The organism is Streptomyces albus subsp. albus (assembly GCF_000725885.1).
In the GTDB taxonomy this organism is placed as follows: Bacteria; Actinomycetota; Actinomycetes; order Streptomycetales; family Streptomycetaceae; genus Streptomyces; species Streptomyces albus.
The window spans coordinates 172382-228922 of record NZ_JODR01000007.1 but is presented as its reverse complement, the minus strand read 5'-3'; the positions used below and the strand labels follow the sequence as shown (position 1 = coordinate 228922).

General features: G+C 72.9%; 51 protein-coding genes and 2 riboswitches (2 of these 53 only partly in view). Of the genes, 31 read left to right on the top strand and 20 right to left on the bottom strand.

The window, feature by feature from the left end:
- Nucleotides 1–187: the start of a chemotaxis protein CheY gene (locus tag IO40_RS0109320; RefSeq protein WP_030406113.1), read on the bottom strand. Its footprint begins 227 nt before the window's first position; the window shows 187 of its 414 coding nt (coding positions 1–187); it begins with the start codon at nt 185–187; its stop codon lies off the left edge, out of view.
- A gap of 226 nt (nt 188–413) precedes the next feature.
- Between IO40_RS0109320 and ctaE the strand changes: the two genes are divergently transcribed.
- From ctaE to trpD, 5 genes are all read left to right on the top strand, one after another.
- Complete coding sequence (gene ctaE, locus IO40_RS0109315; RefSeq protein ID WP_030406114.1) at nt 414–1031, top strand: aa3-type cytochrome oxidase subunit III; 618 nt, start codon at nt 414–416, stop codon at nt 1029–1031.
- 103 nt (nt 1032–1134) lie between these two features.
- Nucleotides 1135–1950, top strand: coding sequence for a cytochrome bc1 complex diheme cytochrome c subunit (gene qcrC / locus IO40_RS0109310; protein ID WP_016468520.1), 816 nt, complete (start codon nt 1135–1137; stop codon nt 1948–1950).
- Nucleotides 1947–3014, top strand: coding sequence for a cytochrome bc1 complex Rieske iron-sulfur subunit (gene qcrA, locus IO40_RS0109305; protein ID WP_016468519.1), 1068 nt, complete (start codon nt 1947–1949; stop codon nt 3012–3014). The genes qcrC and qcrA overlap by 4 nt, the downstream gene beginning before the upstream one ends.
- The gene (gene qcrB, locus IO40_RS0109300) at nt 3011–4663 is read left to right on the top strand and encodes a cytochrome bc1 complex cytochrome b subunit (RefSeq protein WP_030406115.1); all 1653 of its coding nucleotides are present in this window, start codon (nt 3011–3013) and stop codon (nt 4661–4663) included. The genes qcrA and qcrB overlap by 4 nt, the downstream gene beginning before the upstream one ends.
- Before the next feature lie 201 nt (nt 4664–4864).
- Nucleotides 4865–5932 carry an anthranilate phosphoribosyltransferase gene (trpD, locus tag IO40_RS0109295; protein ID WP_030406116.1) on the top strand — a complete coding sequence of 356 codons (1068 nt, stop codon included), beginning with the start codon at nt 4865–4867 and terminating at the stop codon, nt 5930–5932.
- Between the two features lie 30 nt (nt 5933–5962).
- Here the strand turns inward: trpD and IO40_RS0109290 are convergent, their stop codons facing one another.
- Nucleotides 5963–6445, bottom strand: a complete 483-nt coding sequence (locus tag IO40_RS0109290; protein WP_016468516.1) for a VOC family protein — start codon at nt 6443–6445, stop codon at nt 5963–5965.
- A 517-nt stretch (nt 6446–6962) separates the two neighbouring features.
- Nucleotides 6963–7081: riboswitch (SAM riboswitch) on the top strand.
- 170 nt (nt 7082–7251) lie between these two features.
- Here IO40_RS0109290 and IO40_RS0109285 point away from each other — a divergent pair.
- Entirely contained in the window at nt 7252–8643 is a 1392-nt protein-coding gene (locus IO40_RS0109285; RefSeq protein ID WP_031175241.1) for an aminotransferase class V-fold PLP-dependent enzyme, read from the top strand.
- A 107-nt stretch (nt 8644–8750) separates the two neighbouring features.
- On the opposite strand, the gene IO40_RS0109280 is transcribed toward IO40_RS0109285, so the two are convergent.
- Nucleotides 8751–9032, bottom strand: a complete 282-nt coding sequence (locus tag IO40_RS0109280; RefSeq protein ID WP_016468513.1) for an Lrp/AsnC family transcriptional regulator — start codon at nt 9030–9032, stop codon at nt 8751–8753.
- Nucleotides 9029–9763, bottom strand: coding sequence for a rhomboid family intramembrane serine protease (locus IO40_RS0109275; RefSeq protein WP_041968636.1), 735 nt, complete (start codon nt 9761–9763; stop codon nt 9029–9031). The genes IO40_RS0109280 and IO40_RS0109275 overlap by 4 nt, the downstream gene beginning before the upstream one ends.
- A 186-nt stretch (nt 9764–9949) precedes the next feature.
- Here IO40_RS0109275 and IO40_RS0109270 point away from each other — a divergent pair, with 186 nt between their 5' ends.
- The 5 genes from IO40_RS0109270 (at nt 9950) to IO40_RS0109250 (ending at nt 15903) form a co-directional block, all read left to right on the top strand.
- Entirely contained in the window at nt 9950–10189 is a 240-nt protein-coding gene (locus IO40_RS0109270) for a hypothetical protein (RefSeq protein ID WP_016468511.1), read from the top strand.
- 359 nt (nt 10190–10548) lie between these two features.
- Complete coding sequence (locus IO40_RS0109265) at nt 10549–11850, top strand: NYN domain-containing protein (RefSeq protein ID WP_031175240.1); 1302 nt, start codon at nt 10549–10551, stop codon at nt 11848–11850.
- 356 nt (nt 11851–12206) lie between these two features.
- Nucleotides 12207–13235 (top strand): C40 family peptidase, encoded by a 1029-nt coding sequence (locus IO40_RS0109260; protein ID WP_016468509.1) that lies wholly within the window; start codon nt 12207–12209, stop codon nt 13233–13235.
- A gap of 285 nt (nt 13236–13520) precedes the next feature.
- Nucleotides 13521–14588 (top strand): C40 family peptidase, encoded by a 1068-nt coding sequence (locus IO40_RS0109255; protein WP_031175239.1) that lies wholly within the window; start codon nt 13521–13523, stop codon nt 14586–14588.
- A 34-nt stretch (nt 14589–14622) separates the two neighbouring features.
- A complete protein-coding gene (locus IO40_RS0109250) occupies nt 14623–15903 on the top strand; it encodes a hypothetical protein (protein ID WP_031175238.1) in 1281 nt (426 codons plus the stop codon).
- A 13-nt stretch (nt 15904–15916) separates the two neighbouring features.
- Here IO40_RS0109250 and IO40_RS0109245 read toward each other — a convergent pair whose 3' ends face one another.
- Nucleotides 15917–17338, bottom strand: coding sequence for a glycosyltransferase family 87 protein (locus tag IO40_RS0109245; RefSeq protein ID WP_030406121.1), 1422 nt, complete (start codon nt 17336–17338; stop codon nt 15917–15919).
- A gap of 62 nt (nt 17339–17400) precedes the next feature.
- Here IO40_RS0109245 and IO40_RS0109240 point away from each other — a divergent pair, with 62 nt between their 5' ends.
- A complete protein-coding gene (locus IO40_RS0109240; protein ID WP_016468505.1) occupies nt 17401–18543 on the top strand; it encodes a glycosyltransferase family 4 protein in 1143 nt (380 codons plus the stop codon).
- 50 nt (nt 18544–18593) lie between these two features.
- On the opposite strand, the gene IO40_RS0109235 is transcribed toward IO40_RS0109240, so the two are convergent.
- Nucleotides 18594–20402 carry an AMP-dependent synthetase/ligase gene (locus tag IO40_RS0109235; RefSeq protein WP_031175237.1) on the bottom strand — a complete coding sequence of 603 codons (1809 nt, stop codon included), beginning with the start codon at nt 20400–20402 and terminating at the stop codon, nt 18594–18596.
- A gap of 414 nt (nt 20403–20816) precedes the next feature.
- Here IO40_RS0109235 and IO40_RS0109230 point away from each other — a divergent pair, with 414 nt between their 5' ends.
- From IO40_RS0109230 to IO40_RS0109205, 6 genes are all read left to right on the top strand, one after another.
- A complete protein-coding gene (locus IO40_RS0109230; protein WP_016468503.1) occupies nt 20817–21578 on the top strand; it encodes a metallophosphoesterase family protein in 762 nt (253 codons plus the stop codon).
- A gap of 147 nt (nt 21579–21725) precedes the next feature.
- On the top strand, nt 21726–22208 hold the full coding sequence (locus IO40_RS0109225) for an SRPBCC family protein (RefSeq protein WP_016468502.1): 483 nt from the start codon (nt 21726–21728) through the stop codon (nt 22206–22208).
- Nucleotides 22209–22231: 23 nt separating this feature from the next.
- Nucleotides 22232–23593, top strand: a complete 1362-nt coding sequence (locus tag IO40_RS0109220) for an ArsA family ATPase (protein WP_374117514.1) — start codon at nt 22232–22234, stop codon at nt 23591–23593.
- A gap of 192 nt (nt 23594–23785) precedes the next feature.
- A complete protein-coding gene (locus IO40_RS39785) occupies nt 23786–24490 on the top strand; it encodes a DUF5304 family protein (protein ID WP_016468500.1) in 705 nt (234 codons plus the stop codon).
- Between the two features lie 108 nt (nt 24491–24598).
- A complete protein-coding gene (locus tag IO40_RS0109210) occupies nt 24599–25540 on the top strand; it encodes an ROK family glucokinase (RefSeq protein ID WP_016468499.1) in 942 nt (313 codons plus the stop codon).
- A 40-nt stretch (nt 25541–25580) separates the two neighbouring features.
- Complete coding sequence (locus IO40_RS0109205) at nt 25581–26360, top strand: endonuclease/exonuclease/phosphatase family protein (RefSeq protein ID WP_016468498.1); 780 nt, start codon at nt 25581–25583, stop codon at nt 26358–26360.
- 90 nt (nt 26361–26450) lie between these two features.
- Here IO40_RS0109205 and IO40_RS0109200 read toward each other — a convergent pair whose 3' ends face one another.
- Complete coding sequence (locus tag IO40_RS0109200) at nt 26451–27023, bottom strand: hypothetical protein (protein WP_016468497.1); 573 nt, start codon at nt 27021–27023, stop codon at nt 26451–26453.
- A complete protein-coding gene (locus tag IO40_RS0109195; protein WP_016468496.1) occupies nt 27010–27807 on the bottom strand; it encodes an alpha/beta hydrolase in 798 nt (265 codons plus the stop codon). Before IO40_RS0109195 ends, IO40_RS0109200 begins: the two co-directional genes overlap by 14 nt.
- Before the next feature lie 339 nt (nt 27808–28146).
- Between IO40_RS0109195 and IO40_RS0109190 the strand changes: the two genes are divergently transcribed.
- The 5 genes from IO40_RS0109190 to IO40_RS0109170 all read left to right on the top strand — a co-directional run bounded on the left by IO40_RS0109190 (nt 28147) and on the right by IO40_RS0109170 (nt 33647).
- A complete protein-coding gene (locus IO40_RS0109190; protein WP_016468495.1) occupies nt 28147–28974 on the top strand; it encodes a lysophospholipid acyltransferase family protein in 828 nt (275 codons plus the stop codon).
- Nucleotides 28975–29045: 71 nt separating this feature from the next.
- Complete coding sequence (macS, locus tag IO40_RS0109185; RefSeq protein WP_369126514.1) at nt 29046–30323, top strand: MacS family sensor histidine kinase; 1278 nt, start codon at nt 29046–29048, stop codon at nt 30321–30323.
- Nucleotides 30313–31008: a response regulator gene (locus IO40_RS0109180; protein WP_016468493.1), complete on the top strand. Its 696-nt coding sequence runs from the start codon at nt 30313–30315 to the stop codon at nt 31006–31008. The genes macS and IO40_RS0109180 overlap by 11 nt, the downstream gene beginning before the upstream one ends.
- Before the next feature lie 301 nt (nt 31009–31309).
- Entirely contained in the window at nt 31310–32338 is a 1029-nt protein-coding gene (locus tag IO40_RS0109175) for a 6-phosphofructokinase (protein WP_016468492.1), read from the top strand.
- Between the two features lie 31 nt (nt 32339–32369).
- A complete protein-coding gene (locus tag IO40_RS0109170; protein ID WP_031175235.1) occupies nt 32370–33647 on the top strand; it encodes an SLC13 family permease in 1278 nt (425 codons plus the stop codon).
- A 15-nt stretch (nt 33648–33662) separates the two neighbouring features.
- Here the strand turns inward: IO40_RS0109170 and IO40_RS0109165 are convergent, their stop codons facing one another.
- Complete coding sequence (locus tag IO40_RS0109165; RefSeq protein ID WP_031175234.1) at nt 33663–35633, bottom strand: anthranilate synthase family protein; 1971 nt, start codon at nt 35631–35633, stop codon at nt 33663–33665.
- A 272-nt stretch (nt 35634–35905) separates the two neighbouring features.
- Here IO40_RS0109165 and IO40_RS0109160 point away from each other — a divergent pair, with 272 nt between their 5' ends.
- Nucleotides 35906–37255, top strand: coding sequence for a class II 3-deoxy-7-phosphoheptulonate synthase (locus IO40_RS0109160; RefSeq protein ID WP_030406130.1), 1350 nt, complete (start codon nt 35906–35908; stop codon nt 37253–37255).
- A gap of 131 nt (nt 37256–37386) precedes the next feature.
- Entirely contained in the window at nt 37387–37710 is a 324-nt protein-coding gene (locus IO40_RS0109155; protein ID WP_016468488.1) for a (2Fe-2S)-binding protein, read from the top strand.
- Between the two features lie 72 nt (nt 37711–37782).
- Here the strand turns inward: IO40_RS0109155 and bfr are convergent, their stop codons facing one another.
- Entirely contained in the window at nt 37783–38271 is a 489-nt protein-coding gene (bfr, locus tag IO40_RS0109150; RefSeq protein ID WP_016468487.1) for a bacterioferritin, read from the bottom strand.
- A 216-nt stretch (nt 38272–38487) separates the two neighbouring features.
- Here bfr and IO40_RS0109145 point away from each other — a divergent pair, with 216 nt between their 5' ends.
- A complete protein-coding gene (locus IO40_RS0109145; protein WP_016468486.1) occupies nt 38488–39111 on the top strand; it encodes a sulfite oxidase-like oxidoreductase in 624 nt (207 codons plus the stop codon).
- A 31-nt stretch (nt 39112–39142) separates the two neighbouring features.
- Here IO40_RS0109145 and IO40_RS0109140 read toward each other — a convergent pair whose 3' ends face one another.
- The 6 genes from IO40_RS0109140 to thiO form a co-directional block, all read right to left on the bottom strand.
- Entirely contained in the window at nt 39143–40027 is an 885-nt protein-coding gene (locus IO40_RS0109140; protein ID WP_030406132.1) for a deoxyribonuclease IV, read from the bottom strand.
- Nucleotides 40028–40044: 17 nt separating this feature from the next.
- Nucleotides 40045–40830: a transglycosylase SLT domain-containing protein gene (locus IO40_RS0109135; RefSeq protein WP_016468484.1), complete on the bottom strand. Its 786-nt coding sequence runs from the start codon at nt 40828–40830 to the stop codon at nt 40045–40047.
- 463 nt (nt 40831–41293) lie between these two features.
- Nucleotides 41294–43282 carry a Stk1 family PASTA domain-containing Ser/Thr kinase gene (pknB, locus tag IO40_RS0109130; protein ID WP_031175233.1) on the bottom strand — a complete coding sequence of 663 codons (1989 nt, stop codon included), beginning with the start codon at nt 43280–43282 and terminating at the stop codon, nt 41294–41296.
- 537 nt (nt 43283–43819) lie between these two features.
- A complete protein-coding gene (locus tag IO40_RS0109125; RefSeq protein ID WP_016468482.1) occupies nt 43820–44617 on the bottom strand; it encodes a thiazole synthase in 798 nt (265 codons plus the stop codon).
- Nucleotides 44618–44625: 8 nt separating this feature from the next.
- A complete protein-coding gene (gene thiS, locus IO40_RS0109120) occupies nt 44626–44826 on the bottom strand; it encodes a sulfur carrier protein ThiS (RefSeq protein WP_033228626.1) in 201 nt (66 codons plus the stop codon).
- A 17-nt stretch (nt 44827–44843) separates the two neighbouring features.
- Nucleotides 44844–46070: a glycine oxidase ThiO gene (gene thiO, locus IO40_RS0109115; protein ID WP_033228581.1), complete on the bottom strand. Its 1227-nt coding sequence runs from the start codon at nt 46068–46070 to the stop codon at nt 44844–44846.
- 13 nt (nt 46071–46083) lie between these two features.
- Nucleotides 46084–46172: riboswitch (TPP riboswitch) on the bottom strand.
- Between the two features lie 175 nt (nt 46173–46347).
- On the opposite strand from thiO, the gene IO40_RS0109110 reads away from it, so the two are divergent.
- From IO40_RS0109110 to IO40_RS38690, 5 genes are all read left to right on the top strand, one after another.
- Entirely contained in the window at nt 46348–47598 is a 1251-nt protein-coding gene (locus IO40_RS0109110) for an NAD(P)/FAD-dependent oxidoreductase (RefSeq protein WP_031175232.1), read from the top strand.
- A gap of 32 nt (nt 47599–47630) precedes the next feature.
- A complete protein-coding gene (locus IO40_RS0109105) occupies nt 47631–48005 on the top strand; it encodes an Rv2175c family DNA-binding protein (RefSeq protein WP_030406136.1) in 375 nt (124 codons plus the stop codon).
- 105 nt (nt 48006–48110) lie between these two features.
- Nucleotides 48111–48785, top strand: coding sequence for a thiamine phosphate synthase (gene thiE / locus IO40_RS0109100; RefSeq protein WP_016468477.1), 675 nt, complete (start codon nt 48111–48113; stop codon nt 48783–48785).
- Between the two features lie 200 nt (nt 48786–48985).
- Nucleotides 48986–49903, top strand: coding sequence for a methylenetetrahydrofolate reductase [NAD(P)H] (gene metF / locus IO40_RS0109095; RefSeq protein ID WP_016468476.1), 918 nt, complete (start codon nt 48986–48988; stop codon nt 49901–49903).
- Nucleotides 49904–49951: 48 nt separating this feature from the next.
- Nucleotides 49952–51052: a chromosomal replication initiator protein DnaA gene (locus IO40_RS38690; protein WP_051719246.1), complete on the top strand. Its 1101-nt coding sequence runs from the start codon at nt 49952–49954 to the stop codon at nt 51050–51052.
- Nucleotides 51053–51101: 49 nt separating this feature from the next.
- Here IO40_RS38690 and IO40_RS0109085 read toward each other — a convergent pair whose 3' ends face one another.
- From IO40_RS0109085 to IO40_RS0109070, 4 genes are all read right to left on the bottom strand, one after another.
- Nucleotides 51102–52532: a phytoene desaturase family protein gene (locus tag IO40_RS0109085; protein WP_031175230.1), complete on the bottom strand. Its 1431-nt coding sequence runs from the start codon at nt 52530–52532 to the stop codon at nt 51102–51104.
- Between the two features lie 331 nt (nt 52533–52863).
- Nucleotides 52864–53496, bottom strand: a complete 633-nt coding sequence (locus IO40_RS0109080) for a TetR/AcrR family transcriptional regulator (protein ID WP_016468473.1) — start codon at nt 53494–53496, stop codon at nt 52864–52866.
- 62 nt (nt 53497–53558) lie between these two features.
- On the bottom strand, nt 53559–55784 hold the full coding sequence (locus IO40_RS0109075; protein WP_016468472.1) for a YhgE/Pip domain-containing protein: 2226 nt from the start codon (nt 55782–55784) through the stop codon (nt 53559–53561).
- Nucleotides 55756–56541: the 3' portion of an ATP-binding cassette domain-containing protein gene (locus IO40_RS0109070; protein ID WP_016468471.1), read on the bottom strand. Its footprint extends 39 nt past the window's final position; only the last 786 of its 825 coding nucleotides appear in the window; the start codon falls outside the window, past its right edge — the gene reads right to left on this strand; it ends in the stop codon at nt 55756–55758. Before IO40_RS0109070 ends, IO40_RS0109075 begins: the two co-directional genes overlap by 29 nt.

Below are 56541 nucleotides of genomic sequence, written 5' to 3'. Positions count from 1 at the left end.
CCCCGTCCAGCACGCACACATCCACGTGCTGCTCCTCCAGCGTGCTCAGGAGGGCCGGCAGGGTGGCGCATTCCAGGTAGCGGACCTCGGGCACGTCGGCGGCCGGCCGGCGGCCCGCGGCGAGCCGCACCTGCTCGCGGGTGGTGGCGTTGTCGCTGTAGACCAGCACCGTGGCGGTCGGCTGCATCGTTCCTCCGCGTCCGTAGCGTTGCGAATCGAGTGAACCGCTGGGGCTCGGATGCTACTCCCTCCGACGCCCCGTCAACACCGGGCAGCACACGCCCGTACTGGTCCGTACGAGGGCCGTGCCCGGGGTGGGGGAGGGCCGTCCGTGCAGGGCACGAGGCGGTCGGCGGGTACGGACACACCGAACGGGACCCCCCGAAGTGAGGCCGGGATAAGCGACCGACATAATGTCGGTCGTGGCGACAGCAACAGCAGTAGAAACCGGGCACGCGCACCCGTCGGTCAACAGGCCGAACCTCACCAGCGTCGGAACCATCATTTGGCTGAGTTCCGAGCTGATGTTCTTCGCGGCCCTCTTCGCGATGTACTTCACCCTTCGGTCGGTGACCGGAGCCGATTACTGGAAGGAGCATGCCTCACAGCTGAACCTTCCCTTCTCGGCGACGAACACCACGATCCTGGTGCTCTCCTCGCTCACCTGCCAGCTCGGCGTCTTCGCTGCCGAGCGCGGTGATGTGAAGAAGCTCCGGGCGTGGTTCATCGTCACCTTCATCATGGGTGCGATCTTTATCGGCGGCCAGGTCTTCGAATACACGGAACTGGTCAAGGAGGGCACCTCGCTCTCCTCCAGCCCGTACGGATCGGTGTTCTACCTGACCACCGGCTTCCACGGGATGCACGTGACGGGCGGCCTCATCGCCTTCCTGTTCGTCCTGGGGCGCACCTATGCGGCCAGGCGGTTCACACACCACCAGGCCACCGCCGCCATCGTCGTGTCCTACTACTGGCACTTCGTCGATGTCGTCTGGATCGGCCTCTTCGCCACGATCTACCTGATCCGGTAACCGCGCGGGCGTGGCATCGCCGCGCGCCGTACCGCACTGGCGGACTACGGAATCAACGGACAGACACCGCATCGACGAGAAGATCCTGACACCGGGGTAATCCGTGAAAAAGCTCTCCGCACGACGGCGCCATCCGCTGGCGGCGCTTGTCGTTCTACTCTTCGCGCTGGCGGCCACCGGGGGGCTGTACACCGCGTTCGCTCCCGCGGGTGAGGCCAAGGCCGAGAAGCAGGAGTCGAGTAAGTCCCTCGCCATCGAGGAGGGCAAGAAGCTCTACGCCACCGGGTGCTCCAGCTGCCACGGTACCGGCGGCCAGGGGACCAGCGACGGTCCCAGCCTGGTCGGTGTCGGGGCCGCGGCGGTGGACTTCCAGGTGGGCACGGGCCGCATGCCGGCCCAGCAGCCCGGCGCCCAGGTGCCGCGGAAGAAGAACATCTACAGCCAGGACGAGATCAACCAGCTCGCCGCGTACGTCGCCTCGCTGGGCTCGGGCCCGAGCCAGCCCACCAAGGAGATGTACGACCCGAGCGGGGCCGACGTCGCCCGGGGTGGGGAGCTCTTCCGCACCAACTGCTCGCAGTGCCACAACTTCACCGGCGAGGGCGGCGCCCTCACGCACGGCAAGTTCGCGCCCGACCTCGGCGATGTGGACGAGAAGCACATCTACGAGGCCATGCAGACCGGCCCCCAGAACATGCCGTCCTTCACCGATGGCGCGCTTCCCGAGAAGGACAAGCGGGACATCGTCGCCTATGTGAAGGAGGTCAACAGCGACAAGTCCGAGAGCCCCGGCGGGTTCAAGCTCGGTGGCTTCGGCCCCGTCAGCGAGGGCATGTTCGCCTGGATCTTCGGCCTCGGCGCGATGATCGCCGTCGCCGTCTGGGTCGCCGCTCGGACCGCAAAGGCCAAGAAGTCATGAGTAGCGAGACTGGACCCAACGAGAACGTGTCAGACGAGAACCTGCCCCGCGAGCAGGACAAGGCACACGGCGAGGTAGCGGGCAAGAACGACCCGTTCGCCGACCCGGGGCTGCCGCCCCACGAGCACCGCATCCAGGACATCGACGAGCGGGCCGCCAAGCGCTCCGAGCGCACCGTCGCCCTGCTGTTCACGGTGTCGATGCTGGCCACGATCGGCTTCATCGCCTCTTTCGTGGCGTTCCCGATCGACAAGATCATCTACGTCTGGCCGCTCGGGCACGTCAGCGCGCTGAACCTCGCGCTCGGCCTCACCCTCGGCGTGGCGCTCTTCTGCATCGGTGCCGGCGCGGTCCACTGGGCCCGCACGCTGATGTCCGACGAGGAGATGGTCGACGAGCGTCACCCGATCGCGGCGGAGCCCGCGGTCCGCGAGAAGGTCATCTCGGACTTCAAGCAGGGTGCCAAGGAGTCCGCGCTCGGGCGCCGGAAGCTGATCCGCAACACCATGTTCGGTGCGGTGGCCCTGGTGCCGCTCTCCGGTGTGGTGCTGCTGCGCGACCTGGGCCCGCTGCCCGAGGACAAGCTGCGGCACACCGCCTGGAAGAAGGGCAAGCTGCTGGTCAACGAGAACACCAACCAGCCGCTGCGTCCCGAGGACATCTCCGTCGGCTCGCTCACCTTCGCCCGTCCCGAGGGCCTGGACCACGAGGACGAGGACTTCCAGACGGAGATCGCCAAGGCGGCCCTGATGCTGGTCCGGCTGGAGCCGGACGACATCAAGGACAAGCGCGAGCTGGACTGGTCGCACGAGGGCATCGTCGCGTTCTCGAAGATCTGCACGCACGTCGGCTGCCCCGTCAGCCTCTACGAGCAGCAGACCCACCACGTCCTGTGCCCGTGCCACCAGTCGACGTTCGACCTGTCCGACGGTGCGCGCGTGCTCTTCGGACCCGCCGGCCACCCGCTGCCGCAGCTCAACATCAGCGTCAACAAGGACGGCTACCTCGAAGCGCAGGGCGACTTCGAGGAGCCCGTCGGTCCGGCCTTCTGGGAGCGCGGATGAGTACAGCAACCGAGGCCCATGGCAGCGCCGCTGCCGAGGGCAAGAAGAAGGCGCCCGCGGGGGAGCGGGTCGCCGACTGGGCCGACGGACGGCTGGGCATCTACAGCCTCGCCAAGGCCAACATGCGCAAGATCTTCCCGGACCACTGGTCCTTCATGCTGGGTGAGGTCGCGCTCTACAGCTTCATCATCATCATCCTGACCGGCGTCTACCTGACGCTGTTCTTCCACCCGTCGATGAACGAGGTGGAGTACCACGGCGCCTACACCCCGATGCACGGGGTGCGGATGTCGGAGGCGTACGCCTCGACGCTGGACATCAGCTTCGACGTGCGCGGCGGTCTGCTCGTGCGGCAGATCCACCACTGGGCGGCGCTGATCTTCCTCGCGGCGATGTTCGTGCACATGATGCGCGTCTTCTTCACGGGGGCGTTCCGCAAGCCGCGCGAGGTCAACTGGGTCTTCGGGTTCCTGCTCTTCGCACTGGGCATGTTCACCGGCTTCACCGGTTACTCGCTGCCGGACGACCTGCTGTCCGGTACCGGTGTCCGCTTCATGGAGGGCGCGATCCTGTCCGTGCCGATCGTGGGCACGTACCTGTCGATGTTCCTCTTCGGCGGGGAGTTCCCGGGTGACGACTTCGTCGCGCGGTTCTACTCCATCCACATCCTGCTGCTGCCGGGCATCATGCTCGGGCTGCTGGTGGCGCACCTGATCCTGGTCTTCTACCACAAGCACACCCAGTTCGCGGGCCCCGGCCGCAAGAACACCAACGTGGTCGGCATGCCGCTGCTGCCGGTCTACATGGCCAAGGCGGGAGGCTTCTTCTTCCTGGTCTTCGGTGTGATCGCGGCGATCGCGGCGCTCTTCAGCATCAACCCGATCTGGGTGCTGGGCCCCTACCGGCCGGACCAGGTGTCCACCAACGCGCAGCCCGACTGGTACATGGGCTTCTCCGAGGGCCTGGTGCGTGTGATGCCCGGCTGGGAGATCAACGCCTGGGGCCACACGCTGGTGCTCGGCGTGTTCATCCCGGTGATGATCATCTTCCCGCTGGTGCTGGTCACCATCGCGCTGTACCCGTTCATCGAGGCGTGGGTCACCGGCGACAAGCGGGAGCACCACATCGCCGACCGGCCGCGGAACGCCCCGACGCGTACCGCCTTCGGCGCCGCGTGGATCTCCTGGTACTTCGTGTGCCTCGTCGGCGGCGGCAACGACCTGTGGGCGACGCACTTCCACCTGTCGATCAACGCGATCACCTGGTTCGTGCGGGTGGCGTTCTTCGTCCTGCCGGTCCTGGTGTTCATCATCACCCGCCGCGTCTGCCTGGGCCTCCAGCGCAAGGACAGGGAGAAGGTGCTGCACGGTCGCGAGACCGGCACCATCAAGCGGCTCCCGCACGGCGAGTTCGTCGAGATCCACGAGCCGCTCTCCCAGGAGCAGCTGCACACGCTCACCGCTCACGACCAGTACCAGCCCGTCGAGATCGGGCCGCGTACCGACGAGAACGGTGTCGAGCGGAAGATCTCCCGCGGTCAGAAGCTGCGGGCCCGGCTCTCCAAGGGCTACTACGGCGAGTCCGGCCAGATCCCGAAGCCGACGCGGGAGGAGTACCGCGAGATCGAAAGCAGCCACGGCCACCACTGACCGCACGCTGCCGACAGCTGCACCAGCTGAATCCGCCACACCGGAAGGGGTTCACGGGTCCGTCCCGTGGGCCCCTTCCGGGCGTACGGGCACTCCTCACGTACCGCGTGCCCACGGGTTGAACGGGCCGCCGCACAGCCGCCCGGAGTCGATAGGGTGGCGGCACCATTCACGTCGGTCTACTGCCAGGATGTGGTTCCCATGAGCGCTGCTACCCCCGCCGGAGGCGACACCATGGCGGCGCACTCCTGGCCCGACGTGCTCAGCGCCCTGCTGGCCGGCCAGGACCTGAGCGAGGACGCCACCGCCTGGGCGATGGACCGCATCATGCGGGGCGAGGCCACCGACGCGCAGATCGCCGGGTTCGCGGTGGCGCTGCGGGCCAAGGGCGAGACCGTCGAGGAGATCTCCGGCCTGGTACGGGCCATGTACCGGCACGCGCGGACCATCGAGGTGCCGGGCCCGGCCGTGGACATCGTCGGCACCGGCGGCGACCGGGCCAAGACGGTGAACATCTCCACCATGTCGGCGATCGTCGTCGCCGGGACCGGGGTGAAGGTCGTCAAGCACGGCAACCGGGCCTCCTCCAGCGCCAGCGGGGCCTCCGACGTGCTGGAGAAGCTCGGCGTGGACCTGGAACTGCCCCCGGAACGGGTGGCGCAGGTGGCCGCCGAGGCGGGCATCACCTTCTGCTTCGCGGTGCTCTTCCACCCCTCGCTGCGGCACGTGGGCACCGCCCGCAAGGAACTGGGCGTGGCCACCCCGTTCAACTTCCTGGGCCCGCTCACCAACCCGGCGCGGGTCCGCGCCCAGGCCACCGGCGTCGCCGACGCGCGGATGGCCCCTATCATCGCCGGAGTGCTCGCGGCCCGCGGCTCCTCCGCGCTGGTCTTCCGCGGGGACGACGGGCTGGACGAACTGACGACCACGGCCACGTCCACCGTCTGGGTCGTACGTGACGGCACCGTGCGCGAGGAGAGCTTCGACCCCCGCGACGTGGGCATCGACCTGGTGCCCGTCGAAGCGCTGCGGGGTGCCGACGCCGCCTACAACGCGGATGTCGCCCGCCGGCTGCTGGAGGGGGAGACCGGTCCCGTGCGGGACGCCGTCCTGCTCAACTCCGCCGCCGCCCTCGTCGCCCTCGACCTGCGGGACGCGCCGCTGAGCGAGCAGATCGCCGCCGGGATGCGACGGGCCGCAGAGTCCATCGACTCGGGCGCCGCACGCGCCGCACTGGAACGGTGGGTGGAGGCCAGCCACCGCCGGTGAGGGGCCGCCCCGCGACGGCCCCCGGCCCGGTCACTGCCCGGCCGCGGCCTCCAACTGGGCGACGTCCAGCTTCCCCATGCCGAGCATGGCGCGGGTGACCGCCTCGGCCCGCCGCTTGTCCGAGTCCGCCAGCAGTTCGAACAGCCGACGGGGGACGATCTGCCAGGACAGCCCGTACTTGTCCTTCAGCCAGCCGCACGGGCCCGGCCGGCCCCCGTCGGCCGTCAGCTTCTCCCAGAGGCTGTCCACCTCCTCCTGGGAATCGCAGTCCACCTGGAGGGAGACCGCCTCGGTGAACGTGAACTGCGGACCGCCGTTGAGGGCCACGTACTGCTGCCCCGCCAGCTCGAAGACCACGGTCATCACCGAACCGGGCTCACCCGGGCCCGCCTCGCTGTAGCGGGTGACCTCCACGATGCGGGAGCCCTCGAAGAGGGACACGTAGAAGTTCGCCGCCTCCTCCGCCTGGTCGTCGTACCAGAGAAACGTCTTGATCTTCTGCGCCTGCTGCATGGGACCTCCCGTAGACCGGAGCACTCTCCTTGAAGACCTGACCCCACCCCCAAACTCATCGCAGAGCCCCCCAGAACCCCACCCGGTCGGCCCACACCCTTGGTGCCCCAACGGAAACAACAACGGACATCAACGGAGTCACAAACCCCGCCAAGGGCTCCCGCCGCAAGGCGGACTGGTCTCACGTCAACGGGCTCAGGCTCTTTCGGCCGGGGGTCCTAGGGGGCGAAGCCCCCTAGCGGGGGGCGGTTGGGGGGCGGAGCCGCCCCAACGCCCGTCCGGCGAGGACCGGGGGTTTGGGGGCAGAGCCCCCAACAAATGGGGGAGCAAGGGGGCGGAGGCCCCAGCCAAAGGGATAAGGGCCCCACCCAATGGGGGAGCACAGGGGCGCAGGCCCCAGCCAAGGGGCGGGGGCCCCACCCATGGGGCACCAGGGGCGGAGCCCCTGCTGGGAGGGGGTCCGCATGGCAAGACGGGGCATGTGCGCCGCGCACAGCGTGTGGCATACTCCCTCACAGGTCACGAGCGACAGCGACAAAGGCCCCGGCCCGCTGTCCGGCAACCCTCCGTCCGTGGCGGGGTGCCCCGGGTGATGACCAGGCCGTAGGACAGCAAGGTCTGCGGCAAGCGCGGATCCCTCTCCGCCAGGGGTCCTGGTCTTCGAGGGAGCCTTCCGTGAGCAAGCGAATGCGCTAGGGCCGAAGTCGGCCCTTTTCCGGTTCTGTCTCTTCCTTTTTCCTCGCGTGCCCGATGGCGCTGTCCCGCGCCGTGACGGGTCGCCCGGTTCTGCCCGTGGGAGCCCAACCATGCCGTTCGATGCCGCTTTTGCCCCGGAAAAGACCTCTTGTTCCGAGGGGGTCACGCCGCTTCCCGTCCTCGGCGCCGATGTCCGCGTGCCGCTCGTCACCGGCGGGGAGGTGACGTACGCGGCGCTCGACTACGCGGCGAGTGCCCCCGCGCTGCAGCGGGTGTGGGACGACGTGGCCGCGTATGCGCCGTACTACGGCAGCGTCCACCGGGGTGCCGGTCATCTGTCGCAGTTGTCGACGGAGTTGTTCGAACAGAGCCGGCGGACGGTCGCCGAGTTCGTGGGCTGCCGGGAGGGTGACCAGGTCGTCTTCACGCGGGCCACGACCGATTCCCTCAATCTGCTGGCATCGGTGTTGCCGCAGGGCACGCGGGTGTTCGTGTTCGAGACGGAGCACCATGCCTCGCTGCTGCCGTGGCGGGGCCGTGAGGTGACGTATCTGGACGCGCCGCGCTCCCCGGAGGCGGCCGTCGCCACTCTGGAGGCGGCGCTCCACGGTGCGCCAGCGGGCCCGAAGCTGGTGTGCGTGACGGGCGCGTCGAACGTGACGGGCGAGGTGTGGCCGGTGCGCGAGCTGGCACGGGCGGCGCACCGGCACGGGGCGCGGCTCGTACTGGACGCGGCGCAGCTGGCCCCGCACCGTCCGGTGAACCTGGCGGAGCTGGAGGCGGACTGGGTGGCGTTCTCCGGGCACAAGCTGTACGCACCCTTCGGCGCGGGGGTGCTGGCCGGCCGCGCTGACTGGCTGCGTGAGGCCGAGCCGTATCTGGCGGGCGGCGGGGCGAGCCGCAGCGTGGTGCGCGGCGCGGACGGCGGGGTGGACGTCGAGTGGCACACGACCGCGGCCCGGCACGAGGCGGGCTCGCCCAACGTGATCGGCGCGTACGCCCTCGCTTCGGCCTGCCGGGCGCTGACCGAGGCCGGTTTCGACCGGCTCGTCGCCCGCGAGGAGGAGCTGCTGGCCCGGCTGCGGGCGGGGCTGGCCGAGCTGCCCCAGGTCACGGTGCTGTCCCTCTTCGGGCAGGACGCCGACCGGGTGGGCGTGCTGTCCTTCGTGGTGGAGGGCTGGAACAGTTCGCACTTCGCGGCTGCGCTGTCCGCGGAGTACGGGATCGGCGTGCGGGACGGGCTCTTCTGCGCGCATCCGCTGCTGCGTACGTTGCTGGGGCAGTCGGGGGACACCCCCGGCGAGTGCGGGGTGCCCGAGGCGGCGCCGGGTGAGCGGGCCCTGAACGCGGTGCGGGTCAGTTTCGGTGCCGGGACCCCGGACGAGCACGTGGACCGGTTCGTCACGGCGGTCCGGGAACTGGTCGGCAACGGCGCCCGCTGGAACTACCGTACGGAGGACGGCCGGTGCGTCCCCGAGGCGCCGGAGCGCTCCGCCCGCTGAGCGGGGCGGCGGCCCACCAGGGCCGGGGGACCGGTCCGGGTCCGTCACGCGGACGGGCCCACCGGACCGCCGCGGGGTCCCCGTGATCGGGCCTGGCCTCGCCGCCGTCAGGAGTCCAGGCCGATGGCGAACGCCGTCTCCAGGTCGTGCTGCGAGTAGGTGCGGAACGCGATGTGGGTCTCGGTCGCCTGGACGCCGGGGACCTTGCTGATCCGGCCGGGGATGATGTCGGCGAGGTCGTCGTGGTGGGCGACCCGCACCATGGCGATCAGGTCGTGCGCGCCGGTGACGGAGTAGACCTCGCTGACACCGTCGATGGCGGCGATCTGCTCGGCGATCTCCGGGATGCTGTCGGTGCTCGTCCGGATCAGCACGATCGAAGTGATCACGGTGGTCTCTCTCCCTCACATGCCGGGGTTGGCCCGGTCACTCTAGCCCGGCGGTGTCCGAGCCAGGCACAGAGGAAGCCCAGCGTGAATCCGGCCACGTGGGCGAGGTGGGCGATGCCGGGCCCGCCCGCGTCCTGGCGCGCGGCCAGCCACTGGAGGGTGACCCAGAACAGCAGCACCGCCCAGGCGGGGAACCGCAGCGGAAGGAAGAAGAGGAAGGGGAAGACGCTGGTCACCCGGGTGCGGGGGTGCAGGAAGAGGAAGGCGCCCAGTACGGCGGAGACCGCGCCCGACGCACCGACCAGCGGCTGCGCCGACTCCGGGTGCGCCACCGCGTAGCAGCACATCGCCGCGTAGCCGGTCCCCAGGTAGAAGAGGGCGAAGCGGGGCGGGCCCATGCGCTGTTCGACCGGGCCGCCGAAGACGAACAGGAAGAGCAGGTTGCCCAGCAGGTGCAGCCAGTTGGCGTGCAGGAACAGCGCGGTCAGCGGTGTCAGCAGGGGGCGCGCCCTTCCGCTCAGCAGCGCCTCGGGCACCACGCCCCACCGGTCGAACCAGGCCGCCCGGCTCTCCTGAACCAGCCGCCCCGTACCGTGGGAGGGGACGACGCCGGAGGCCGGGCCCGCCAGGAAGACCAGGAAGCAGCAGCCGATCAGCGCGTACGTCACCCAGGGGCGTCTCCTTCCGGTACGGCGCGGGGGCGTGGCGCCGGGGTCGTCGGTGTGGTCCATGTCCGGATCATGACGGCTGTGTGTCCGTCCGTCTCCGGGCATGCTCCTCGACACACGCGGGGGCACGCGGACGGTCCCAAGCCGTAGGGTTGACCGGACCTGACCCCGCGCCGCACGCCCGTGACGTGTTCTGCGGAAGCGCAGCGCACCCACGGACCCGACCTCAAGGAAACGAGGACAGAGACGATGGCGGTCCCCACGCCCACGGACGAGACGCGCTGGCGCTGCACGCTGTGCGGCAACCTGACCCGGTTCGACGTCACCCGCTCCAGCAAGGTGGTCGAGTACGTCCATCTGGACCTGGCCGGAGCACCCAAGGTCGAGGAGCGGGAAGTGCTCGATGAGAGCATCGAGTCCGTGCGCTGCCGATGGTGCAACGCCGTCGACCAGATCGAACTGGTGGACCGGCCCAGCGCCCAGGTGTAGGGCCTGGAGGAGATCAGGTCGTGAGACGGCAGGTGTGACCGGTGGTGGAACGGACGGGCGGCGACCCTCGGCGGCGGTACGAGGCTGCCGACGCGCCCCCGGGGCCTGAGCCCGGCACGGAAGCGGGCCCCGGGCCCGGGGCGGGACCCGCGGGGGTCCCGCCCGGACGGCGCCGTGAACCGGAACCGGACCGGGCGCCCGGCCCCGAGGAGGCGCCCGGCCCGGCGGACGGCGACGCCGTCGAAGACGGTGCCGACGGCCGCGGCGGCCGTGGCGGCGACGACGGCGGCCATGACGGTGACGACGGCCATGACGGTGACGACGGCGACGACGGCCGTGGCGGCGACGGCGGTGAGGGGCTGGAGCGCCCGTTGCCCGAGAAGGTGCGGCGGCGCGTGGTCGCCTTCACCGGTGACGCCCTCGGCGGGCTGACCGTCGCGGAACTGCCGCCCCCGCTGCGGCAGTACGCCCGGTTCACCCCGCAGCGCCGCGCCAAGTTCGGCGGGAACGCGATGGCGACGGCGCTGGAGACCGACGCGGTCTTCCGGCAGCGCATCGCCGCCCGGCTGCGCGAACAGCTGCCCCAGCTGGCGGAGGCCCTGGACGGCGGCGCCCCGCCCGCCGCCGCGGACCCGGTCGATGTGGCCGCCGCCGGTTACATCCTGCGGCCTCCCGGCTGGGCGAAGCTCGTCGCGGCTGCCGGGGAGGAGGCTCAGCGGGCGCAGGCCGAACGCGCCGGCGAGGAGGCGCAGCGCGAACTGGCCCGGCTCCGTGACGAGCTGGCCCAGGCCAAGAGCACCGCACGGGACGAGGCCGAGCGGGGCAGGCGCGAACTGGAGGCGCTCCGCAAGGAACTGGACGGCACCCAGCGGCGGCTGCGCAGCGCCCAGGCGGATGTGCGGCGCGGTGAGGCGGCGCTGCGCAAGCTCCAGGCGGAGCTGGATTCCGTACGGGCCGCCGCGAACGCCGAGAAGGCCGCGTCGGACAGCGAGGTGCGGCGGCTCAAGTCGCGGCTGGCCGAGACGGAGTCCGCACTGGAGGCCGGACGGCGTGCCGTGCGGGAGGGCCGCAGCGTGGAGGACATGCGGGTGCGGCTGCTGCTGGACACCGTGCTGGACGCGGCGCAGGGGCTGCGCCGCGAGCTGGCGCTGCCGCCGTCCCAGACCCGGCCGGCCGACACCGTGGAGGCGGTGGAGCCGGGGCGGATGTCGCCGAAGGACGTGGCGGCCCGGGCGCTGTCGGCCACCGATCCGGCGCTGCTCGACCAGTTGCTGGCGTTGCCCCAGGCGCATCTGGTGGTGGACGGCTACAACGTGACCAAGACCGGCTATCCCTCGCTGCCGCTGGAGAAGCAGCGGCTGCGGCTGCTGGGCGGGCTGGCGGTGCTGGCGGCCCAGTCCAACGCGGAGGTCACCTGTGTGTTCGACGGCGCGGAGCTGGCGGCGCCGGTGCTGCTGGCGCCGCCGCGCGGCGTGCGGGTCCTCTTCTCGAAGCCGGGTCAGACGGCGGACGAGCTGATCCGGCGTCTGGTGCGGGCCGAGCCGCCGGGCCGGCCGGTGGTGGTGGTCTCCAGCGACCGCGAGGTGGCAGACGGCTGTACGGCGGCCGGTGCCCGGCCGGTGTCCTCCACGCTGCTGCTCAAGCGGCTGGCCCGGTCCTGAGGGCGCTGCGTCCCCGGGGGTTCCGGGACGGTGGGCGACGGAACGTCAGAGTCCGGGGCGCGGAGGGGACATCGGGGGCGGGGCCCGGGATTTCCGTGGCGAAGAGTGAGTTACCGCTCGCACAGCGTGGGTGCCGGGTAAAGAATGTGCTCCTGGGTCGCCTTTTTTCTGGAGGGATTTGATCCGATCACTACGCGTGGCTAATCTCTGGCCACGAACCTCCGCTCGGGTGATCACCTATCCGGGGTGACGGCGGAGGCCCGCCTAGTCCGTCGGCTGAGATCGCCCATATCGCAGCGGCGGAGCCGGAACTGACCGACCGGCAGGCGGCTCGGAGGAAGAAGGAGCTCGCCCCAGTGGCGTCCCACCGTCGTCCCAAGCAGCCCAGCCGCGCTCGTGTCAGCGTCTTCACCATGACCGCGGCTGCGGCCGTCGCTCTTACCGCCCAGGCCGCGCACGCCGACCCGCAGACCTCCAAGAAGAGCGTCAAGGAAAAGGTCGACAAACTCTACGAGGACGCCGAGGCCGCCACCGAGAAGTACAACGGCGCCAAGGAGAAGCAGGCCAAGCTCTCCAAGGAGGTCGAGAACCTCCAGGACAGCGTCGCGCGCGGGCAGGAGGACCTCAACCGCATGCGCGACGAGCTGGGCTCGGTGGCCACAGCGCAGTACCGCAACGGCGGCATCGACCCGTCGGTGCAGCTGTTCCTCTCGTCCGACCCGGACGACTACCTGGACAAGGCTTCGGCCATGGACCAGTTGAGCACCAAGCAGGCCAGCGCGCTCAAGAAGATCCAGGCCAAGCAGCGTCTCCTCGCCCAGCAGCGCAAGGAGGCGTCCGGCAAGCTCAAGGACCTCTCGGAGACCCGCACCGAGCTCGGCCGCAAGAAGAAGGAGATCCAGGCCAAGCTCTCGCAGGCCCAGGGGCTCCTCAACTCCATGACGGCCAAGGAGAAGGCGAAGCTCGCCGCGCAGCAGAAGAAGGCCGAGAACAAGTCCAGCCAGCAGGCGGACATGAGCGACGTGAAGGCGGGCTCCGGCCGCGCCGCCGCCGCACTGGCCGCCGCCAAGACCAAGATCGGCAGCCCCTACGTGTGGGGTGCCACCGGCCCGAGCTCCTTCGACTGCTCCGGGCTGACCTCCTGGGCCTACCAGCAGGCGGGTGTCTCGCTGCCGCGCACCTCGCAGGCGCAGGCGAACGCCGGCACCCGGATCTCCAGCCAGAGCCAGCTCAAGCCCGGCGACCTGGTGCTCTTCTACGGGGACCTGCACCACATCGGCCTGTACGCCGGCAACGGCCAGGTGCTGCACGCGCCCAAGCCGGGTGCGAACGTGCGGTTCGAGGCGATGGGCAACATGCCGTTCCAGTTCGGCGTGCGGGTCTGAGACCCGGCCCTTTGTGCCGAATTTCACCGAAGCCCTGGCCCGGAGTACCGGCGCCAGGGCTTTTCCACCTGATCACCAGCCAGTGTGATGACCGCTAAACGTCGCTCGTGCGGGTGAAAGCGCGGGGTGCCCGGATGACCTGGCCACCCGCCGGTGACCTGCGTCATCGGCGGACTCCCCACCTCTGGGGACGGCTCACGAAGGGTGATCGGTCCTTTGCCGCCTGTAAGGGCGCCGTTACATTCTGCGGGCGCAAGTCGCCTAGCGGAAGGAACGCGTCCTCCAGTGGCATCGCACCGCTCCCCCCGACGTACCCCGCTGCCCGGGCAGAGTTGGCCCGCGCGGGTCACCGTGCTCTCGGCCGCCGCGGCCGGTGCGGCAGCCGCACTCTCCCCCGCGGCCCCCGCCGGTGCCGAGCCGGGCGCCGGGAAGCCGGCCGCCAAGAGCCTGAACGCGCGCATCGACCGGCTCTACGAGCAGGCGGAGGTGGCGACGGAGAAGTACAACGGGGTGGCGGAGCGGGCCGGGAAGCTCCGCAAGCAGGTCACGAACGCGCAGGACGCCGTCGCGCGCGGCCAGTCCGAGGTCAACGAGCTGCGCAACTCCCTCGGCGGACTCGCCGGCGCCCAGTACCGTTCCGGCGGCATCGACCCCACACTGCGGCTGCTGCTCACCGAGGATCCCGACGGCTTCCTCGACAAGGCCGCCACCGTCGACCGCATCGGCACCCGGCAGATGCTCAAGCTGCGGCAACTCCGGGCCGCCCAGCACGATCTCGAACAGCGGCGCGACGAGGCCGCCGGGAAACTCGCCCGGCTCGACAGCCTGCAAAAGGCCCTCAAACGCGAGAAGAAGAGCGTCCAGCGGAAACTCGCCGCCGCCCAGCGTCTCGTCAACAAGCTGTCCGCCGACGAGCGGGCCGCCCGCGAGCGCGCCGCCCGCCACGGCCACCGGGGCGAGGCGCCCGAGGACGGCTCGCCGGCCGGCGGTGGCGGCAAGGCGTCCTCGGCACGGGCGGCGTCCGCCGTCGCCGCCGTCAAGTCCGCCGTCGGCCGCCCGTACGCGTGGGGGGCGGCCGGGCCCTACTCGTTCGACTGCTCCGGGCTGACCCAGTGGGCGTACAGGCAGGCGGGCACCGCCATCCCCCGCACCTCGCAGGCCCAGCGGTCGGCGGGCCGGCAGGTGCCGCTCGGCCAGGCCCGCCCCGGCGATCTGGTCGTCTACCGGGACGACGCCAGCCACGTGGGGATGTACGTGGGCGGCGGCCAGGTCGTGCACGCGCCCTACCCGGGGGCCAAGGTGCGCTACGACCCGGTCGGCATGATGCCGATCTCCGCCGTCACCCGCCCCTGACCGGCACCGCCGCGCCGCCCGTACCCTCGGTGGGGTGACGAAGAGGCGGCGGAGCACCCGGCACGGGCGGGCACGCGGCGGAACGCTCGCACTCGCCCTGGCGTTCGCCGCCGTCGCGGGCGGGCTGACGGGCTGCGGCACCGGTGACGGCGGGGCCGGCCACGGCCCCTTCCAGCGGGTCCTCGACGAGCAGGCCGCCGCCCTGCGTGCCGGCGACCGGTCCGGCTATCTGGCGGCCGTCGATCCGCGCGCCGCCGCCTACCGCTCCGGGCAGGAGCGGGTCTACCGCAATCTGCGCAGCCTTCCGCTGGCCACCTGGGCCTACCAGGTCACCGACGTGGCCCGGCACGAAGAGAGCGCGACGGTCACCGCCCGGCTGCGCTACCGCATCGCCGGCTACGACCGGGTCACCACCACCGACACCGAGCGGCTGCGCTTCGTCCGCCGTGACGGCGGCTGGCGGATCGCCGCCGAGGCGGCCGACAGCGACACCCAGCTGTGGGAGCAGGGCACCATGACCGTCGTCCGGGGCGCGCACAGCCTGGTGCTGGGCGTGGGCCGGGACCGCTCCGGGCTGCGCCGGCTGGCCCGTGCCGCCGACCGGGCCGTGCCCGCCGTCGCCCGCGTGTGGCCCGGCGGATGGTCCCGCAGGACGGTGCTGGAAGCCCCCTCCTCCGTGGCGGACATGGCCCGCCTGCTCGGCTCGCCCGCCTCCTCCTACGAGGGCATCGCGGCGGTCACCACGGGCGAGGCCGGCGGGGGAGCGGCGGCCGGGGGCAGCGCGCCGGCCGACCGCATCGTGATCAACCCGCAGGCGTACGGGATGCTCAGCGACGAGGGGCAACAGGTCGTCCTCACCCACGAGACGACCCATGTGGCCACCCGGCACCAGACGACCCGGGCGACGCCGATGTGGCTGTCGGAGGGCATCGCCGACTGGGCGGGCTACCGCGCCTCGAAGACGGCACCGCGCGAGGCCGCGCCCGAACTGGCCCGTGCCGTCGCCGGCCGGCGGCCGGGCGGGGACGACGGGGACGGGGACGGGCCGTTGCACAGGCTGCCCACCGACGAGGACTTCGCCTTCGGCAACGATCCGGCCCGGCTGGCCCGCGCCTACGAGGGCGGCTGGCTGGCGTGCCGGATGGTGGCGCAGCAGTGGGGCCAGGACACGCTGGTGGAGCTGTACGAGCAGGCGGGCCGGGCGGGCGGCGGCCGGAGCCCGGACGTGGACGCGGCGCTGCGGTCCGTCCTGGGCATCGGCCAGGCGGAGTTCACCGCCCGCTGGCGCTCGTACGTGACGGAGCTGCTGGGGTAGGGCGGGCGACCTCTCAGGAGAGCTGACGTTCGCCTGGGCGCCCCCGCATGCCCGGTACGCCGCCGTCCTCGCCGACGGGCTGCTCACGGACGCCGACGGGTGGCTTGCCGTGGCCGCCGCCTTCGTCGTCACCGCCGTCCTCGTCGTCGTCCGGGGGCCGTTGCCCGGAAGCGGCCACGGTCCCCGCCGGGTGCGGCACGGTCGAGCGCCACAGCCGTGCGCAGGCCAGCACGGCCGCCACGACCAGCAGCAGATTGCGCACCACCAGCGCCAGCGTGCCGATCCCCTCGCTGGCGACCACGTCCGCGAACCGGGTCGGGAACTCCACCTGGGTGAGGCCCGTCGCCACCAGCACCAGCCAGGCGGGCAGCGCCTGCCGGCCGGCGCGCAGCGTCAGACAGACCGCCGCCAGCCCCACGAGCCACAGCAGGTACTGCGGGCTGAGCACCCGGCTGGTGACGACGAACACCAGGACGGCAGCCAGCGCCGCGTCCGCCACCGTGCCCGCCGTCCAATGGCGGGCCCGCAGCCGCCACAGCAGCAGCCAGCCGAAGGCCGCCCCGGTCAGTACGACGGCCGCCTCGGTGACCCGCCGCACCCCGGGCCCGACGAACTCCATCGAGCCGTACCGCAGCAGCACCTCACCGTCCCAGCCGGCGAAGTGGCGGGCGGCGTGCAGCGCGAGGGCGCCGACCGACTCGACCTCCGTGCCCCGGTCCCGCTGCCCGGTCAGGAAGTCCAGCGAGCCCGGCATGGTCGCGGCGAACCCGGCCGCCAGCACGAGTACGGTCACCAGCGCCCAGGTCCACATGGTGCGGGTCGCCCGGCCGCGCGGGGTCCCGAGCAGCAGCAGCGCGGGCCACACCTTGACCATCGCGCCCAGCCCGGCCAGGACGCCGGCCCAGCGCGGGGAGCGGGCGGCGGCCAGCAGCGCGGCCACGGCCAAGGCGGTCACCATCAGGTCGTAGCGCGCGTACGCGGTCGGCCCCAGCAGCGGTACCCCGGCCACCCACGCCCACACGCCCGCCGGGCGCCGTCCCTCCGCCCGGGGCGCCCGGCGCCGGCCGCGGCCGGCGCGGCGCCCGGTGGCGTACAGCAGCATCGCGAGCACCGCCGCGTCGGCGGCCAAGGCCAGCACGAAGAACGCCGAGGCGTAGTCGAGCAGTCCGGCCAGCAGGCCGGGCGCCAGGACGACGAGTGCGGCGGCGGGCGGGTACTGCCACGTCACATCGCCGGACGGAAACGTTCCCGCGCTCAGCCGGTCGTACCAGCCGCGGTAGATCACCGAGACGTCGGAGGTCACGTCCATGCCGCCGGGCACGGTCAGCACCTTCCACACGTATAGCAGCAGCACCGCCCGTGTGACCGCGAAGACGGCGACCGGAGCGGCCACACCGCCCCGCCTTCCCCTCCCGGCTCCCGCCTCGCCGCGCATCCTGTCCTCTCCGTCGCCTCGGCGTACGCCACCCGTGCGGGGGCGCGGTACTGTCGGCGGCGATGCACAAGACCCTCATCGTCACCAACGACTTCCCGCCCCGCCCCGGCGGCATCCAGGCGTTCCTGCACAGCATGGCGCTGCGCCTCGACCCGTCCCAGGTCGTCGTCTACGCCTCGACCTGGAAGCGGAGCCGGGAGGGCGTGACGGCCACCGCGGCGTTCGACGCGGAACAGCCGTTCCCGGTCGTCCGCGACCGCGCCACGATGCTGCTGCCCACTCCGCGCGTCACCAAGCGTGCCGTCTCGCTGCTGCGGGAGCACGGATGCCGCTCCGTGTGGTTCGGTGCCGCCGCGCCGCTCGGTCTGATGGCCCCCGCGCTGCGGAGGGCCGGCGCCGAACGGATCGTGGCGACCACCCACGGGCACGAGGCCGGCTGGGCCCAACTGCCCGCCGCCCGCGCCCTGCTGCGGCGGATCGGCGAGGGCACCGACACCCTCACCTATCTGGGCGAGTACACACGCCGCCGGATCGCCGCGGCCCTCACCCCCGAGGCCGCCGCCCGCATGGTGCAACTGCCGCCCGGCGTGGACGAGAAGACCTTCCACCCCGGCTCCGGCGGCGCCGCCGTCCGCGAGCGGCTCGGGCTGAGCGGCCGGCCGGTGATCGTGTGCGTCTCCCGGCTCGTGCCGCGCAAGGGCCAGGACACCCTCATCGAGGCCATGCCCCGGGTGCTGGCCGAAGTACCCGACGCGGTGCTGCTCATCGTCGGCGGCGGTCCCTACCGTGCCGACCTGGAGAAACTGGCCGCCTCCCACGGTCTGACCGACGCCGTCCGCTTCACCGGGCCCGTCCCGTGGGAGGAGCTGCCGGCCCACTTCGGCGCCGGGGACGTCTTCGCCATGCCCTGCCGCACCCGCCGCGGCGGCCTGGACGTGGAAGGGCTCGGCATCGTCTATCTGGAGGCGTCGGCCACCGGCCTGCCGGTCGTCGCCGGGGACTCGGGCGGCGCACCGGACGCCGTGCTCGACGGCGAGACGGGCTGGGTCGTCCCCGGCGGGTCACCGGCCCGGACCGCCGAGCGCCTGACCGCGCTGCTGGGCGACGCGGACCTGCGGGCCCGGATGGGCGCCCGGGGCCGGGAGTGGGTCGAGGAGCGGTGGCGCTGGGACCTGCTGGCGGAGCGGTTGCGCGCTCTGCTGTGAGCCGAGCCGGCCCCGGGGGTGGCTGTCCCCCCCGGGTGCCCCCGGGCCGCTCACGCGGCGTAGATGGCCTCGATCTCGTCGGCGAAGTCCTTGGCCACCACGCCCCGTTTGAGCTTCAGCGAGGGGGTGACGTGCCCGGACTCCTCGGTGAACTGCTCGCGCAGCACGCGGAACTTGCGGACCGACTCCGCCTTGGAGACGGCCTTGTTGCCCTCGTCGACGGCTGTTTGCAGCTCGGCCAGCAGATCGGCGTCCGACAGGAGCTGTTCGCGGGTCAGATGCTGCTTGCCGTGCTGGGCGGCCCAGCGGGGCAGGAACTCCTCGTCCACGGTCAGCAGGGCCCCGACGAAGGGGCGGCCGTCGCCGACGACCATGCACTCGGCGACGAGCGCGTGGGCGCGGATGCGGTCCTCGATGACGGCGGGGGCGACGTTCTTGCCGCCCGCGGTCACCAGGATCTCCTTCTTGCGGCCGGTGATGCGCAGATAGCCGTCCACGTCCAGGCTGCCCAGGTCACCGGTGTGGAACCAGCCGTCGGCCAGTGCTTCCTCGCTGGCCTGCGGGTTGTTCCAGTAACCGGTGAACAGGTGCTCGCCGTGCAGCAGCACCTCGCCGTCGTCGGCGATGCGGATGACGGAGCCGGGCAGCGGCTGGCCGACCGTGCCGATCTTGGGCCGGTCGTAGGGGTTGAAGGCGGTCGCGGCGCACGACTCGGTCAGCCCGTAGCCCTCCAGCACGGTGAAGCCGACGCCGCGGAAGAAGTGGCCCAGCCGCTCGCCGAGCGGGGCGCCCCCGGAGATCGCGTGGGTGGCCCGGCCGCCCAGTACGGCACGGAGCTTGCTGTAGACGAGTTTGTCGAAGAGCTTGTGCTTGAGCCGCAGGGTGAGGGAGGGGCCCGCCGGTTCGTCCAGGGCGCGGCTGTAGGCGCCGGCGACCTCGGCGGCCTTGTCGAAGATGCGGCCCTTGCCGCCGGCGACGGCCTGGGCGCGCGCGGCGTTGAAGACCTTCTCGAAGACGCGGGGCACGCCCAGGACCATCGTGGGCCGGAAGGAGCCGAGTTCGTCGGTGAGGGTCTTGATGTCGGAGACGTGGCCGAGTTTGATCGGTGCCATCACGGCCGCCACCTGCACGAGCCGTCCGAAGACGTGGGCGACCGGCAGGAAGAGCAGCACCGATCCCTCGCCGGGCTGGAACATCGGCCGCAGCCGCTCGACGACGTTGCCGCACTCGGCGAAGAAGCTTCGGTGGGTGAGGACACAGCCCTTGGGGCGGCCGGTGGTGCCGGAGGTGTAGACGATGGTGGCGGGCGAGTCGGCGTCGGCCGCGGAGCTGCGCTCGTCCACCGTGCGGTCGTCGATGCCGGTGCCGAGGGCCGCGAGCCGGGGGACGGCCGCCTCGCCGTCCGGGCCGGGTTCGATCTGCCACACCTCGCGCAGACCGGGCAGCCGGTCGCGTACGGAGTCCACGGCCGCCGCGTGGTCGTCGGTCTCCACGAGGCAGGCGACGGCGCCGGAGTCCCCGAGGATCCAGCAGATCTGCTCGGGGGAGCTGGTCTCGTAGACGGGGACGGTGACGCCGCCCGCGCTCCAGATGGCGAAGTCCAGCAGCGTCCACTCGTAGCGGGTGCGCGACATCAGGGCCACCCGGTCGCCGGGCTCGACACCGGCGGCGATCAGTCCCTTGGCGGCCTCCCGCACCTCGGTGAGGAAGGCGGCGGCGGTCAGGTCCTCCCAGCGTCCGTTCCGCTTGCGTCCGATGACGGCGAGGTCGGGGTGCTGAGCCGCGTTCCGGCGGACGAGGTCCGTCAGGTTCCCCTCTTGGGGGACTTCGTAGAGGGCCGGAAGGCTGTACTCGCGCAAGACTGCTGCTCCTCGTCGGCGCGCCAAGAGGGGAGGCCGCGGGGCCGGCCTCCATTGGCTCGGTCCGGGATCGCCGGGGCGTCCCGGGAATGACGGCCCGGACGTTACCCATCGGTATGGGCATGGGGGTAGAGGGTGACGCCCAGATGTCTCCTGCGTCACAGGTGGAGTCGCTCGGATATGGGGACATGCAGCCTAGTCGAGGCGTTCGCGGACACGGAAGCCGCCGAGGGAGAGAGCGGGAAGAGTACGGGCAAGGCGGCGTACGGCTCTTTTCGGCCAGCCGGGCGCCCGGCCCTCGTCCGCCGGCCTTCTTTCGGCGGCCCTCGTCCACCGGCCCCTTCCGGCGGCCCTCTCCGTCGGCCCCTTCCGGCGGCCCTCCCCACCGGCGCCGCGGCGACCTAGGGTGGGCGCATGCGAGTCCACGTGGTCAGCGACGTACACGGCAACAGCGAGGACCTCGCCAAGGCGGGGAACGGCGCGGACGCGGTGGTCTGCCTCGGAGACCTGATCCTCTTCCTCGACTACGCCGACCACTCGCGCGGCATCTTCCCCGACCTGTTCGGCGTCGAGAACGCGGACCGCATCGTCGCCCTGCGTACCGCCCGGCGCTTCACCGAGGCCCGCGAGTTGTCCCGCGAGCTGTGGGAGGGGCTGGACCGCGAGGCAACCATGGAGGCCGCGGTACGCAAGCAGTACGCCGAGATGTTCGCCGCGTTCCCCACTCCCACGTACGCCACGTACGGCAACGTCGACATGCCGCACCTGTGGCCGGAGTACGCACGTTCGGGCGTGCACGTCCTGGACGGTGAGACGGTGGTCATCGGAGGGTGGCGCTTCGGTTTCGTCGGCGGCGGACTGCGCACCCCGATGCGCACCCCCTACGAGATCGACGACGAGACCTACGCCGCGAAAATCGCGGCCCTGGGCGAGGTGGACGTCCTGTGCACCCACATTCCGCCGGATGTGCCCGAGTTGTGTTACGACACCGTCGCCCGCCGCTTCGAACGCGGCAGCCCCCAGCTGCTGGAGGCGCTGCACACCCTGCGGCCCCGCTACCACCTGTTCGGCCACGTCCACCAGCCGCTGGCCCGGCGCATGCGGATCGGCGCCACCGAATGCGTCAACGTCGGCCACTTCAACGCGACCGGCACCCCCTGGGTCCTGACGTGGTGAGGGCCGCCACCCGCGCGGCGCCGGGCCCACCAGGCGCGCGGTAGCCTTCGGTCGCAGACGCTCCCCCGCGCCGCGGCGGTATCCCGCGCGGGCGATCCGCGCCGCGGCGGGCAATTTGGGACACGGGTACATCGGAGGGCCATGGCGATGGCGGAACACACCAGCTCGAGCATCACCGTTGACGCGGCACCGCAGGCCGTGATGGACGTGATCGCCGACTTCCCCCGCTACCCCGAGTGGACGGGCGAGGTGAAGGAGGCCGAGGTGCTGGGCCGGGACGCACGGGGCCGCGCCGAACAGGTCCGCCTGCTGCTGGACGCCGGCGCCATCAAGGACGAGCACACCCTCGCCTACGAGTGGATCGGGGACGAGGAGGTCCGGGAGGTGCGCTGGTCGCTGGTCAAGTCCCAGATGCTGCGCTCCCTGGACGGCGTCTACCGCCTCACCCCGGTCGACGGCGGCCACCGCACCGAGGTGATGTACCAGCTCACCGTGGACGTCAAGATCCCCATGCTCGGGATGATCAAGCGCAAGGCCGAGAAGGTCATCATCGACCGGGCCCTCGACGGGCTCAAGAAGCGCGTCGAGTCGGGCGGCGCCGCCCAGGACACCCGCGAGGACACCAACTGACCGGCGGGAGCCGCGCCCAGACGCTGCTGGTCACCGGCGCGGGCGGCACCGGGCGCACCACGGTGGCGACGGCCACCGCCTGCGCGGCGGCGGCGCAGGGCCACCGCACCCTGCTGGTGAGCGCGGAACCCGCCCGCCGGCTGGCCGCCCTGCTGGGCACCGAGCATGCGGAGGGCGAGCGGCCCGCTCGGCCCACTCCGTTCCGGCACGGCATACCCGAGCCCGTCGCGGGGCTGCCCGGCCTGTGGCTGCTGCGCGTCGACTCCGGCGAGGAGTTCCGCGGGCAGGCCGTCGCCCTCCAGGAACGCGGCAAGACGGTCCTCGATCTGCTCGGCGCCCAGCCCCTGGACGAGGACGAACTGACGGAGCTGCCCGGCGCCGGTACGTTCGCCCTGCTGCGCGCCCTGCGCACCGCGCACGGCGGCGGCACCGCGGCGGACGGCGGCCAGGAGGAAGCGGGCGGCCGGGACAGCGGCTGGGACGGCAACTGGGACATCGTCGTAGCCGACATGCCGCCCACTCCCGAGGGCCTCAACCTGCTGGCACTGCCCGAGCAGTTGCGGCGCTACCTGCGCCGTCTCGTCCCGCACGAACGTCAGACGGCCCGCGCCCTGCGTCCCGTACTGGCCCAGCTCGCCGGCGCCCCCATGCCCGCGCAGTGGCTCTACGACGCGACCAGGCGCTGGTCGGCCGAGCTGGCCGAGGTCCAGGAGATCGTGGAGTCCCCGGCCACCGTCGTCCGCCTGGTGACCGAACCGGGGCCGCTGGCCGCCGACCCGCTGCGCACCGCGGGCGCCGGGCTGCGGCTGCACGGGCTCGCCCTGGAATCCGTCGTCGCCAACCGGCTGCTGCCCACCGGCTCGGCGGACCCCTGGCTGGCCGGTCTCGCCGGGCAGCAGCAGCGCGCCCTCAAGGCCCTGCGGGACACCTGCGCGGCCGAGTCCGTCCCGCTGTGCGAACTGCCGCACCTGGGCCGTGACCCGCGCGGCCCCGACGATCTGACGGCACTGGCCGACGCCGCCCGCACGGCCGTCTCCGCCGACGGACCGGCCGGTGAGGGGCTGCACCCGCCCGCCGGCGCGGCCCGCGTGCCCGGCACCGACGTGGCCTACGGCTGGGTCGAGGACCGGCTGTCCGACGACGGCAAACTGGTGTGGCACCTGCCGCTGCCCGGCGCCGAACGGGACGAGCTGGAACTGGTGCGGCGCGGCGACGAGTTGACCGTCGGCGTCGGCCCCTACCGGCGGGTGCTGTCGCTCCCCTCCGCGCTGCGCCGCTGCCGGGTGACCGGCGCCGGCCTCAAGGCCGGGGTCCTCGGCGTCCGGTTCACCCCCGACCCCGAACTGTGGCCCAGGCGCTCCGGGCCGCCGTCGGGCGGGGACTGACAGCCGGCACGGGACGGGCGGGCCCGCGGCCCTCGCGGGGTGCTCGGCCCCTGTCCCGTCGCCTGTTCGGGTACCGTCGGACGCAGAACGGCACCCGCGGAACGGCACGTGCCGCGAGGGACCGAGCACCACCCAACCGCATCCGACCCCGCCGGCCATCCGGCCGCGGCCTTCGCCCGGTAGGAGCCCGCCATGAGCGACGACGCCCCGCGCCCCGACGCACCGGACCCGGACGCCTGGTCGGCCGCGTGCGAGGAGGACCTGGCCGCCGAGAGGGAGCGGCGCCGCGCCCGGTACGGCCCGCCGCCCGGCAGCGCCGCCGAGGAACTGCGCCGGCTGGCCGACGCGGTCACCGAGAAGGTCGCGGAGTTCGGCAAGCCCCTGCTGGGGGCCGCCGGTTCCGCCGCCGCGCAGGGCGTCGCCCGGCAACTGGCCGCGCAGGCCCGGGCCACGCTGGAGCCGGTGGTCGAGCGCAACCCGAAGTTCTTCGACCACCTGGCCGCCGCGGGCAGTGAGCTGCTGGCCGCCTACCGGTCCGTCGTCGAGGAGTCCGAACGCCGCTGGAGCGCCCCCGCGAACGCCGGTGGCGAGCGCACCGAACGGGTCGGGACGATCGACCCGGAGGAGGCCGCCGAACTGTCCCGCGCCGCCGAACGGGACGGCCGCGCGGCCGACGCGTACGTGGCCGAACGCGTCGAGGTCGAGCCCGACCCGGACCCGGAGCCCGGGGACGGCGCCCCGGCCGGCGAACAGTCCGGGGCCGCCCCGTCCGGCGGGAGGGCCGGACAGGATGAGGACGCGGCGCGACCGGGCGAGGACCGGGCGGACCGGCCGGGGGACGGACGGCCCGACGAGGGCACCGGAGCCGGTGACGAGGGGCCGCGCACGGGCCGCTGACCCGGCCGGACCTGACGCAGCCGCCACAGCCCGGACGGTGCCCTGCGCCCCGGGGCGCTCCGGTACGGTTTACGGCGGCGGGGATCAGACCGGACGACCGAGGGACACATGGGACTCACAATCGGGGTCGACATCGGCGGTACGAAGATCGCGGCCGGCGTTGTCGACGAGGCAGGCACGATCCTCGAAACCACCAAGGTGCCCACGCCCGACACCCCGGAAGCCGTGATCGACGCCATCGCGGACGCCGTACGTCAGGCCAGCGCCGAGTACCAGGTGGAGGCCGTGGGCATCGGCGCTCCCGGGTACGTGGACGACAAGCGCGCCACCGTCCTGTTCACGCCCAACCTCAGCTGGCGGCACGAGCCGCTCAAGGACAAGGTCGAGCAGCGCATCGGCCTGCCCGTCGTGATCGAGAACGACGCGAACGCCGCCGCCTGGGGCGAGTACAAGTTCGGCGTCGGCACCGGTCACGAGGACGTCGTCTGCATCACCATCGGCACCGGCCTGGGCGGCGGCACCATCATCGGCGGCAAACTGCACCGCGGCCGGTACGGCGTGGCCGCCGAGTTCGGCCACATCCGGATGGTGCCCGACGGCCTGCTGTGCGGCTGCGGCAACCAGGGCTGCTGGGAGCAGTACGCCTCCGGCCGCGCCCTGCTGCGCTACGCCCAGCAGCGTGCCACCGCCACCCCCGAGCGGGCGGAGATCCTGCTGGGCCTGGGCGACGGCACCACCGAGGGCATCCGCGGCAAGCACATCAGCGAGGCGGCCCGTCAGGGCGACCCGGTGGCCGTCGACTCCTTCCGCGAACTGGCCCGCTGGGCCGGCGCGGGCCTCGCCGACCTGGCCTCGCTCTTCGACCCGGGCGCCTTCATCGTCGGCGGCGGCGTCTCCGACGAGGGCGAGCTGGTCCTCGACCCGATCCGCAAGTCCTACCGCCGCTGGCTGGTGGGCAGCCGCTGGCGCCCGCACGCCGAGGTGCTCGCCGCCCAGCTCGGCAACAAGGCCGGCCTCGTCGGCGTCGCCGACCTGGCCCGGCAGGGCTGACCGGGGCCGGGGCACGCCGATGGGGGAGGACACCACGACCATGGCCACGCATGCGCCGACGGCCGGTCTGCCGCCGTCCCGGACCGAGCCCGACGGTTCGGCCGTGGTGCGGCTGCTCAGCTACAACATCCGGTCCATGCGGGACGACAGGGAAGCGCTCGCCCGGGTCATCCGGGCGTGCGCGCCCGACATCGTCTGCGTGCAGGAGGCCCCGCGCTTCTTCCGCTGGCGCAAGTACGCCGCCTGGCTCGGCCGCCACACCGGTCTGACGTACGTCACCGGGGGCGCCACCGCCGCCGGGCCGATGATCCTCGCCTCGCTGCGGGCCCACGTCGAGGACGCCCGGGACGTGCTGCTGCCGCGCACCCCCGGGCTGCACCAGCGGGGGTTCGCCACGGCCCGGCTCCGCTTCGGCACCGACGCCCGGCTCGGTGTGGTCAGCTTCCATCTGAGCCTCCAGGCACAGGAACGCCGCCGCCAGGCGCGGGCCCTGCTGGAGCGGGTCGCCGCGCTCGGCGGCCCGGGCGTCGGCGGGGTCGTCGCCGCCGGTGACGTCAACGAGTCCGCGCGGGGCGCCACCTTCGGGCTGCTGACGGAAGGGATGCGGGACGCGTGGGCGGCACGGCCGTGGGGGGACGAGTACACCTCCACGCCCAGGGAGCCGCACCAGCGGATCGACGCCGTGTTCGCCACCCAGGACGTCGAGGTGCTGGGCGCCGGGGTGCCCCGCGGACTGCCGGGGGTGGACGGCGCCGACCTGGTGGCCGCCACCGACCACCTTCCCGTGCTGGCCGCCCTCCGCATCCGGCCCGCCTCCTGACGCGCCGGCCCCGTACCCCCGCCACGGCGGGAGGACGGGGCCGGGGCCGTACCGTGCCGCGCGGCCGGTGCGCCACGGGAGGGCCGGCTGTCAGACCACCGCGCCGCGGCCGGGGTCGTCCCAGTCGTCGTCGTCCCGGCCGTCGCGCAGCCGGGTCAGCAAGGTGGCGAAGCCGCCGAGGAAGCCGCCGACACCGAGGGTGACGATCCACCACGTCAGATCCGCCTGGAGCAGGATCGCGCCGAGCAGCAGCAGCGGTCCCCCCACGGCGGCGAGCCAGGCGAACTTGGTGGTGGTGTCGGTCTGGGGGAGCGGCGGGGGCTCGGGCGGCTCGAAGTGCCCCTCGTCGTCCTCGTCGCCCTCGCCCGCGGTGGACGGCGACCAGTCGCGGGGGCCGGTGCCCGCCGAGTAGACGGTGAAGCTGCGCACCGGAGGTTCGCCGTCCGGCCCCGGCCGCGGGGTGGTGAGGGTGCCGCCCTCGTCGGAGCCGGCGGGCCGTCCGGTCTCCGGCAGCGAGGGCTCCTCCCCGTACGCGGCGACGATCGCCTTCCAGGCGGCCTCCTCCTCGGGCGGCAGCGAGGACGCGCCCTCGCCACCCTTGCCGCCCTCGCGGGGCTCACCGGCGTCCGGGCGTTCGCCCTCGCCCGGGTCACGCTCCGTCACGAGCCTCCGCCCCCCTGGCCGCGGGGACCGGTCCGCCCCCGGTGAGCCGGTCGATGAAACCGCGCGAGTCGGCGAAGATCCGCTCGGCGTCGTGGTCGAGCGTGGCGACGTGGTAGCTGCGCTCCAGCACCGTCTCGGTCACGTCCGTGGAGGAGACGCGGCCGAGGACGAGGGCGGAGGAGGCGGCGGGCACCACGTGGTCGACACGGCTGCGCAGCAGGAGCAGTGGCTGCGTCACCTTCGGCAGGTCCCGCTGCACGACGCGGAAGAGGGTGCGCAGCGCGTAGGCGGCGCGGGTCGGCACCCGGTCGTAGCCCAGCTCGTGCCGGCCCTCCTTGGCGATGTCGTCGGCGATGCCCTTCACCGACCGCACCAGGAACCGGCCGGCCGGAACGCCGTACCCCTGCACCCGGGGGAAGGTGAGGGCCGGGTTGACGACGACGATTCCGCTCACCGCGTTGCCGTGCAGGGCGGCCAGCCGCAGCGCCAGGGCGCCGCCCATCGACAGACCGCACACGAAGACCTGCTCGCAGCGCTCGCGCAGCAGCCGCAGCTCGCGGTCGACGGCGGCGTACCAGTCCTCCCAGCTCGTCATGGCCAGGTCCTGCCAGCGGGTGCCGTGGCCCGGCAGGAGCGGCAGCGAGACGGTCAGCCCGTGCCCCGCCAGGTCCTCGGCCCAGGGGCGGACGGACTGCGGCGACCCGGTGAAGCCGTGACAGAGCAGCACACCGGTCGCTGAGCCGTCACGGCGGAAGGGCTCGGCTCCGGGGAGGATGGGCGGCACGGTGGGCCTCCAGGGGCTGTGCGGTCGGCTCGGACAGCGGCCGGCAGCGATGCGAGGGCTCGCGTGCCCTCGTGACGGCGTGCTGCCACCCTAATTCGTCCCCCGGTACTCCGGCAGCCTTCACGGTGCCCCGCCCGGTGGCGGCCGGCCGGGGCGGGGGCGGAACTAGCGGGTGGCGCCCGTACGTTCGGGCAGCGGCGGGGCGGGCGGCCCCGGCCCGTGCGGCACCGCCACGCCGGGGGAGTGGCGAGCAAGGCCGGCGGGGGCCGGGACGGTCCGGGGACGCGTGCGGCGAGGGTGGCGGGATAGGGTCGTCCCGTCCCACGAAGGAGGTCGAGGGTGTTCTACGGGGCGATGAAGCTGTCGGTGGGCAGCGCGTTGAAGCTCACGTTCCGGCCCTGGGTGGAGGGGCTGGAGAACGTGCCGGCGGAGGGGCCGGCGATCCTGGCGAGCAACCACCTCTCCTTCTCCGACTCCTTCTTCCTGCCCGCCGTCCTCGACCGCAAGGTCACCTTCATCGCGAAGGCCGAGTACTTCACCTCGCCCGGCCTCAAGGGCAAGCTGACCGCCGCGTTCTTCAAGGGCGTCGGCCAGCTCCCGGTGGACCGCTCCGGGGTGCGGGGTGCCGGTGAGGCCGCCATCCGCAGCGGGCTGGAGGTGCTGGCGCGGGGCGAACTGTTCGGCATCTACCCGGAGGGCACCCGCTCGCCCGACGGACGTCTGTACCGGGGCAAGCCGGGCGGGCTGGCGCGGGTGGCGCTGCGGTCGGGTGCGCCCGTGATCCCCGTCGCGATGATCGACACGGAGAAGATCCAGCCGCCCGGCAAGGTCGTGCCCAAGCTGATGCGGCCCGGCATCCGGATCGGCAAGCCGCTGGATTTCAGCCGCTACCAGGGCATGGACAACGACCGCTTCATCCAGCGTGCCGTCACCGACGAGGTGATGTACGCCATCTTGAAGCTGTCCGGCCAGGAGTACGTGGACATCTACGCGACGGCGGCCAAGCGGCAGCTCGCGGAGGCGGCCAAGGCGGAGAAGGCCGCGAGGGAGGCCGCGAAGACGGCTGACAAGGCGGACGGGGCGGCGGACGAAGCGACGGACAGGGCGGCCGGCGAGGCCGGGCGCGATCCCGGGCACGGCTCCGGAAGCGGCGACAAGGCAGCCTGAGGGGCCGCGGGCCGCCGGGCGCGACGGCCGAAGAGGACAGGTGGGGGACACGTGAGGGCACTGCCGTGAAGATGATGTCCGTCGAGCAGCCGCTGTGGCGGGCGCTGATCGGCTACCGGGTGCTGGCCGTCCTCTACTCGGCGGGTGTCTTCGTGTGGAGCTACGAGGAGTACAGCGCTCCCGTCCCGGGCGCCGTCTTCCTGGCCGTCCTCGCCTGCTGGACGTTCGCCACCCTGCGCAACGTCGCCTCGGCCGACCGCTGCACGCTGCCGTTCCTGGTGACGGACATCGCGCTGGGCGTCGCCGGCATCCTGCTGTCCCCGGTGGCGGACGGCAACGACCAGGTCGGCCCCACGCTGCCGTCGATCTGGGTGGCCGGACCCGTGCTGGCCTTCGCCCTCAAGGGCGGCTGGCGGTGGGCTGCGGGCGCCTCGGTGCTGGTGGGGGCCGCCAACATCATCGAGCGCGGCACGATCACGCGCACCACCTTCCACAACGTGCTGCTGGTGTGCGTGGCCAGCATCGCCATCGGCTACGTCATCGAGGTGGCCCGCGCCAGTGAGCGCACCCTCGCCCGTGCCCTCCAGATCGAGGCGGCGACCCGCGAGCGGGAGCGGCTGGCCCGCGACATCCACGACAGCGTCCTCCAGGTGCTGGCCATGGTGCAGCGGCGCGGTACGGCCCTGGGCGGGGAAGCGGCGGAGCTGGGCCGGATGGCGGGCGAGCAGGAGGTCGCCCTCCGTGCCCTGGTCTCCAGCGGAGTGGCCCCGCGTCCGGGGCCCGGCTCCGGCACCCCGGGCGCGGCGGACACCTGGGGGGACCCGCCCGGCTCCGGTGCCGGGGGAGGCCGGTCCTCCGAACGGGAGCCCGGGCCCGGCGCGGACACCGGCCCGGAGCAGGATGCGGGCAGCGCCGTGGATGCCGGGGCGGACGACGGCGCCGGGCCGTGCGACGTGCGGGCGCTGCTGTCCTCGTACGCCGGTTCCCGGGTGACGTTCGCCGAGCCGGGGGCACCGGTGCTGCTGCCGGCGCAGGCGGCGGGCGAACTGGCCGCGGCGGTCGGCGCCGCGCTGGACAATGTGCGCAAGCACGCCGGGGGCGGGCCGGACGGCCGGGCACAGGCGTGGATCCTGCTGGAGGACGAGCCGGACGCGGTGATCGTGACCGTCCGCGACGACGGCCCCGGCATCCCCGCCGGGCGACTGGCGGCGGCGGAGGCCGAAGGACGGATGGGGGTCTCGCTGTCCATCCGTGGACGGCTGCGCGATCTGGGCGGCACGGCGGAGCTGGTGTCGGTGCCCGGGCAGGGCACCGAAGTGGAGATGAGGGTGCCCAAGCATGACGACTGAGCGCGGGACGGCGGACGTGGACGAGGCGGGCCCGGTACGGGTGATGGTCGTCGACGACCACCCCATGTGGCGGGACGCGGTGGCCCGGGACCTGGGGGAGGCCGGCTTCGACGTCGTCGCCACGGCGGGCGACGGCCAGCAGGCGGTGCGGCGCGCCCGGGCCGTCCGCCCCGATGTACTGGTGCTCGACCTGAACCTGCCGGGCAAGCCCGGCGCGGAGGTCTGCCGCGAACTGGTCGGCCCCGACTCGGGGCTGCGGGTGCTGGTGCTCTCGGCCAGCGGCGAGCACGCGGATGTGCTGGAGGCCGTCAAGGCGGGCGCCACCGGCTACCTCGTCAAATCCGCGGGGCCCGAGGAACTGCTGGACGCGGTGCGCCGCACCGCGCTGGGCGACCCCGTCTTCACCCCCGGGCTGGCCGGTCTCGTGCTGGGCGAGTACCGCAGGCTGGCCGCCGGTCCGGCACCGGCCGCCGAGGACGGCCCCGAGGTGCCGAAGCTGACCGCGCGGGAGACGGAAGTGCTGCGCCTGGTCGCCAAGGGGCTCAGCTACAAACAGATCGCCGAACGGCTCGTCATCTCGCACCGCACGGTCCAGAACCATGTGCAGAACACCCTGGGCAAGCTCCAGTTGCACAACCGCGTCGAACTGGTCCGCTACGCGATCGAGCGGGGACTGGACGACTAGCCCGTCTTCTCAGGGCCGCGGAGCGCCGGTGCGGACCGTGACCGACGCGGGGCGGTGGGGCACGGTCCGCACGCGCACCGTCCGGCCCCGGCCCGGGCCCGCGAAGTGCGGACTGCACCCCGCCTCCGGTCCTTCGTACGGGTGACGGGCGGGAGCGCGCGAGCCGCAATTCCCTCCGAAACCGGCGTTCCGCCGCATCCCCTGTGACGTGGATCACCGCTAGCGTGACGGTGTCGCGCTGCGCACACGTCCGTGCGCACAGCGCGCCGTCAGGCGCGTCCACGTGGAGAAGGGAGATCCCATGCGGGTCGGAGTGCTGACCGGCGGCGGCGACTGCCCCGGTCTCAATGCGGTCATGCGGGCCGTGGTCCGTAAGGGAGTCCAGGAGTACGGCTACGAGTTCACCGGTTTCCGCGACGGCTGGCGCGGACCTCTGGAGGGCGAGACGGTACGGCTCGACATCCCCGCGGTGCGCGGCACGCTGCCCCGTGGCGGAACGATTCTGGGCTCCTCGCGCACCAACCCCCTCTCCGAACAGGACGGGGTGCGCCGCATCAAGGAGAACCTCGCCAAGTACGAGGTGGACGCCCTCGTCGCCATCGGCGGCGAGGACACCCTGGGGGTCGCCGCGCGGCTCACCGACGAGTACGGCATCCACTGCGTGGGTGTCCCCAAGACCATCGACAACGACCTGTCGGCCACCGACTACACCTTCGGCTTCAACACGGCCGTCACCGTCGCCACCGAGGCCATCGACCGGCTGCACACCACCGCCGAGTCCCATATGCGGGTGCTGGTGGTCGAGGTCATGGGCCGGCACGCGGGCTGGATCGCCCTCCACGCGGGACTGGCCGGCGGCGCCAACTGCATCCTCATCCCCGAACAGCGCTTCGACGTCGACGAGGTGTGCGGCTGGGTCACCTCCCGGTTCAAGGCGAGCTACGCGCCGATCGTCGTCGTCGCGGAGGGCGCCATGCCCAAGGGCGGCGAGATGGTGCTCAAGGACGAGAGCACGGACTCCTTCGGCCATGTGCGGCTCTCCGGCGTCGGCGAGTGGCTGGCCAAGCAGATCGAGGCCCGCACCGGCAAGGAGGCCCGCACCACCGTCCTCGGTCACATCCAGCGCGGCGGTACCCCCACCGCGTTCGACCGCTGGCTGGCCACCCGTTTCGGGCTGCACGCCATCGACGCCGTACGCGATCGGGAGTGGGGCACGATGGTGGCCCTGCGCGGCACCGATATCGTGCGGGTACCGCTCTCCAAGGCCACCGAGAAGCTCAAGACGGTGGACCCTGCGCTGTACGAGGAGGCGGGCGTCTTCTTTGGGTGAGCACGGATGAAGGGGCGGGGCCGAGGCCGGAATGAACGCAACCCTGGCCGAGGCCCTCTCCGTCACCCTGCTGCTGGCCACCCTCGGCTGGGCCGTCGCCCGGCCGCCGCACCGGCCGGAGGCCCTCGTCGCGGTCCCGGCCGCCGTGGTGGCCGTCGCCACCGGTGCGGTGAGCCCGGGCCACGCGGCCGAGGAAGCCGCCCGGCTCGGCCCGGTCATCGCGTTCCTGGCCGCGGTGCTGGTACTGGCCCGGCTCTGCGCCGACGAAGGGCTCTTCCACGCCTGCGGCGCCTGGATGGCCCGTGCGGCAGCCGGGTCCGGCCCCGCCGGCCGGTCCCGGCGGCTGCTGGCGGCGGTGTTCGCCGTGGCGTCGCTGATCACGGCGGTGCTCAGCCTGGACACCACCGTCGTGCTGCTCACCCCCGTGGTCCTCGCGACCGCGGCGCGGCTGGGCGTGCGCGCCCGGCCGCATCTGTACGCCTGCGCCCATCTGTCCAACAGCGCCTCCCTGCTGCTGCCCGTCTCCAATCTGACGAACCTGCTGGCGCTCGCCGCCGTCCCGCTGACCTTCGCCCGGTTCGCGGGCCTGATGGCGCTGCCGTGGCTGGTGGCGATCGCCGTCGAGTACGCCGTCATCCGCTGGTTCTTCGCGGCCGACCTGCGGGACGAGGAACTGGAGGGGCCCGGGCCGCAGGACACCGAACCGGTGCGGGTGCCGCTCTTCCCGCTGGTGACCGTCGGCTGCACCCTGGCGGGGTTCGTCGTCACCTCCGCCGCCGGGATCGAGCCGGCCTGGGCCGCGGCGGCGGGAGCGCTCGTCCTGGGGGTCCGCGCGGTGCACCGCGGCCACGCCTCCCCGCGCCGGCTGGTCGCGGCGGCGGGGGTGCCGTTCCTGGCGTTCGTGCTCGCGCTGGCCGTCGTCGTCCGCGCGGTGGTCGACAACGGGCTCGCCGACCGGCTCGGCCACCTGGTGCCGCACGGCAGCGGACTGCCGTCGCTGCTGGCCGTCGCCGCGCTGGCCGCCCTGCTGGCCAACGTCATCAACAACCTGCCCGCCGTGCTGGTGCTGTTGCCGCTGACCGCACCCGGCGGTGCGGGGCCGGTGCTGGCCGTGCTGCTCGGCGTCAACATCGGCCCCAACCTCAGCTACGCGGGATCGCTGGCCACCCTGCTGTGGCGGCAGATCCTGCACCAGCACACCCACCGGGTGCGGCTCGGCGTCTTCACCCGGCTCGGCCTGCTGACGGTGCCGCCCGCGCTGGTGCTGTCGATGGTGGCCCTGTGGGGCTCCCTCCGGCTGCTGGGCTGAGGTGCCCACCGGCGTTCAGTGCGGTGCGCGGGCCGCGGGCCGGGCCTGTGCGAGGGCGGTCAGCAGCCGGGCGACGATGCTGATCCCGTCCAGGGTCAGTACGGACTCGGGGTGGAACTGCACCCCGGCGAACCCGGGCCCGCGCAGGGCGTGCACCTCGCCGCTGTGCGGGTCGCGGCTCACCTCCACGCCGTGCAGGGCGAGTTCGGCGGCGGCCTCGGCGTCGCAGCGGGCGGCGTAGGAGTTGTAGAAGCCGACGGTCTCCTTGCGGCCGAACAGGTCCACCGTCTCCTGCGCCCCCTGGTACGGGCGCTGCTTGCGCACCAGTTCCAGGCCCAGTTCACCGGCGAGCAGCTCGTGCCCGAGGCAGACCCCCAGCAGCGGCTGCCGCTGTGCGCGCACCAGATCGGCGGCCAGGCCGCGCAGCAGCCGCATCTTCGGGTCCCTCCCGTCACGCGGGTCGCCGGGGCCGGGCCCCAGCACGACCGGCCCCGGGTGGCCGAGCGCCGCCGCGCGCAGCCCCGGCTCGTCGAAGCGCCGCACCCGCACCGTGTGCCCGGTCGCGCGCAGCAGGTGGGCCAGCATCGAGGTGAAGGTGTCCTCGCCGTCGACGACCAGCACCTGGCGCGGGCCGCCGGCGGGGGCCGGCCGCTCCACCCGCATCCGCAGCCAGAACGGCGCCAGCCCCGCGCGCCGGGCCTCCAGGGCGGAGCGCACCCGCGGATCGTCGGCCAGTCGTGGTGCCCTCCCGCCGGACGGGCGGGCCGCCGGGGCGCGGACGCCCAGCGCCGTCAGCACGCCGGCCGCCTTGGCGTGTGTCTCGGCGACCTCGCTCGCCGGGTCGGAGTCCCGCACCAGGGTGGCGCCGACGGGCAGGCGGAGCCGTCCGGTCCGCGCGTCGATGTCGGCGGTGCGGATGAGGATGGGGGAGTCGAGCGTCTGGGCCCCGCCCGCGTCGTGTCCGATCAGCGCGAGGGCGCCCGCGTAGTAGCCGCGCCCGCCCGGCTCGTACCGGTGGATCACCCGGCAGGCGTTCTCGACGGGGGAGCCGGTCACGGTCGCCGCGAACATCGTCTCGCGCAGCACCCGGCGTACGTCCAGCGTGCTGCGCCCGCGCAGTTCGTACTCGGTGTGCGCCAGGTGCGCCATCTCCCGCAGCCGTGGGCCGACGACGACGCCGCCCTCGTCGCCGACGGTGCACATCATCTTCAGCTCCTCGTCGACGACCATGGACAGTTCCTCGGTCTCCTTGCGGTCGGCCAGGAACTCCAGCAGTCCCGCCACGTCGGGCCCCTGCGCGGGGTAGCGGTAAGTGCCGCTGATGGGGTTCATCACGACCGTGCCGCCGCTCATCCGCACGTGCGCCTCCGGGCTCGCACCCACCAGGGCGCGGTCCCCGGTGTGCACGACGAACGTCCAGTAGGCGCCCTGCTCGCCGCGGAGCAGCCGGCCGAAGAGGGCGAGGGCGTCGGCGCGGGAGAAGCCGGGGATGTGTGCCTCGAAGTCGCGCCGGATGACGAAGTTGGCGCCTTCTCCGGCGCCGATCTCGTCCTCGACCACCCGCCGCACGATCCGTTCGTAGGCGTCGTCGTCCACGTCGAAGGCGCCCTGTGCGACCCGGACGCGGTGGCGGGGCAGCGCGTCGAGCACGGCCGCCGCCGGCAGCTCGTACCGCTCGTCGGGCAGCAGCACCGACAGCGGGGTGCCGTCGTCCCGCACCTGGAATCCGCGCTCGTGCAGCTGACGGAAGGGGATGAGCGCCAGCGCTCCCGCCTCACCGCTGGGGCGCACGGGGATGTCGGCGAGGCGCGTGACCTCGCGCACGCCGCCGACGAGCATCTCCACGACGTCTTCCGTACGCCCCGGAGTGCGGCGCCGCAGCAGCGCGAAGGGCGGGGCGTCGTCGCGGGCGAGTCGGCCGAGGAGAGCGGTGGGGTCCGTGGGGCGCGCGGGATCGGGCGAGGCGTCGGCGGCAGGGTGATTCATGGGGATTCGTCCCTTCTGGTGGGGAGGGACGGCCGCTCGGACACGAAAAAGGCCGCCCCTCGGGCGGCCTGTCACGTGTACTGAGTGCTCTCAGTGCGTACGCGCGTCGTGGCGGGCCGCCTGCCGGGCGGGCCACCACCAGTTCATGGTCGAAAGCGCGTGCACGCCTCACACCCTAGCCGACCGGCTCCCGGCCGTCGTGCCGCGGCGTGCCCGGTCTCGGATCGCGGGCAGTTGAACGAGCGCCGAGCGGCACCCCGTAACCTGGTCCCGTGACTGTGAACGCCCAACCCGACGCCGGTGCCCGCACCTGGCGAGACCTGCCCGCAGCACAGCAGCCCGACTGGCCGGACCGTGAGGCTCTGCGCAATGTCGTCGCCGAGCTCGAGTCCTATCCGCCGCTCGTCTTCGCGGGCGAGTGCGACCAGCTACGGGAACAGCTGGGCGCGGTCGCGCGCGGTGAGGCGTTCCTGCTCCAGGGCGGGGACTGCGCGGAGGCCTTCGACCAGGTCAGCGCCGAGCACATCCGCAACAAGCTCAAGACGCTCCTCCAGATGGGTGCCGTCCTCACCTACGCGGGCGCCGTCCCCGTGGTCAAGGTGGGAAGGATCGCGGGCCAGTACAGCAAGCCCCGCTCCAAGCCGACCGAGACCCGTGACGGGGTGACGCTCCCCTCCTACCGGGGCGACTCGGTCAACGGCTTCGAGTTCACGCCTCAGGCGCGTACGCCCGACCCGGAGCGGCTCAAGCGGATGTACCACGCCTCGTCCGCGACGCTGAACCTCGTCCGGGCCTTCACCACCGGCGGCTACGCCGACCTGCGGCAGGTGCACGCCTGGAACCAGGACTTCGTCCGCTCCAGCCCGTCGGGCCAGCGCTACGAGGCGCTCGCCCGGGAGATCGACCAGGCGCTGAAGTTCATGCGCGCCTGCGGCACCGACCCGGAAGAGCTGCGCACCGTGGAGTTCTACTCCTCGCACGAGGCGCTGCTGCTGGACTACGAGTCGGCCCTCACCCGCGTCGACTCGCGCAGCGGCAAGCTCTACGACGTCTCGGGGCACATGATCTGGATCGGCGAGCGCACCCGGCAACTGGACGGGGCGCACGTCGAGTTCGCCTCCCAGGTACGCAACCCGGTCGGGGTGAAGCTCGGCCCGACGACGACGGCCGAGGAGGCGCTCGCCCTCATCGAGCGGCTGGACCCGGACCGCGAGCCCGGCCGGCTGACGTTCATCACCCGGATGGGAGCGGACAAGATCCGCGACCGGCTGCCCGAGCTGGTGGAGAAGGTCACGGCCTCCGGTGCCACGGTGGCCTGGGTGTGCGACCCGATGCACGGCAACACCTTCGAGGCGGCCAGCGGCCACAAGACCCGCCGTTTCGACGACGTGCTGGACGAGGTCAAGGGCTTCTTCGAGGTCCACAAGGGCCTGGGCACCCACCCCGGCGGCATCCACATGGAGCTGACCGGGGACGACGTCACCGAGTGCGTGGGCGGCGGCGACGAGATCTTCGTCGACGATCTGCACCAGCGCTACGAGACGGCCTGCGACCCCCGTCTCAACCGCAGTCAGTCCCTCGACCTGGCCTTCCTCGTCGCGGAGATGTACCGCGACCAGTGAGGTCCGCTGCTTGTGATGGGGCCCGCGTCACCGGTGTGACGCGGGCCCCAGGCGCGTATGTGGACACAACCGGCCGAGTAAGGTTAGGTTTACCTCAGTAAGGCTGACCGGACCGACGCGGAGGTGGACGCATGTACGTCTGCTCGTGCTTCGGCGTCACCGAGGACCAGGTGCGTGAGCACGCGGCGGCGGGGGCGTGCACCCCGCGCCAGATCGCCTCCGCCTGCAAGGCCGGCACGGACTGCGGCTCGTGCGTACGCCGTATCCAGGGCATCCTCGGCCGCGGCACCTGCCCGCGCCGGGCCGCACTGGAGAGGGGCGAGCCCGCCCTGACGGCCGAGGCGGCGCAGCCGGCGGCCCCACAGGAAGCGGCCCCGCAGGAGCCGGCGCCGACCCCGCCGGCGCCCCGGCCGGTCACGCTGCCCGTGCCGAGCGTCGCCCGAGCGGCGGCCTGACCCTCTCCCGGGTCCCGGTGCGACTGCCGGGGACATCCCCTTCCGGCGGCCGGGCGCGGGAGCCCGCGGTGCTCAGGTCTCGTCCGGCCCCTTCTGCTCGATCTGCTGCGCGATGTAGAGCGGCTCGCCCAGCTTCTCCACCAGTTCCAGCTGGGTGTCCAGATAGTCGATGTGGTGCTCCTCGTCGGCGAGGATGTCCTCAAAGATGTTGGCCGAGGTGATGTCGCCCTTGGCGCGCATCAGCTCGATCCCCCGCCGCAGCCTGTCGATCGCCTCCGCCTCGATCTGGCGGTCGGCCTTGAACATCTCCGTGACCGTCTGGCCCACCCGCACATGGAAGAGCCGCTGGTAGTTGGGCAGGCCCTCCAGGAAGAGGATGCGGTCGGTGAGCCGCTCGGCGTGCCGCATCTCGTCGAAGGACTCCGCACGGGTGTACTCGGCGAGCTTCGTCCAGCCGTTGTGCTCCTGCATCTTGGCGTGCAGGAAGTACTGGTTGATCGCCGTCAGCTCGGCGGTCAGCTGCTCGTTGAGGAACTCGATGACCTCGGGGTCGCCCTGCATGGTGGCGGCTCCTTCCAGGGGCGTGACGCGTGGACCGGGCAGAGTGCGCGCCGCTGCGCGCAATCGCGCATCCTGTCACCGCCCACCGGTTCGATCCAGTAAGCGAAGGCTTACCGCTCTGCCCTGTTGTGCCCCTTTCCGGGGTTCCTGGAGGCGGCGCCCGCCGCGCCGGGGGGTGGTCAGGACCATTGCCCCGGGTCTGTCACCATGGAAGGCATGGGAGAACCGCACAGCCGTGAGAGGGAGCAACCGGAGCTTCCCCCCGGCCAGCGGCTCCAGCGGGGATGGCCGGTCACGCACTACGGCCCCGTTCCCCGGTTCAAGCCCGAGCGCTGGGACTTCCGCGTCTTCGGCGCCACCGCGGACGGCGAGAAGCACAGCTGGGACCACGAGCAGTTCACCGCACTGCCGTACGAGACCGTCGTCGCGGACCTGCACTGTGTCGCGAAGTTCAGCATGCTGGGCGCCGAGTGGGGCGGGGTCCTCGCCCGTACCGTCCTCGAACTGGCACCGCCCGCCCCCGACGTCACCCATGTGATGGTGTGGGCCGAGTACGGCTTCAGCTCCAATCTGCGGCTGGCCGACTTCACCGCCGAGAAGACCGTCTTCGCCACCCACCGGGCCGGTGAGCCGCTCACCGCCGAGCACGGCTTCCCCGTCCGGCTCGTCGTACCGCATCTGTACGCCTGGAAGGGCCCCAAATGGGTGCGGGGCATCGAGTACATGACAGCGGATCGCCGCGGTTTCTGGGAGGAGCGCGGCTACCACAACATCGGCGACCCCTGGCGCGAACAGCGCTACTCGTACCAGGAGGAGCCGGGCGACGGGCCGGAGCTGTAGCCGGACCGCGCCCCGCACCCCGGGGCCGCCCTCACGCGTCGCGCAGCTTCTTCAGCAGCGCCACGTCCGCCGCGTGCCCGTGCCCCTTCTTGTCGCTGGGCGTCTCCACCACCAGCGGAACCCCGTCCGTGAGCGGGTGCGCCAGCAGCTCGGCGAACGGGCCCTGCCCGATGTGACCGGTTCCGATGTTGGCGTGCCGGTCCTTGTGCGCGCCCGCCACGTCCTTGGAGTCGTTCGCGTGGATCAGCCGCAGCCGGCCCGGACCGGTCACCTCCACCAGCTCCCGCAGCGTGCTGTCCACCCCGCCCGGAGCCGTCAGGTCGTGCCCGGCCGCGAACACATGACAGGTGTCGAGGCAGACGCCCAGCTTGGGGTGGTACTCCAGAGCCTCGAAGTACGGGCCCAGCTCGTGCACTTGGGAGCAGAGCGAGGCGCCCTGCCCCGCCGTCGGCTCCAGCAGCAGCCACGGGTCGTCCTCGTGCGTCAGGGCCTCCAGCAGCGGCATCATCAGTGTCCGCGCCTGCTCCATGGCCACCGCCCGGGGCCGGCCCCCCGTCGCCGCCCCGGTGTGCACCACGACCCCCAGGGCGCCGATCGCCCGGCCACGCCGCAGTGAATGCCGCAGCGACAGCACGGACTTGCGGGCGGTTTCCTCGGTGTGGGAACCGAAATTGATCAGATAGGGCGCGTGCACATAAGCGGGAAGACCACGTTCTGCACAGGCGGCACGGAATGCGGCGTCCTGCTCCGGATTTCCGTCGGGGGTCGCCCAGCCGCGCGGATTGGCGACAAAGACCTGAAGTGCTTCGGCGTCGATTTCGGCGGCATAGGAAATGCCAGTGGCGGCCAGGCCCCCGGCTACGGGGACATGGCCGCCAATGGGATTGCGGGTGCGTGGTGTTTCGTTCGTGGTCACACCACCCAGTATGCCGGTCAGTATGCGGAGTTGACGTTGTCCATCGAGCCGTACCGGTCCGCCGCGTAGTTGCAGGCGGCCACGATGTTGGCGACCGGGTCGTACTGGTTCCAGGAGGTGCCCTCGACGTGGTAGGCGTCGAAGGTCGGCTTGATCACCTGGAGCAGGCCCTTGGAGGGCACGCCGTTGCGGGCGTTGATGTCCCAGTTGTTGATCGCGTACGGGTTGCCGGCCGACTCCCGGATGATGTTGCGGTGGATGCCCTCGTAGGAGCCCGGGATGCCGTGCTTGCGCATGATGGACATGGCCTCACGGATCCAGCCGTCCAGGTTGTTCGGGTAGGCGCGCTGCGCCGAACGGTTCGCCGCGGCCTTGGCCGCCCGCTCCTTCTTCGCCGCTGCCTCGGCCTTCCGCTGGGCGTCCGCCTTGGCGGCCCGCTGCTTGGCGTCGGCGCGTATCGCCTTGGCCGCGTCGTCGGTGGTGGTGAAGCTCTTGGCGGTGACGGCGGCGTCCTTGACGCTCTCCACCTTCTTGGCGCCCGCCGGCACGGCGATCAGGCTGTGCTGCGCCGCGGCGATGTCCTTGCCCTGGGCGGGCAGGACGGAGGAGTGGGTGCTGAAGGACACGTTCTGGGCGTTGACCTTCTTGGCCGCCGTGGCCTGGCCGGCGTCACCCTGGGCCGCCGTGCCGGGCAGCACCGTCAGGGCCAGCGCCGCGGCACCGGCGGTACCGAGACCGACGGCCGACATCTTCTTCGTCCTGGAGCTGAGATTACCGAGGGAGAAACCGGAGATGCTGGGCATGAGGAAGAGCGGAACCTTTCATCGCTGGGCGTCGTCGCAGAGGCGGAGAGCCGGGGGAACGCCGAGTTCTGTTTCGGCGCCGTGCGACGCCGGTAATTGTTAAAGGCCCCGTTTTGGGAAATCAACGATGTGACGTACTACCCGAATTCGTTGAAAGGGCTCCGGAGTGCAGGGCGCAAAGCCCACTGCATTCCAGGTCGAAGCGGGAGCGGCGACCCCACTACCCCGTTTCGTAGGTGATGTGCGTCCTATGGGTGGGCTCACACGGGGGCGGGCTTCGCGTCACGCCTCGTCACCCCTCATGTACGAACGGCGGCTGTTTTTCCCGACTTACCGGGCATAACGGTCATGTCGGATGCGACGACGGGAAACCCCAGGTCACAGCGAGACGCCTCGGCCACCCACGCCCGGCACGCGAAAGGCCCCCGGCACTGCCGGGGGCCTTGGCGTCCGTGCGGATGACTCAGCGGAGCCAGATGGTGACCTCCGACCCCTTGGGGGCCTTCTTCCCCGAGCCCGGGGACTGGTTGAAGACGGTGTCGCCGAAGAAGATCCTGCGCACCGTGACCTCGAACCCGGCCCGCTCCAGCTTCTCGCGGGCCTCGTCCTCGCTGCCGCCCTCCACATCGGGCACCTCGACCACCTCGGGCCCCTTCGACAGCGTCAGCGTCACCGTGTCGCCCTTCGCCAGCCGCGCACCGTCCGTCGGGGACTGGCGGGCCACCGCGCCCTTGTCCTCCTCCGAGTGGACACGTTGCGCGGCGATCCGCACCTTCAGCCCCTCGTCCTCCAGCTCGGACACCGCGTCGCCCTGCGCCTCACCCACCACGTCGGGCACCTCCACGGGCGCACCCTTGGACACGGTCAGCGCCACCGCCGCGCCCGGCCTGCGCCGGCTGCCCGCCCCGGGGTCGGTCGTCACCACCGAACCCTGTGCGGTCTCCTCGTCGAACCGCCGGTTCACCTGACCCGGCTTGAGCCCCGCGTCCTTCAGTTTCCGGCGGGCGTCCGCCAGCGGCGTCCCCGAAAGATCCGGCACCTTCACCACGTTCGGACCCCGCGAGACCGTCAGCGTGACCGAACCCGTCTTGCGGACCCGCTCACCCGGCTTCGGATCGGTGCCGATCACATGGCCGCGCTCGACCCGCTCGCTGTACTCCCGCTCCACCTTCACATCGAGGCCCGCGTCCCTCAGCTTCGCGGTCGCCTTCGCCTGCGTCAGGTCCAGCACCGCGGGCGTCGTCGTGAACTGCCCCGAGCTGACGTACCAGACCCCCGTCCCCAGCAGCGCCACCAGCACCACACCCAGCACCGCCAGCACCCAGCGGGGCTGGAGCCCCCTCCGACGGGGAGCGGCAGCCCGCCGCGCCGCCGGGTCCGGGCCGTCTCCGGGGGCCACCGGGCCCGGCAGTACCGCCGTCCGCTCCACCGGATCCCCCTCCGGCGCCACCGCCGCACGGGACATCACATACGTCTCCGCCTCCGCGGCACCCGGCGCGACCGCCACCGACGAGACGGACCCGGCGTCCTCCTCCGCCGCCGGGGACACCGCCATCGGCTCGCCGCCGTCCTTCGCCCGCGGCGGAACCGCGTCCAGGTCCTCGTCCGTCAGCTGCGCCCGCGCCGCGCGGACCTCCGCGAGCAGCGCCACCGCGTCCGCCGGGCGCTCCCCGGCGGAGCGCGCCGCCGCCCGAGCCACCAGCCCGTCCAGCGCCGCCGCCATGCCCGGCACCGACTCCGACGGAGCCGGCACGTCCTTGTGCAGATGCTGGTAGAGCACCTGCGCCGGCGACGAGCCCGCATACGGCTTGGCACCGGTCAGCATCTCGTGGAGCATCACACCGCACGCGTACAGATCCGTACGCGGAGTCGCCGTACCGTCCTCGATCTGCTCCGGGGCCAGATACGAGACGGTGCCCAGAATGGAGTCCGTCGTCGCCGACGTCTGCGAGTCCACCGCCCGCACCAGACCGAAATCGGCGACCTTCACCCGGCCGTCGTCCCCGATCAGCACGTTCTCCGGCTTCACGTCCCGGTGCACCAGGCCCGCGCGGTGCGCGGCGCCCAGCGCGGCCAGCACCGGCTCCAGGATGTCCAGCGCGGCGCGGGGCGGGAGCGCGCCGCGCTCCCGCAGGACGTCACGGAGGGTGCAGCCCTCCACGTACTCCATCGCCAGATAGACATACGTACCGTCCGTGCCCTGGTCGAAGACCCCCACCACGTTCTGGTGGGCCAGCCGGGCGGCGGACTTCGCCTCCCTGATGAACCGGGTCACGAACGAGTCGTCCGCGGACAGCGAGGTGTGCATCACCTTCAAGGCCAGCACCCGGTCCAGACGCAGATCCATGGCGCGGTACACCGTCGCCATGCCGCCGACGGCTATGCGGGCGTCGACGCGGTACCGGCCGTCGAGAACCTGGCCGACCAGCGGGTCCTTGAGGGTGGTGTCCATTGCGCAGAGTGTACGAGGGCCCGCGTCCCCCCATCCCCCCACGGTGGACCCGACCCCCCACACTGAAGCCGAACAGTGACACGGCCCCCCCGACACGAAACAGCCACCCTCGCGACGATGGTGCCTACCGCTTGGTACCCCAACGGAAAGCAACAACGAACATCAACGGAGTCACAACCCCGCCAAGGGCTCCCGCCGCAAGGCGGGTCTCTTTCACGTCCACGGGCTTGTGCTCTTTCGGCCGGGGGTCCTAGGGGGCGAAGCCCCCTAGCGGGGGGCTGTTGGGTGGGGGTCCCCCCGGACGGAGTCTGGGGGAGGAGCCGCCCCAACGCCCGTCCGGCGAGGACCGGGGGTCTGGGGGCGGAGCCCCCAGTCAATGGGGGAGCAAGGGGCCGAGGCCCCAGCCACAGGGATAAGGGCCCCACCCAAAGGGGGAGCACAGGGGCTGAGGCCCCAGCCAAAGGGGCGAGGGCCCCACCACAGGGGGCAGCAGGGGGCGGAGGCCCCAGCCCAAGGCGCTGCCCGGCGGCTGGGCCCTCAGCCGAAAGCCGGCCTTTCCGGGTCGAGCGTGGCCCGCCCCTCAAGAGGAGAGGACGCCTCGGCGAAGTGCCGCCGGGGAATGCGCCCCGCGCGAAACGCGAGCCGCCCCGCCTCAACCCCCCGCCGCATGGCCTCAGCCATCAACACCGGCTCCTGAGCGCGGGTGACGGCGGAAGCCAGCATCACCGCGGCGCACCCCAGCTCCATGGCCAGCGCGGCGTCCGACGCGGTGCCGGCCCCGGCGTCGAGCACCACCGGTACTCCGGCCCGTTCGGTGATCAGCTGGAAGTTGTGCGGGTTCCGGATGCCGAGGCCGGAACCGATGGGGGACCCGAGCGGCATGATCGCCGCGCATCCGACGTCTTCGAGCTTCCGGGCGAGGACGGGGTCGTCGTTGGTGTAGGGGAGCACGGTGAAACCGTCGTCGACGAGCGTCTCGGCGGCGTCGAGCAGTTCGACGGGGTCCGGCAGCAGGGTCCGCTCGTCGGCGACGACCTCCAGCTTCACCCAGTCGGTGCCGAGCGCTTCGCGGGCGAGCCGGGCGGTGAGCACGGCCTCACCGGCGGTGTAGCAGCCGGCGGTGTTCGGCAGGACGCGGATGCCGAGCTTGTCGAGCACGGACAGGACGGAGCCGCTGACGCCGGGGTCGAGTCGGCGCATGGCGACGGTGGTCAGTTCGGTGCCGGAGGCGATGAGGGCGCGTTCGAGGACGTCGAGGCTGGGCGCACCGCCGGTGCCCATGATCAGGCGGGAGGAGAAGGTGGTGTCGCCTATGGTCAGGGGGTCGTCGGCCATCGCTGTGCTCAGCCTCCCTGGACCGCGGTGAGAACTTCGACGCGGTCCCCGTCGCCGAGCCGGGTGGTGGCCCATCGGCTGCGGGGGACGACGTCCTCGTTGAGGGCCGCGGCCACGCCGGAGGGCGCGGTGGTGAGGGTGGCCACGAGCCGGTCGAGGGTGAGCCCTGCTCCGACCCGGCGGGGCTCACCGTTGACGGAGACGGTCATCTGCTCGGCGGCGGATGTCATACGTTCTGCTCCTGTGGGTCGGTGGGGCGGGGGCCGGGCCGGGAACCGGGCCCGGAGGGGCCGAAGCGGGTGGCCGCGAACGCCTTGGCGACCGGCGGCAGCTCGCCGCCGGTGAGCACTTCGCCCATGACGTCCCCGGTGAGGGGCGTCAGCAGCACTCCGTTCCGGTAGTGGCCGGTGGCCAGCTGGAGGCCGGGCAGCGGGCCGGGCCCGAGCAGCGGCGCGTTGTCGGGGGAGCCGGGCCGCAGCCCGGCGCGGGTCTCGGCCAGCGGCAGTTCGGTGATGCCGGGCAGCAGTTCGTGGGCGTCGCGCAGCAGTTCGTAGACGCCGCCGGCGGTGACGGTGGTGTCCCAGCCGAGTTCCTCGCTGGTGGCGCCGACGACCAGCTCCCCGTTCTCGCGGGGCACGAGGTAGAGGGCGCCGCCGCGGACGACGGCGCGGACGGTGCGGGAGAGGAAGGGCCCGACCGTCGCGGCGGGCGGCATCCGCAGCCGCAGCACCTGTCCTTTGACGGGGCGTACCGGGGGGACGGCTTGGTCGGGGAGGCCGGGGAGGGTGCCGCTGCGGGAGCCGAGGGCGAGCACCGTCTGCCCGGCCCGCACCTCGTCACCGTCGTCGAGCGCGGCCCCGACGGCACGGTCCCCGGCGACCAGGAGGCGGGCGGCAAGGGCGCGGTGGAAGGTGACGCCTTCGCGTTCGCAGGCCCGCAGCAGTGCGGCGGCCAGTCGGCGCGGGTCGATCTGGTGGTCGCCGTCCACGCGGGCGCCGCCGCGTACGGAGGGGGCGAGCATGGGTTCGAGGCGGCGGCATTCGCGTCCGGTCAGCCAGCTGCTCTCCAGTCCGCACCGCTGCTGGAGGGCGTGGAGTTCCCGCAGGTGGGCGCGGTCGTCGGCGTCGAGGGCGACGGCGAGGGTGCCGCAGGTGCGGTAGCCGACGCCGGTGCCGGCGGCGTCTTCGAGTTCGGCGACGAAGTCCGGGTACCGGGCGGCGGAGGCGAGGTTGAGGTCGAGCAGCGCTTCCTCGCCGTAGTGGAGTTCGGTGACGGCGGCGAGCATGCCCGCCGCGACCTGGGCGGCGCCGCCGCCGGGTTCGGGGTCGGCGACGGTGACGGACAGGCCGCGCTGGGCGGCCCGCCAGGCGGTGACGAGGCCGATGATGCCGCCGCCGAGGACGAGGACGTCGGGGCTGCCGGTGCGGCCCGGGGTGGTCGTCGTGCCGCGCATGGGTTTGCCGCTGCTCCCTTCGCCGGAATGACCCGGATCAGGTTCGGACGGTCGGAGGCCGTCTCAGCCTCCCTCTCAGCCCGGTGCGCCCGGGCTCCCGCGTGTGCCGTGAGTACCGGCACCAGCCTACTGCGCTGTTCGCGGCGCGGGTAAGGGCCTCCCGGCCGAGCTCCGGTGACGTGCGTACGGGCCGGGGCCGTCCTACGTCCGCCGCCCGCCCCGCTTCTCCGTCCGGTGGCCGAGGGGGAGCGGGGGAGCCCCGGCATACAGTGAGCGGGTGAGTGACAGCGGGAAGCAGCAGCGCGTCGTGATCGTGGGCGCCGGGATGGCGGGGGTGCAGACCGCCGTGGCCCTGCGCGAACAGGGCTGGCCCGGGCCGGTGCGGCTGATCGGGGCCGAGCCGCATCCGCCGTACGACAGGCCGCCGCTGTCGAAGGCCGTACTGCTGGCCAAGGGGGAGGAGCCGGAGGGCGACGCGCCGCCGCTGTTCGACATCGACTTCGCCGCCCTGGACATCGAGCTGGAGCTGGGCCGCACCGTGACGGGGCTGCACCCCGCCGAGCGGCTGCTGGAGACCGACGCGGGCCCCGTCCACTACGACCGGCTGGTGGTGGCGACCGGCGCCGAACCGGTGACGCTGCCGGGCAGCGAGGGCGTACCGGGGGTGCATCTGCTGCGCACCCTGGACGATGCGCGGCGGCTGCGGCCGGTGCTGGCGGCGCGCGGCCGGATCGTGGTGGTCGGCGCGGGCTGGATCGGAGCCGAGTTCGCGACGGCCGCGCGGGAGCGCGAGTGCGAGGTCACCGTCGTGGAGGCGGCGGCCACACCCCTGCCGGGTGCGCTGCCGGCGCAGGTGACGGAGCCGATGCGGGCCTGGTACGCGGATGCCGGGGCGCTGCTGCGCACCGGGGTGGCGGTGGCCGCGGTCGAGGCGGGCGGGGTGCTGCTCGCCGACGGGACGCGGCTGGCCGCGGACGCGGTGCTGGTGGGCATCGGGGCCCGTCCGGCGACCGGCTGGCTGCGCGGCTGCGGGGTGGAGCTGGGTGCGGACGGCGCGGTGCTCGCCGACGCCGGGCTGCGGGCGTCAGTGCCCGGGGTGTACGCGGTGGGCGACTGCGCTTCCTTCCCGTCGGCCCGCTTCGGGGAGCGGCTGCTGGTCCACCACTGGGACAACGCCCTGCAGGGTCCCCGTACGGTCGCCGCCAACCTGGTGGCGGAGGGGCACGCGGACGCCGCCGCCGACAGCGTCGGCTACGACCCGGTGCCGTACTTCTGGTCGGAGCAGTTCGGCCGTTTCGTGCAGTACGCGGGCCACCACCGGGACGGTGACGAGTTGGTGTGGCGCGGTGATCCGGCCACCGCCGCGTGGAGCGTGTGCTGGCTGCGCGACGACCGGCTGACGGCGCTGCTGGCCGTCGGCCGTCCGCGCGATCTGGCGCAGGGCCGCAAGCTGATCCAGCAGGGTACGGCCGTGGACGGGGCGGTGCTGGCCGACGCGGCCGTCGCCCTGAAGAAGGCCGCGCGGTAGTGACTGTCGGTTCCGGATGGCAGGCTGGGAGCGTGACCGAGATTGACGCAAAGACCGATGCTCTCGTGCCCGCCTGGCTCACCCTGCCCGAGGTCGCCGAGAAGCTCGATGTCGAAGTGACCCGTGTGCGGCAGCTCGTGAAGGAGGGCCAGCTGATCGCGGTCCGCCGCGAGGCCGAGTCCGGGAACAAGGTGCTCCAGGTCCCGGCCGCCTTCATCGGGGAGGGCCGGATCGTGAAGGGCCTGTCCGGCACCATCACGCTGCTCAAGGACGACGGGTTCAGCGACGAGGAGATGCTCGAATGGCTGTTCACGGAGGACGAGTCGCTGCCGGGCTCGCCCGTGACCGCCTTGCGGGAGAACCGGGGCACGGAGGTCAAGCGCCGCGCCCAGGCCCTCGCCGTCTGATCCGGGTCTCCGCCCGGGACCATCAGTAATCAGCATCAGCACCAGCACCGGGTGTGCGGGCCCGCGCCGGCCCGCACACCCCCTCATGGGGGGGAACACCGCACCATGACCACCACGCCCGAGGCCGCCCGCGCGCGGCTCGCCGACGCCCGGCTGTACCTGTGCACCGACGCCCGGAAGGAGCAGGGCGATCTGCCCGAGTTCCTCGACGCGGTGCTGGCGGGCGGGGTGGACATCGTCCAGCTCCGCGACAAGGGCATGGAGGCGGCCGAGGAGCTGGAGCACCTGGCGGTGTTCGCCGACGCGTGCCGCCGCCACGGCGCGCTGCTGGCCGTCAACGACCGCGCCGATGTGGCGCACGCCGCCGCCTCCCAGGTCCTGCACCTGGGCCAGGGCGATCTGCCGGTCCCCGCCGCCCGTGCGCTGCTGGGGGAGGGGGTGCTGATCGGCCGCTCCACCCACTCGGCGGCCGAGGCGGACGCGGCACTCGTGGAGCGCGGTGTGGACTACTTCTGCACCGGACCGTGCTGGCCGACGCCGACGAAGCCGGGGCGTCCGGCACCGGGGCTGGATCTGGTCCGTCATACCGCGGCGCGGACGGCCGGTGATCCCGCCGCGCGGCCGTGGTTCGCGATCGGCGGCATCGACGAGGGCAACCTCGGCCAGGTGCTCGACGCGGGTGCCCGCCGTGTGGTGGTGGTCCGCGCACTGACGCAGGCCGATGATCCGGGGGCGGCTGCCGCCTCGCTGGCGGCCCGGCTGCGGGAGGCGGCCGGATAGGACGGCTGCGGCGCAGGGGACGGGGGCTGTTCCGTGGCCTCCCGGCCACGCCGCGCCCTCGCCCGCCGTGGCAGGGGGCCGTAACAGACGGTCGCCCCGGTGTCCACAGGGTGGACATCGGCCATCCGGGAACCGGACAGAACAGTCCTTAACCTCTCGTTGTCGAGCCGCTCTGCAGGCCAGGCAGCTAGCCTGCATGCATGGCCATCGGTATCTCAGCTCCCAGGACAGAACGTCCGCCGACCGTGCGCGACAAGCTCGCGAGCGGCGAGAAGTCCTTCTCCTTCGAGTTCTTCGCACCGAAGACCCCCAAGGGAGAGCGGACGCTGTGGGACGCGCTGCGCCGGATCGAGGCGGTGTCGCCGACCTTCGTGTCCGTCACCTACGGCGCCGGCGGCTCCTCGCGCGAGGGCACCGTCCGCAACACCGAACGCATCGCCAACGAGACGACGCTGACCCCCGTGGCGCACCTGACCGCCGTCAACCACTCGCGGGCCGAGCTGCGCAACGTCATCGGACAGTACGCGAACGCGGGCATCCGCAACGTGCTCGCCCTGCGCGGCGACCCGCCGGGCGACCCGCTGGGGGAGTGGGTCAGGCATCCGGAGGGCATCGACTACGCCTCCGAGCTGGTGGAGCTGATCAAGGAGTCCGGTGACTTCTGCGTCGGCGTCGCGGCCTTCCCCGAGATGCATCCGCGCTCCACGGACTGGGACACCGACATCCGGCACTTCGTCAACAAGTGCCGGGCCGGGGCCGACTACGCCATCACGCAGATGTTCTTCCGCGCCGAGGACTATCTGCGGCTGCGCGACCGGGTCACCGCGGCCGGCTGCGACACCCCCATCATCCCGGAGATCATGCCGGTCACGAACGTGAAGCAGATCGAGCGCTTCGCGCAGCTGAGCAACGCCACGCTCCCCGACGAGATGATCGAGCGACTCCGCGCGGTCGAGGACGATCCGGCGGCGGTACGCTCTGTCGGTATCGAGTACGCCACCCAGATGTGTGCGCGTCTCATGGCCGAGGGCGTCCCGGGATTGCACTTCATCACGCTCAACCATTCCACGGCGACGCTGGAGATCCACCAGAACCTGGGCCTTCGCGAGAGGGCCTGAGCCAGGCGGCCGTCCACCGGGCGGCGGGGAGCGGGAAGAGGGGCGTAGATGGGCTGGACGGTCCTCTATATCGCGTTCGGGATCGTGGCGCTGTGGCTGCTGGCCGAGGTCCTGATCCAGTACAAGGCGCGGCTGCGCTGGCGCCTGCTGGCCTTCGCCGGCTTCCTCGGCGTCGTGGTGGGCACCGTGCTGCCGTCCGTCGTCGTGATCGGCCTGGGCATCGCGGCGTTCGCGGTCGGGCAGACGTTCGTGACGCTGTCCGTCCGCAGCGGGTTCACCGGCGGCTGGGCGATCCGCGGGGTCCCCGGCGCCGGCCGCGGTCCCGGCGCCGGCCAGCGCCGCCGCGGTGCGGGCAAGGCCGCCGCCGCTTCGCCGTCGCTGGAGGTCAGCGGTCTGGAGTCGCACGACCCCGACACCGGTCCGGTCCCCGCCGCTCCCGAGACCCTCCCCGTGCCGGACCCGGTCGACGACTACGGCCACGCCGGGTACGGCCGGCCCGACGACGGCACGGCCCCCCTCGACGGGACCGGCGCGGGACCGGAGCACGGCACCGGGCACGAGTACGGCACCACGGGCCACGAAGGCGTCCCCGGTGTCCCCGGCTACGAGGGCGGGGCGCCGCAGCCCGGCTACGGGGGCTACGGGGGTCACGGGGGCTACGACGGGCTGGAGGAGGAGACCTCCGTCTTCGGGCAGGCGCCCGGCGCGCAGCCGCAGCCCTACCCGTACGGCGCGCAGGGCGACGACCAGTACGCCGGCTACGGCGACCAGTCCGGTTACGCCGGGTATCCGGAACAGCAGCCCCAGTACGCCGAGTACGACTACCAGAACCACGCCGCCGCCTACCCGGCGCAGTACGCCGGCTCCTACGGCGAGCAGCCCGGGCACGAGGACTACCCGGCGCAGCAGCCCTACTACCCGGACGTGCCGGAGACGCCGCCCGGTGGCGTGTGGGTGCCCCAGCAACGGGACGGCGCCGGGACGCTGCCGCCCGCCGGCCCGGGGGCACTGCCGGGGCAGGTCCCGTCCGGGTACGGGTACGGCACCGGCTACGACGATCCGTACGCGGCAGGCGGCGAGACGCCGGACCCGCACGCGCAGCCGCCGCACCAGCCCCAGTACCCCCAGGGCTACTACGGCGGCTACTGACGGGGCGCGGCGCGCCAGGTGTCGTACCCGCCCGCATGCGGGGCGGCGGTCAGGTGGAGCCGCGCCAGTCCGGGTCCTGGATGAGACCGGCGGCCATCGCGCCCGTCATCCCGGCAGCGGCCAGTCCGCCGCCGGGATGGGACCAGCCGCCCACCGCGTACAGCCCCGGCAGCGGTGTCGTGTTCGCCGGGTGCAGGAAGGCGCCGCCCGCGCCCGGGAGGGCCGGCGGCGGCACCAGGCCGCCCGGGGCGCCGGTCTCCGCCTCGTTGTCGGCGGGGGTGCGCACCGCGTGCCACAGCAGCCGCTCGCGCAGGCCCAGCCCGGCCCCGTCGGCCGCCGCCAGCAGTTCCTCGGCCAGCCGCTCCGCCTCGGCCGTCCCCTCCACCGTGCCGGCCGGTACGGGCAGGCTGAGCACCGCCGTCTCGTGCGCGTCGTCGGGGCGCAGCGCCGGATCGTCGGGCCGCAGCACCGTCAGCGGGCGGCCCGGCGCCTCGGCGCGGTGCACCAGCGTGCGGTGCGGGGTGCCCTGGGGGCGGGCGCCGCGCAGGGCCAGCAGCACCGTCAGCCGTGCCGTGCCGGCGGGCCCGGCGCCGGGGCTGCCGGGCGCCGCGGGCCCGCCGCCGGTCACCACCACGTCCGCTTCCTCGACGGAACCGTCGGCCAGCTCCACCCCGGCCGCCCGTCCGTCCTTCTCCCGTACGGCGGTCACCTCGCTGCCGAACACGAAGGCGACCCGCCGCTCGCGGCACCTGTCGTACAGCGCGTCGGCCAGGGCCCGCAGGCCGCCGCCGCGCACGTACCAGGTGCCGAACGCGTCCTCGACGTACGCGAGCAGGGCGGCGGTCGCCGGAGCGGTCTTTGGATCCAGGCCGTACCCCCACACGCAGCCGCACAGCATCGCGGCCAGCCGGGGGTCGCCCAGCTCGTCCCGCGCGGCCTCGGCCAGGGTCGGCGGGCGGCGGCGCAGCAGGCCCTTCCGGCGCAGGGCCGGGTAGGCCCCGTCCCGCACCAGGGCGCCCCGCGAGGCGGGCTCGTCGCGCAGCGGCTCCTCCAGCAGCGGACGCCGGGTGGCCTCCCACGCCTCGCGGGCCCGGGTCAGCATCCGGGCCCACCGGTCGCCCGCGCCCGCGCCGAACGCGTCGTCGAGCGCGGCGATCACCTTGCCGCGGGAGGCGTTGGGCAGTGTCACGGCGCTGCCGTCCGGGAAGACGTGCCGTGCCGTAGCGGCGACCCGCACCAGATCGACCCGGTCCTCCAGGCGCTCGCGTCCGGTCTTGACGAACAGGTCGCGGTGGACGGCCGGCAGGTGCAGCAGGCCCGGCCCGGTGTCGAAGGCGAAGCCGTCGCGCGTGTACCTGCGCAGCGCGCCGCCGTAGGTCTCGGTGCGCTCGTGCACCGTCACCCGGTGGCCCGCCACGGCCAGTCGAGCCGCGGCGGCCATCCCGCCCGTTCCCGCGCCGATCACCACGATCCGTGCCATGCCGTGACCTTAGCCCGCGCCCGGCCGCCCGCCGGGAGGCGCCCCCTCACCCCTTGACCCGGCCGGGAGCGGGCAGGACGCTGCTCCCCGGGGCGGAGCCGGGGGCACGGAGCGGCACCCGGGGTACCCCGCGGGGTACCGCGGCACCGCGGGGGAAGGCGGGGCGTACCCAGGGGCTAGGTACCGGTACTCAGAAGAGGTCTTGAGTAGCCGCGCCGATGGGTGCCCCCGGCGCGGACGGCAGAGTGAGGTCCACGGGAGGGCGGGGCACGGACCGCTGACACGGGGCCGCGGAACGGAGCCGGTCGCCCTCCCGTGAGCGGCGCCGCTCTCAGCGGGTGCGCTCGCGTCCGCCGACGCGGCCCTGGAGCAGCAGGGACAGCGCGCCGTGCACGTCCTCCAAGGAGCGCTCGGGCTGGAACGCCTTCCAGTCGAGCGCGGCGACCAGCACCATGCCGACCAGCGCGGCGGCGGTGAGCTGGATGTCGATCTCCTCGCTCAGCTCGCCCTCGGCGACCCCGGCCCGCAGGACGTCCTCGACGACGGCGACGGCCTCCTGCCGCACCATGAGCAGGGTCTCGTTCCAGGCCCGTCCGGTGCGCCACAGTTCGGCGACGTACAGCTGGGTGAAAGCCGGGTAGCGGTCGATGAAGAGCAGTCCGGCGCGGACCATCGCGTCCAGCGCGTCCACCCGGCTGCCGCCGCGCCCGGCGGTCTCGTCGGCCGCTTTCCGCAGATCGGCGGTGAGCAGCGCCACCCCGTGCCGCAGCAGTTCCTCGAACAGTTCCGTCTTGCTGGCGAAGTTGTAGTAGACGGTGCCCTTGGCCACGCCGGCCCGCTCGGCGATCTCCTCCACGGTGGTGGAGGAGAACCCCTGCTCCGCGATGAGGGTCACGGCTGCCTGGAAGAGCTTGTCCCTGGTGGCGCTGCGGCTGCGCGGGCTGGTGGTACGGGCACTCGTCATGCGGCCATTCTCCCCTCGTCCGCGGCCCGGCCGTGCGGAGCCCGCGCGCAGCGTGCCCGCGCTCACAGCGAGATCTCCGGGTGGAGCCGGTCGAGCGTCCACACCTGCTTGCGGCGTGCGGTGACGGCCGTCAGGGCGACGGCGCCCGCGGTGAACGCCAGCAGCACCAGGCACGCCCGCCACACCGGCCACAGCTCACCGCCGGTGATCAGATGGCGCAGCCCCTCGACGACGTAGCTCATGGGCAGGAACGGGTGCAGCGCGTTGAAGAAGCCGGGGCTGGTCTGGATCGGGTACGTGCCGCCCGCCGAGGTCAGCTGGAGCATCAGCATCGCCAGGACCAGGATCCGCCCGGCCGGGCCGAAGCGCGCGTTGAGGAACTGGACGATCGCGGTGAAGCACGCGGCCACCAGCAGCAGGAACCCGATCGTGCCCAGCCCCCGCGCCATCTGGAGCCCGAGGCCCCAGTGCAGCACGCTCATCAGGGCGGCGACCTGTGCCACCCCGATCGCCGCGACGGGCAGCCAGCCGGCCAGCGCGATCCGCCAGGCCGGGGCCCCGGCGGCCAGCGCCCGCTTGTTCAGCGGCTGGAGCAGCATGTAGGCGATCATCGCGCCCACCCACAGGGAGAGCGGGATGAAGTACGGGGCGAAGCCCGTGCCGTAGTTGGGTGCCTCGTGCGCCTTGTGGGAGGCGAGTCCGACCGGGTCGGACATGACACCGGTGCGCTCGTCCCGCTCCTTCTTGCCGTAGTCCGGTATCTGCTCGGTGCCGTCGTGCAGCCCGCTCGCCAGCTTGCCGGAGCCGTCGGCCAGCTTGAACAGGCCGCCGTCGAGGCTGCCTGCGCCGCTGGAGAGCTTGCCCAGACCGGTGTCGAGCGCGGCGGCCCCGCTCTTGGCGGTGCCCAGCCCGGTGTGCAGCTCGCCCGCGCCCGAGGAGACGGCGTGTGCGCCCTTGTTGAGCTTGTTGATCTGGCGTACGGCGCTGTCCACGTCCTGCTTGAGGTGCGGGGCGCGTTCGGCGAGGGCGGTGGCGGTCTTGTCGAGGTCGTCGAGGTGCCGGCCCAGCTCGTCGAGGTTCTTCTCGTTCTTGACGTAGCCGTTGACCTTCCCGGCCACGGACGCGGAGCGTTCGGCGGCGTCCACGGCCTTCTTCAGGTCGGGGCAGGAGTCCGGGAAGACGCTGGGCGTGCCCTTGGTGCCGTCCCCGGAGGAGCTCCCGCCCGCCGAGTTCCCCTCGGGGGAGGAGGGGGACGACGAGGACGACGACGAGCCGCCCGGCGCCGGGGTGCCGCCACCGGGTGCGGTACCGCCCTGCGGGGAGGGCCTGTTCTTGCCGCAGCGGGCCTCGTACAGCGTCGAGAGGGTGTCGGCCGCCTGGCGTGCGTCGCTCTGCGCACGCTGTGCGGCGCCCGGCAGCTTGCCGAGGTTCTCCTTGAGCGTCTTGCTGGTACGGGACACCCCGCGGGCGGCCTTGGCGATGTCGCCGCTGTGCTCGGTCAGGAAGGGCCGCACGGTGGAGGCGGCGCCGTTCACCTTGTCGGCGAGCTTCTGGGTGCCCTCGGCCACCTGGCCGGCGCCCGAGGCGAGATCACCGGCGCCCTTGTGCAGGGTGGCGGTGCCGCTCTTGAGGCTGCCCGAGCCCTCCTCGGCGTCGCCGAGCCCCTTCTTGAGCTTGCCCGCGCCCTCCTTGGCCTTGCCGATGCCGTCGCCGAGGTCGTCGGCGCCCTTGGCGGCCTGCGCCGTCTTGTGGTGCAGCGTGGAGAACGAGACGTAGATCTTGTCGTAGAAGCCGCGGGAGACCTTGCTGGAGGCGCTGGCGCGGACCTCGGAGAAGACCGTGCGCGAGATCTGCCCGACGATGTAGTTGTTGGCGTCGTTGGCGCGCACCTTGAGGGCGCCGGTCTCGGGGGAGTCGCCCGAACTGGAGGAGACGCGCTTGCTGAAGTCGGCGGGGACCGTCAGCGACAGGTAGTAGCGCCCGTCCTCGACGCCCTTGCGCGCGTCCTCGGCGCTGGTCTCGTGCCAGTCGAAGGAGTCGCTGTCGTGCAGGCCCTTGACGATGTCGTCGCCCGCGGTGATCTTCTCGCCCTTGACGGTGGCGCCCTTGTCCTCGTTCACCAGCGCGACCGGCACTTTGTCCAGCCGGTCGTAGGGGTCCCAGAAGGACCACAGGTACAGCGCGCCGTACAGCAGGGGCAGCAGCAGCATCGCGGCCATCGCCGCCCGCGGCAGCCGTCCCCTGCCGAACCGCTTCAGCTCAAGCGCGGCTAGCCTCGGCGAGCGCATCGGCCGCCCCCTCCTTCTCCGTCTCGGCCTCGCCGGTCTCCCCGGTGTCCTTTGTGCCCTCCCCGGGCGCCCCGTCGCGGGAGGCGCGCGCCGCGTCCGTACGGGTACGGACCACCACGGCGTCGCCGTCCTGGGGCGGTTCGCTGCACACCGCCAGCACCGTGGTGCCGGTGGCGGCGACCGCGCGCAGCATCTCCCAGGCCGCCTCCCGTTCGGCCTCGGACAGCTTCAGGTCCACGTCGTCCACGCCCAGCAGCCGCGGCTCGCCCAGCAGCGCCAGCGCCACCGACAGCCGCAGTTCCTCCAGCCGTCCCAGGTCGCGCACCGCCGTACGGCCGCCCTTCGGCAGCGCGTCCAGGTCGAGGCCCGCCGTCTCCAGCGCCTGCTCCAGCCGAGCCCGGCTGGCGGCTGCCCGTTCGCGGCGGGACCTCATCAGAGAGCGCAGCGGACCGTCGAACCGCCGCTGGAGCAGCACCCGTTCCCGCAGCTGCTCGGTGACGGTCAGGGCCGGGTCGAGATCGTTGACGCCGGGCACCGGGCCGAGCGCGCTGATCCGGCGTACCGCCGCCAGCCGTTTGGGCAGCGGGTGCCCGGCGACCTTGGCGTGGCCGCGGCCGGCCTTCATCCGGCCGGTCAGTGCCAGCAGCGCACAGGTCCGTCCGGATCCGGAGGGTCCGGTCAGGGCGATCAGGGAACCCGCTTCCGCGGTGAAGCCGACCCCCTCGAAAACGGGTCCTCGTGGTCCGTCGAGCCCGAA

What these genes read in the sequence shown, in the direction of transcription:
- ctaE (WP_030406114.1), top strand. Translation starts at nt 414, where the DNA reads ATGTCGGTCGTGGCGACAGCAACAGCAGTAGAAACCGGGCACGCGCAC.
- qcrA (WP_016468519.1), top strand. Translation starts at nt 1,947, where the DNA reads ATGAGTAGCGAGACTGGACCCAACGAGAACGTGTCAGACGAGAACCTG.
- qcrB (WP_030406115.1), top strand. Translation starts at nt 3,011, where the DNA reads ATGAGTACAGCAACCGAGGCCCATGGCAGCGCCGCTGCCGAGGGCAAG.
- trpD (WP_030406116.1), top strand. Translation starts at nt 4,865, where the DNA reads ATGAGCGCTGCTACCCCCGCCGGAGGCGACACCATGGCGGCGCACTCC.
- IO40_RS0109290 (WP_016468516.1), bottom strand. Translation starts at nt 6,445, where the DNA reads ATGCAGCAGGCGCAGAAGATCAAGACGTTTCTCTGGTACGACGACCAG.
- IO40_RS0109285 (WP_031175241.1), top strand. Translation starts at nt 7,252, where the DNA reads ATGCCGTTCGATGCCGCTTTTGCCCCGGAAAAGACCTCTTGTTCCGAG.
- IO40_RS0109275 (WP_041968636.1), bottom strand. Translation starts at nt 9,763, where the DNA reads ATGGACCACACCGACGACCCCGGCGCCACGCCCCCGCGCCGTACCGGA.
- IO40_RS0109270 (WP_016468511.1), top strand. Translation starts at nt 9,950, where the DNA reads ATGGCGGTCCCCACGCCCACGGACGAGACGCGCTGGCGCTGCACGCTG.
- IO40_RS0109245 (WP_030406121.1), bottom strand. Translation starts at nt 17,338, where the DNA reads ATGCGCGGCGAGGCGGGAGCCGGGAGGGGAAGGCGGGGCGGTGTGGCC.
- IO40_RS0109240 (WP_016468505.1), top strand. Translation starts at nt 17,401, where the DNA reads ATGCACAAGACCCTCATCGTCACCAACGACTTCCCGCCCCGCCCCGGC.
- IO40_RS0109230 (WP_016468503.1), top strand. Translation starts at nt 20,817, where the DNA reads ATGCGAGTCCACGTGGTCAGCGACGTACACGGCAACAGCGAGGACCTC.
- IO40_RS0109225 (WP_016468502.1), top strand. Translation starts at nt 21,726, where the DNA reads ATGGCGGAACACACCAGCTCGAGCATCACCGTTGACGCGGCACCGCAG.
- IO40_RS39785 (WP_016468500.1), top strand. Translation starts at nt 23,786, where the DNA reads ATGAGCGACGACGCCCCGCGCCCCGACGCACCGGACCCGGACGCCTGG.
- IO40_RS0109210 (WP_016468499.1), top strand. Translation starts at nt 24,599, where the DNA reads ATGGGACTCACAATCGGGGTCGACATCGGCGGTACGAAGATCGCGGCC.
- IO40_RS0109205 (WP_016468498.1), top strand. Translation starts at nt 25,581, where the DNA reads ATGGCCACGCATGCGCCGACGGCCGGTCTGCCGCCGTCCCGGACCGAG.
- macS (WP_369126514.1), top strand. Translation starts at nt 29,046, where the DNA reads ATGATGTCCGTCGAGCAGCCGCTGTGGCGGGCGCTGATCGGCTACCGG.
- IO40_RS0109180 (WP_016468493.1), top strand. Translation starts at nt 30,313, where the DNA reads ATGACGACTGAGCGCGGGACGGCGGACGTGGACGAGGCGGGCCCGGTA.
- IO40_RS0109175 (WP_016468492.1), top strand. Translation starts at nt 31,310, where the DNA reads ATGCGGGTCGGAGTGCTGACCGGCGGCGGCGACTGCCCCGGTCTCAAT.
- IO40_RS0109170 (WP_031175235.1), top strand. Translation starts at nt 32,370, where the DNA reads ATGAACGCAACCCTGGCCGAGGCCCTCTCCGTCACCCTGCTGCTGGCC.
- IO40_RS0109165 (WP_031175234.1), bottom strand. Translation starts at nt 35,633, where the DNA reads ATGAATCACCCTGCCGCCGACGCCTCGCCCGATCCCGCGCGCCCCACG.
- IO40_RS0109155 (WP_016468488.1), top strand. Translation starts at nt 37,387, where the DNA reads ATGTACGTCTGCTCGTGCTTCGGCGTCACCGAGGACCAGGTGCGTGAG.
- bfr (WP_016468487.1), bottom strand. Translation starts at nt 38,271, where the DNA reads ATGCAGGGCGACCCCGAGGTCATCGAGTTCCTCAACGAGCAGCTGACC.
- IO40_RS0109145 (WP_016468486.1), top strand. Translation starts at nt 38,488, where the DNA reads ATGGGAGAACCGCACAGCCGTGAGAGGGAGCAACCGGAGCTTCCCCCC.
- IO40_RS0109135 (WP_016468484.1), bottom strand. Translation starts at nt 40,830, where the DNA reads ATGCCCAGCATCTCCGGTTTCTCCCTCGGTAATCTCAGCTCCAGGACG.
- pknB (WP_031175233.1), bottom strand. Translation starts at nt 43,282, where the DNA reads ATGGACACCACCCTCAAGGACCCGCTGGTCGGCCAGGTTCTCGACGGC.
- IO40_RS0109125 (WP_016468482.1), bottom strand. Translation starts at nt 44,617, where the DNA reads ATGGCCGACGACCCCCTGACCATAGGCGACACCACCTTCTCCTCCCGC.
- thiS (WP_033228626.1), bottom strand. Translation starts at nt 44,826, where the DNA reads ATGACCGTCTCCGTCAACGGTGAGCCCCGCCGGGTCGGAGCAGGGCTC.
- thiO (WP_033228581.1), bottom strand. Translation starts at nt 46,070, where the DNA reads ATGCGCGGCACGACGACCACCCCGGGCCGCACCGGCAGCCCCGACGTC.
- thiE (WP_016468477.1), top strand. Translation starts at nt 48,111, where the DNA reads ATGACCACCACGCCCGAGGCCGCCCGCGCGCGGCTCGCCGACGCCCGG.
- metF (WP_016468476.1), top strand. Translation starts at nt 48,986, where the DNA reads ATGGCCATCGGTATCTCAGCTCCCAGGACAGAACGTCCGCCGACCGTG.
- IO40_RS38690 (WP_051719246.1), top strand. Translation starts at nt 49,952, where the DNA reads ATGGGCTGGACGGTCCTCTATATCGCGTTCGGGATCGTGGCGCTGTGG.
- IO40_RS0109085 (WP_031175230.1), bottom strand. Translation starts at nt 52,532, where the DNA reads ATGGCACGGATCGTGGTGATCGGCGCGGGAACGGGCGGGATGGCCGCC.
- IO40_RS0109080 (WP_016468473.1), bottom strand. Translation starts at nt 53,496, where the DNA reads ATGACGAGTGCCCGTACCACCAGCCCGCGCAGCCGCAGCGCCACCAGG.
- IO40_RS0109075 (WP_016468472.1), bottom strand. Translation starts at nt 55,784, where the DNA reads ATGCGCTCGCCGAGGCTAGCCGCGCTTGAGCTGAAGCGGTTCGGCAGG.